Below are 55,916 nucleotides of genomic sequence, written 5' to 3'. Positions count from 1 at the left end.
CGGATGCCGAGATTCGCAGCCTGACCGAGCTACCCGACGTGCTAGCCCGCTGGAACGCATAACCTGATGATGACGGGCTTTTGTGGCGAGGGAGCTTGCTCCCGCTGGGCTGCGAAGCGGCCCCTGAACCAGCCACGACGGCCTTTCTGAAAGACCGCGTCGACCCAACCAGGGGCCGCTTCGCGCCCCAACGGGAGCAAGCTCCCTCGCCACACACGCTCTTCATCCTTGGATGGGTGTTGGCCCTGACCATTTTGTAGCGCCCATGAAAAAGCCCGCAGCGACGGCGGGCTTTTTCAGCAAGCAAACAGCAGGCCTTAGATAGGCCGGCTGCCGTACTTGTTATCCGGCTTCTTCGGTGGATCTGCCACCACGTTAGCCTCGACTTCCTGCACTTTGCCGCCTTTGGCGAGGAATTCTTCCATCGCCCGGGCCAGCGCATCGCGCTCTTTGTTCTTGGCTTCTACGCTCGGCAACTCGTCAACCGACACTGCAGCCTTGGCCTTGCCCTTGGCTGCCGGGACCGGTGCATCGTCGCCACCGTCGTCGTCAGCCACGTCTTCGGCAGCCGCCTCAAGACCTTCCTCGGTTTCGTCGTCGTCGCCTACTTCGAGGTCGTCGTTTTCCAGATCATCGTCGCTCATGTTCTACCTCATGACTTGCGAAAAGCAGATTAGTTATAGCCCAGCTTCGCCGCCTGTCGACGGCCGCCGGAAAAAAATCAACATCCACCGGTTAACCAGTGGCTTATGCCCCATCACCGTGCAAGGTGGCGAGGACTTTACGAGCACCGCCATGATCACGGTGCTCGCCCAGATAAACACCTTGCCAGGTCCCCATCGCCAAGCGGCCGGCCCTTACCGGCAAACTCAGCTGACAGCCCAGCAGACTGGCCTTGAAGTGCGCCGGCAGATCATCCGGACCCTCGTCGTTGTGTTCATATCCCGCCGTGCCTTGCGGCACCAGCGCATTGAAAAAACGCTCGAAGTCACGGCGAACCGCCGGGTCGGCATTCTCGTTGACCGTCAACGAGGCCGAGGTGTGCTGCAGCCACAAATGCAACAGTCCCACCCGACAGGCCTTCAATTCAGGCAGGCCGGCGAGCAACTCGTCCGTCACCAGATGAAAGCCCCGGGGCTTGGCCCGCAGGGTTATCAGGGTCTGTTGCCACATACAGTTCTCCGCCTATCGGCGCGCATTCTAGCGCGCTCAGGGAAAAAACAAAGTGCCGAATACGCCTACATGCCTGTAAGACATTCGCACACTGAAAAGTGCAGTGCGGATCCCATCACAAAGTCGCAAAAAAACCCATACACCTTTAGCCACAGACAAACCCAAGGCAAAAAAATGCCCGGCAAGCCGGGCATCTTTTTTTCGCGTACTTACAAGTTGTAGCCGCGCTCGTTGTGTTGCGCCAGATCGAGGCCAACCGCCTCTTCTTCTTCGGTCACCCGCAGGCCCATCACCACGTCCAGCACCTTGAGGATGATGTACGTCACGATAGCGGTGTAGATGACGGTGAAGCCGACGCCTTTGGCCTGAACCCAGACCTGTGCGGCAATGTCGGTAGTAGCGGCGTTGAAGCCGCCCATCGCCGGTGCCGCGAACACGCCGGTCAGGATCGCGCCGAGGATACCGCCGATACCGTGCACGCCGAAGGCGTCCAGGGAGTCGTCGTAGCCCAGTTTGCGTTTCAGGGTAGTGGCGCAGAAGAAGCACACCACACCGGCAGCCAGGCCGATCACCAGGGCACCCATCGGGCCCACGGTGCCAGCGGCTGGGGTGATTGCCACCAGGCCCGCAACCACACCCGAGGCGATGCCCAGTGCGCTCGGCTTGCCGTGGGTGACCCACTCGGCGAACATCCAGCCCAGGGCCGCAGCAGCGGTAGCGATCTGGGTCACCAGCATCGCCATGCCGGCAGTGCCGTTGGCCGCAGCAGCGGAGCCGGCGTTGAAGCCGAACCAGCCGACCCACAGCATGGCCGCGCCCACCAGGGTGTAACCGAGGTTGTGCGGGGCCATTGGGGTGGTTGGGAAGCCTTTACGCTTGCCGAGTACCAGGCACGCTACCAGGCCGGCCACACCGGCGTTGATGTGCACCACGGTGCCGCCTGCGAAGTCGAGCACGCCCCAGTCGCCCAGCAACGAACCCGGACCGCCCCATACCATGTGGGCGATCGGTGCGTAGACCAGGGTGAACCAGACGCCCATGAAGATCAGCATCGCGGAGAACTTCATCCGCTCGGCGAATGCACCGACGATCAGCGCCGGGGTGATGATCGCGAAGGTCATCTGGAAGGTCACGAACACGGCCTCAGGGAACAACGCCGCCGGGCCGGTGATGCTGGCCGGGGTCACACCCGAGAGGAACAGTTTGGACAAGCCACCCACAAACGAGTTGAGGTTGACGACGCCTGCTTCCATACCGGTGGTGTCGAACGCCATGCTGTAGCCGTACACGAACCACAGGATGGTGATCAGGCCGGTGATGGCAAAGCACTGCATCATCACGGAAAGAATGTTTTTGGAGCGAACCATGCCGCCGTAGAACAGCGCGAGGCCTGGAATGGTCATGAACAGCACCAGCGCGGTGGACGTGAGCATCCACGCGGTGTCGCCGGAATTGAGGACTGGAGCAGGTACTGGGTCCGCCGCCATGGCCAGGGCCGGCATTACGAGGGACAACAGGGCTCCTAGCCCTGCGAATTTACGCAGAGTCATATTGTTTTCTCCTGGGGCGTTGGGGTTTGGCGGCTTAGATTGCGTCGGTATCGGTTTCGCCGGTACGGATGCGAATAGCCTGTTCCAGATTGACCACGAAGATCTTGCCGTCACCGATCTTGCCGGTGTTGGCGGCCTTGGTTATCGCCTCGATAACCCGGTCAAGATCCTTGTCGTCAATGGCGACATCAATCTTCACCTTTGGCAGGAAATCGACCACGTATTCCGCGCCGCGATACAGCTCGGTGTGACCCTTCTGCCGACCGAAGCCTTTGACCTCAGTAACGGTAATGCCCTGCACGCCGATCTCGGACAGTGACTCGCGTACATCGTCCAACTTGAACGGCTTGATGATGGCAGTGACTAGCTTCATGAAAACTCTCTCCCGAATTGGTGGACTTGCCCCAGGAAAACAAACCCGTCTCAAGTCTAAGCGCAGTGCCTGGCTTTGTAACGCTTCGTCGCCCTGGCATTTGCCATTGCGACGCTCGCTAACCACTGGTGACGAAACATGTACCGCTGGTCCGTCGGCGCACTGCATCGTCACAGCGACTGCATCAGTGCATGGGTCATGATCGTCTAAGCAGAAAGCTTGCCAGCTCCGTAAAAATCACTGAAATCAGTCCTTTGTTCGCCTGTGCCCACCTACCGGGCGCCACGACAGCGAAGATACGCACGAAAACGGTGCGCGACCGCCCGTCCTCATGCGCGAAAAGCGTGCGCCGCAGGGGCTGGAAAAGACTATAGACGCTGCGTGATACACTGCCGGCCAACAGATTTTCCGGACTATTTCCCATGCTCGCGCCCAAAGACCTCCTCGACGCCCTGAGCGGCCACGCCTCCCGCCTGTTCAGCAGCGACACGCCGCTGCCACGCAATGAAATTGAAAGCCAGTTCAAGGCACTGCTGCAAAGCGGTTTCAGCAAGCTGGACCTGGTAAGCCGGGAAGAGTTTGATAGCCAGATGGTGGTGCTGGCGCGCACTCGGGCGCGGTTGGAAAGCCTTGAGGCCAAGGTGGCGGAGCTGGAAGCGCGATTGACGCCTGCCGCCGAATAAGCCGGCCCAACCGGGGCAGGTTTCACCTGTCCCCGTTAAACCGTTGCAACCCTCAGCTCACCCGCTGATACCCGCCGACAACCCCCTTCTTCGACAATACCCACTGCCACAGCTGGATATCCCGCGCGCGAAACGCCCCTGCACACGACAGCAGGTAATAGCGCCACATCCGGTAGAAGCGCTGGCCAAAGGTGTCTGCGAAATCCGGCCACGCCAGTTCGAAGTTTTCACACCAGGCCATCAGCGTCTTGTCGTAGTCGGCGCCAAAGTTGTGCAAATCCTCGGCAACAAATAACCCGTCCATGGCGTCGCCGATCTGCCCGATCGAGGGCAAATCACCGTTGGGAAAGATGTATTTGTCGATCCACGGATCCGGCGTGCTGTTGCGTTGGTTCTTGCCGATAGTGTGTAGCAGGAACAACCCATCGTCTTTCAGGCAGCGGTTGGCGACCTCCATATACGCCCGATGGTTCTTGCGCCCCACATGCTCGAACATGCCGACACTGGCGATATGGTCGAACTGCTCGTCGATATCCCGATAGTCCTGCAGACGAAACTCGATCGGCAGATGTGAATACTTGGCCCGCCCCCACTCCGCCTGCTCCTTGGAGATGGTCACGCCGACACACTCGACCCCATAGTGCTCGGCCGCATGGCTCATGAAACTGCCCCAGCCACAGCCGATATCCAGCACGCGCATGCCCGGCTTGAGCCCCAGTTTTTTACAGATCAGGTCCAGCTTGGCGAACTGCGCCTGCTCCAGGGTGGTGGCATCTTTCCAGTAGCCACAGGTGTAGGTCATGCGCGAGTCGAGCATGCGTGCGTAGAAGTCATTGCCGAGGTCGTAATGTGCTTCGCCGACTTGCCAGGCGCGTTTCTTGTTTTGCAGGTTCAGCCAGCGGGAGCTGAACGCGTGAAACAACAAGGTGGCCGGGTTGGCCTGGTCGATCACGCCGGAGCGCATGAGGCGGAAAAAAAACTCATCCAGCGCCTCGGCGTCCCAGCCGCCATCCATGTAGTCTTCGCCAAGGCCAAGATTGCCCTTGGCCAGGGCGAGATCAAATGTGGCACTGTGGTGCAGTTGCATATCGGCAGCCGATGGCCCGTTGACCTCGATCTGCGCCTGCGCCAGCAACTCCTTAACGAAGCGCGCTCCCTGAGACATCTCATCAGAACCGGAAAAAGAATGACGCGTTTTGTTAAGCACAGTTGCTCTCCAGAAATAGCGTTGCCTTTGATTCATACACTGCGAGAAATCTGGCCATGGAAGCGTCTGGCAAGGCCCTTAAGGCGTCATGGAAGCGCTGGCTGGGAACAGATGTAACAAATCTTATCCAGCCATTTTTTAAAGATATAATGAATTAATATTATGAAAACCATGCAAAATTGGAATGCAAGATGGACATTCGGGCGCTCCGTTATTTCGTAGAAGTCGTCGACCAGCAGAGCTTTACCAAAGCCGCTGTGAAGCTGCACCTGACCCAGCCAACAGTCAGCAAGATGGTGCAGCAATTGGAGTCGAGCCTGGGCCTGAAGCTGCTCGACCGCATGGGAAAACGCTTCACCCTGACGGACGCCGGGGAAATTGTGCTCAAGCGCGCCAAGGAAATGATCGCGCTGCACGATGAAATGACGGTAGAGCTGCAAGACTTGCAGCATGTCGGGCGCGGCGCCCTGCGCATGGGGCTTTCGCCCTCTACCCACCTCGCACTGGCGCCGATCTTTGCGGAGTATCACGCCCGTTACCCGAAGATCGAACTGAAACTGTTTGAAAGCGGCGGCAATATCACCATCCAGGATCTGCGCCAGGGCACGCTGGAGTTCGGCACCATCCTGGACTCGCCGCGCGTGGCGGATATCTGGTCCGAATTCGAATCCATGCCCTTGTTCGAATCGCCACTGTGCCTGCTCGCGCCCCATGACTCGCCCTGGCAAGGCCGCAGCTCGGTGGAGTTGAGCGAACTGCAAGCCTGCGAATTCATCTTTTACGATGACACCTTCACCCTGAACCAATTCGTACTTGATGCCTGTGCACAAGCCGGTTTTGAGCCGCGGATCAGTGGCCGCAGCAGCCAATGGGACTTTATTGCCTCCCTGGTACGACTGGGCGTGGGCATCACCCTGCTACCCCGGGCATTCTGCGAAACCCTTGATGCGAGCCAGTTCAGCATCGCGGAAATACAGTCGCCGGCGCTGAACTGGAGATTGATGCTGGCGTGGCGTCGGCAGTGCAAATTGTCGTTTGCGGCGCAGGCGTGGTTGACGTTGGCGAAGGAGTTTCTATGTGTGCCGCCGTCGGACCGTTAGCGCGATACGTTCTGTAAAACCTCGCCGCCGCGCGCCGCCCTCACTCGACTACCCTTGAAAAACCGCAGGAAGCGGCCACTCATTTCAAGGAACCAGCATGTCCCTCGCCATCGTCCATAGTCGCGCCCAGATAGGCGTCGAAGCGCCCGCCGTCACTGTCGAGGTGCACATGGCCAACGGCTTGCCGTCGCTGACGCTGGTGGGCCTGCCGGAAACCGCCGTCAAGGAAAGCAAAGACCGCGTGCGCAGTGCGATCCTCAACTCTGCGCTGCAATACCCGTCCCGTCGCATCACCCTCAACCTCGCACCCGCCGACCTCCCCAAAGACGGCGGGCGCTTTGATTTGGCGATTGCCCTGGGGATTCTCGCCGCCAGCGTGCAGGTACCGGCGCTGACCCTCGATAACGTGGAATGCCTGGGCGAGTTGGCGCTGTCCGGCGAGGTGCGGCCGGTGAAAGGTGTGTTGCCGGCAGCCCTGGCGGCGCGCAAGGTCGGGCGCACCTTGATCGTGCCGCGGGCCAATGCCGAGGAAGCCTGCCTGGCTTCGGGGTTGAAGGTGATTGCCGTGGATCACCTGCTGCAAGTGGTGGCGCACCTGAACGGTCACGTGCCGATCGAGCCCTTCGTTTCCAGTGGCCTGATGTACTTGAACAAACCCTACCCGGACCTGAGTGAAGTGCAGGGCCAACTGGCGGCCAAGCGTGCGCTGTTGATCGCTGCGGCGGGCGCCCACAACCTGTTGCTCAGCGGGCCACCGGGCACCGGCAAGACCTTGCTCGCCAGCCGTCTACCAGGGTTGTTGCCGCCCTTGAGTGAACAGGAAGCGCTGGAGGTGGCGGCGATTCAATCGGTGGTCAGCCTGGCGCCGCTGAGCCATTGGCCACACCGGCCATTTCGCCAGCCGCATCATTCGGCATCCGGCCCGGCGCTGGTGGGCGGCGGCTCGAAACCGCAGCCGGGGGAAATAACCCTGGCCCATCACGGTGTGTTGTTTCTCGACGAGTTGCCGGAGTTTGATCGCAAGGTCCTGGAGGTGCTACGTGAGCCGCTGGAGTCCGGGCATATCGTGATTTCCCGCGCTCGCGACCGGGTGCGTTTCCCGGCGCGCTTTCAGTTGGTGGCGGCAATGAACCCCTGCCCTTGCGGCTATGTGGGCGAGCCCAGTGGGCGCTGTCGCTGCACGCCGGAGCAGATTCAGCGCTATCGCAACAAACTCTCGGGGCCGCTGCTGGACCGGATCGACCTGCACGTGACCGTCGCCCGGGAAAGCACCGCGCTGAACCCGGGCATACAGTCCGGTGATGATACCGCCAGCGCCTCCGTCCTCGTCGCCGATGCCCGGGACCGCCAACAACGGCGCCAGGGCTGCGCCAATGCGTTTCTCGACCTGCCGGGGCTACGCCAGCACTGCAAACTGGAAAAGGCTGATGAAGGCTGGCTGGAAAGCGCCTGCGAACGGCTGACGCTGTCGTTGCGGGCGGCCCATCGCCTGCTCAAGGTCGCCCGCACCCTGGCCGACCTGGAACAAGTGGAAGCCATCGCCCGCCATCATCTGGCGGAGGCCTTGCAGTACCGCCCTGCTAGCGCGTCCTAGGCAACGCCAGAAGCAGCCCCGCCACTTCCATCACCTCATCCATCACCGCTTCAGCTGACTCAACGGAGGGTTTGAGCAACAAGTCATCGGCATAGCCCATCGCTACGGCAAAGAGTTGTCGCGCAGCGCGCTTGGGCGACTCACAGCGGAACACTTTGGCCGCCACACCTTGCTCGATGATCTCGGCGAGCATGGCTTGCCATTGGGCGTTGATCACCAGGTAGGCCTGGGCCAATGGCTCGTCATGCATGGCTTCGTCCCAGGCATCCAGCCATAGCGCCCAACCGGCGTCTGCCGTGGAGGGCAGGCAGTCACGCAGGAACCCCTCGAGGGCTTCCAATGGTGGCAGATCCACCAGCGGCGCCCTCACCTCGTCCAGTTGCTCGTTGGCGAACCGCACGAACGCTTCGCGGCGCAGTTCTTTCCAGTCGCTGAAGTAGTGATAGACGTGGCTGCGGGACAGCCCGGCATGCTCCGCCAGGTCGCGGGTGGAAACATCGGCAAACCCTTTGCTGCGAAACAGCTCCAGGGCGGCGGCGATGATCTGGTCTTTACGGTCGATACGCGACATGAGGCTTTTCCTTCAGGCACCGGCAGATCGACGGCGCTTGCTTTTTGAGCGGTCGCTCAAGGATACTTGAGCAGTCGCTCAATAATAGCGTTTATCTCACTCTCGGTGCACCCCATGTCATCCGTAACACCCCAGATCCTGATCGAAGAAAGCAAAAAGATCGGGCAACAATCCGCCAGCCAAACCCTTAAGGCGATCGCCAAGGCCTATCCCGGCAAGTTGTTCTGCACCTTGTCGCTGGTGGCCCTGGAGAACGCATTGCTGCTGGCCTACCCACTGTTTGCGGGGTTCGCGGTGGACTCGATCATCCGCGGCGATGCCGGCAGCGCGCTGTTCTACGCCGCCGTGGTGCTGGCGTTCTGGGTGGTCGGGGCGGCGCGACGGGCGCTGGATACACGCACCTTCACCCGTATCTACGCGGACCTTGCGGTGCCGGTGATTCTCAACCAGCGCCTGCAAAACCACAGCACTTCACGAGCGGCGGCGCGGGTGGTGCTGGCGCGGGACTTTGTCGACTTCTTCGAAAAACACGTGCCGATCATCGCGACGGCGCTGGTTTCCATCGTCGGTGCGGCAGTGATGCTGTTGGTGATCGAGCCGTGGATAGGCCTGGCGTGCCTGACGGCGCTGGTGCTGTGCACAACTTTGTTGCCACGTTTCGCCCGGCGCAATCAGGAACTGCATGAGCGCTTGAATGACCGCCTGGAAAAGGAAATCGGCCTGGTGGAAAAGGTCGGCGCACAGACCTTGCAGCGCCACTACCAGGTGCTGTCACGCCTGCGCATCTGGCTGTCGGACCGCGAGGCCGCAGCGTTCCTGTTTATCGGCACGCTGGCGGCGCTGTTGTTTGTGGTCGCCATCAGCCAGTTGGCGCTGTCGCCGGCGGTCAAGGCCGGCCATGTGTATGCGGTGATGACTTACCTGTGGACCTTTGTCAGCAGCCTGGATGAAGCGCCAGGGATGGTTGATCAACTGGCGCGACTCAAGGACATTGGCAAGCGTGTGGACCCGGGGCTGGGCGACCGATCCGACGTTTGAGGCGTCGGGTCGGCCGTCATCGCGGGCAAGCCCGGCTCCCACAGTGGACCGCGTACTCCAGAACAACACGGTCAACTGTGGGAGCGGGCTTGCCCGCGATGACGGCCCGAACAGTCAATCAACGAAACCGGTCAACCTCATGCCGCAAGCCCGCCGCCAGGGTCTCCAGTTCCTTGGCGGTGATCGCAAGGTTGGACACCACTTCACGCTGCTCGCTGTTGGCCAGGGCGATGCTCTGCAAGTTGCTGCTCAGCAGGGTCGCCGTGCTGCTCTGCTCCTGGGTCGCTGTGGTAATGGCCGCAAACTGCTGGCCCGCCGAGCGGCTTTGCTCGTCGATCCGCGCCAGCGCAGAGGCGACGTCAGCGTTGCGAGCCAGGCCTTCCTGCATCAGCACGTTGCCTTGCTCCATGGTGCTGATGGCGTTGCCGGTTTCCTGCTGGATACTCTGGATCATCCCGGAAATCTCATCCGTGGCCTGACGGGTGCGCGATGCGAGGTTGCGCACTTCATCGGCCACCACCGCAAACCCACGGCCCTGCTCACCGGCCCGCGCCGCTTCGATGGCGGCGTTGAGCGCCAGCAGGTTGGTCTGTTCGGCAATCGCGGTAATCACCCCGACGATCCCGCCGATTTCCTGGGAGCGCTGGCCCAGGGTGTTGATCACCGTGGCCGTGCTGTTCAGCGCGGTGGCGATGTGTTCCAAGGACGACGAAGCTTCCTGCATCGAGGTGCGGCCGATCCTGGTTTGCTGGGCGTTGTCCTGGGCCAGGCGTTCGGTGTTGCCCATGTTGTCGGCAATATTCAGCGAGGTGGCGCTGAACTCTTCCACCGCGCCGGCCATGCTGGTGATCTCGCCGGACTGTTGCTCCATGCCTTCGTACGCACCGCCGGACAAACCCGACAACGCCTGGGCGCGGCTGTTCACGTCTTCAGCCGCCTTGCGGATATGCGACACCATGGTCGACAGCGCTTCGCCCATCTGGTTGAAACTGCGGGCCAACTGGCCGATTTCGTCATGGCTGGAAACGTTCAGCCGTGCGCTCAAATCACCGGCGCCCAGGGCTTCGGCCTGACGCACCAGGTCGCCCAACGGCTGCAACTTGCTGCGCAGCAACCAGACCGCCGCGCCCACCGCCAGCAGCATCGCGAGCAAGCTGCCGATCGCCAGGCGAATCCCCACCGACCAGGTCACCGCGCGAATTTCGGCTTTCGGCATGCTCGCCACCACCGACCACGGGCCGCCTTCAAACGGCACGGCAACGCTGTAGAAATCTTCGTTCTTGTCGCTCCAGAAACGGCCTTTTCCAGGTTTGGCGGCCAGGTCGAGCATCACCGGAATCGACTGATCCAGCGCCTGCACGCCAGCGGGCGGTACCAGCCAGTGCTTCTGTTCGTCCAGCAGCGCCAGGGAACCGGTCTGGCCGATGCGGAAACGCTTGAGGTTGTCGAACTGGGCGTTCTGCGCATCGGTGTAGTCGAAGCCGACAAACAGCACCGCAATCACTTTGCCGCTGGCGTCCCGCACCGGGCTGTACTGGGTCATGTAGGAGCGATCGAACAATACCGCACGGCCAACGTAGCCCTGTCCGCCCAGCAAGCGTTGATAGGCCGGATGCTGGTGATCCAGCGCCGTACCGATGGCGCGGCTGCCATCCTGCTTGGTCAGGGAGGTGCTGACGCGGATAAAGTCCTCGCCGCTGCGTACGAACAAGGTCGCCACGCCGCCGGACATCTGCTTGAACTCATCGACTTCAGCGAAGTTGTTGTTGAGCACTTCCTCGCCCAGGTACAGGCCCGGCGTCTGCACGCCCGCCACCGTCACCGGTTGCTCAGGGCGCGTACTCAAGCCGGCGCTGAAGCGCTTTTCAAACAGCCCGCTCAAACGCTGGGTACTTTCGCGCAAGGTGCTGTGGAAGGTATTGAGTTGGTCGGCCAGCAAGCGGGCCTCGCTGGCCAGGTGCTCCTCGCGGGTGTCGAGGTTGGCGGAATCCAGCGAACGCAACGCGAATACCGTGCTGCCGCTGATGACGACAGCCAGTATCACGGCGAGGGCAAGCCCCAGTTGAGAGGCAATCCGGGCGCGAGGTTGAGACATGAAGGCTCCTGGCCGAGGCCAGGATCATCCTGATCTCATAGCGCTGCTCGGCAAAATTCTAATAGGGGAAACGTTGCAGAACGGTAGTTCCAACAACCCTACTTCGGCGGGCAGGCTCAATACTTGAGCGAATCACAGGGGTATCGCGCAAACGATTGCTGGCCGGTGCGCAATCCACTCAGTCGAGGCGCTCGACCTGGGGCAATTCCATGGCCTGCACTTCGCCCTGGAGAAAGTCACCCAGCCGTCGCAAACGCTCGCCACCCGGCCGGGTCTTCGGCCACACCAGATAGTAATTTTCCCCACTGGCCACAGCGGTGGGCCATGGCAGACTCAGGCGGCCCTGGGCCACGTCTTCGGCCACCATCAGCAAGTCGCCCATGGACACGCCGTACCCTCGGGCGGCGGCGATCATGCCCAACTCCAAGGTGTCGAACACCTGCCCGCCCTTGAGCGAAACCTGGGATGACAGCCCCATGCGCTCCAGCCAGTTGCGCCAGTCACGCCGGTCCGGCGTCGGGTGCAGCAGTTCGGCAGAGGCCAGGCGCGCAACGTCCCAGGGTCCGTCGCTCAACAGGTTCGGCGCGCCCACCGGAATCAGCAACTCCGGAAACAGGTAGCTGGCTTCCCAGTCCGGCGGGAAATGCCCGTTGCTCAGCAACACCGCGCAATCGAATGGTTCCTGGTTGAAATCCACCTCATCGACGCTCATCCAGGCGCTGGTCAGTTGCACTTCATTGCCCGGCTGCAGGTGCCGGAAGCGACTGAGGCGCGCCAGCAGCCAGCGCATGGTCAGGGTGGACGGCGCCTTCATGCGCAGGATGTCGTCCTCGGCATTCAAGGTATGGCAGGCGCGCTCCAGGGCCGCAAAGCCTTCACGCACGCCCGGCAGCAACAGGCGCGCTGCCTCGGTGAGTTGCAAGGTGCGGCCGCTGCGCTGGAACAGGCGGCAGGCGAAATGCTCTTCCAGGGTACGAATGTGCCGGCTCACCGCACTTTGGGTAATCGACAACTCTTCCGCCGCCCGGGTGAACGAGTTGTAGCGGGACGCAGCTTCAAACGCGCGCAAGGCGTAAAGAGGAGGAAGACGACGAGACATGGCGAAAACTCCGACGGCGCAATATCGAAACCCTACCAGAATCATTCAGGCATGAGTTTTAATCATGCGAGCCATCGGATTTATCCCTTTGTGCAATGCGCTGTGAGCGCCGAGAATCAACCCTTCCACCCTTCCCTGACTTTTTGAGCGTGATGATCATGCAGCATCCGGCACGTACCGAACTCTGGGCCATTCTGCGGCTGTCAGGGCCGCTGATTGCCTCACAGTTGGCCCACATGCTGATGGTGCTGACCGACACCCTGATGATGGCCCGCCTGAGCCCCGAGGCCCTGGCCGGCGGAGGCCTGGGTGCGGCGAGCTATTCGTTCGTGTCGATTTTCTGCATCGGCGTGATCGCTGCCGTGGGCACGCTGGTCGCGATCCGCCAGGGCGCCGGCGACATCGAAGGCGCCACCCGCCTGACCCAGGCCGGGCTGTGGCTGGCCTGGTTGATGGCGCTGGTGGCTGGTTTGCTGCTGTGGAACCTCAAGCCGGTGCTGCTGATGTTCGGCCAGACCGAAACCAACGTCGCGTCCGCCGGCCAGTTCCTGACCATCCTGCCGTTCGCCCTGCCCGGCTACCTGACGTTCATGGCCTTGCGCGGCTTCACCAGCGCTATCGGCAAGGCCACGCCGGTGATGGTGATCAGCCTGGGCGGCACGGTGATCAACTACCTGCTCAACCACGCGTTGATCGAAGGCATGTTCGGCCTGCCGAAACTCGGGCTGGTGGGCATTGGCCTGGTCACCGCCATCGTTGCCAACTGCATGGCCCTGGCGCTGATCTGGTACATCAAATACAACCGTGCCTACGACGCGTATCCGCTGCGCAAGGGTCTGCTGCGGCCCAACCTGCATTACCTGCGGGAACTGTGGCGCCTGGGCCTGCCGATTGGTGGCACCTATGCGGTGGAAGTCGGGCTGTTTGCGTTCGCCGCGCTGTGCATGGGCACCATGGGCAGCACGCAGCTGGCTGCGCACCAGATCGCCCTGCAGATCGTGTCGGTGGCGTTCATGGTGCCGGCGGGCATGTCGTACGCGATCACCATGCGTATCGGCCAGCATTACGGTGCCGGGCAGTTGCTGGAAGCGCGGCTGGCCGGGCGAGTTGGCATAGGCTTTGGCGCAGTGGTGATGCTGGGCTTTGCAGCGGTGCTGTGGTTGTTCTCGCACCAACTGATCAGCCTGTTCCTCGACCAGCATGACCCGGCGTTTCGCGACGTGATCAACCTCGCCGTCAGCCTGCTGGCGGTGGCCGCATGGTTTGAGCTGTTCGACGGCGTGCAGACCATCGCCATGGGCTGCATTCGCGGACTCAAGGATGCCAAGACCACCTTCCTGGTCGGGCTGGGCTGCTACTGGCTGATCGGCGCACCGGCCGCATGGTTGATGGCGTTCAATCTCGGCTGGGGGCCGACGGGCGTTTGGTGGGGCCTGGCCCTGGGCCTGGCGTGCGCGGCAGTCAGCCTGACCTGGGCGTTTGAACGGAAGATGAAGCGGATGATTCGCCAGGAGCCTGAAACCCACCAAGGATTTCAAGCCGCGCAGCCGGAGTAACGGCTGTACTCGGTCAAATGTGGGAGCGGGCTTGCTCGCGAATGCGGTGGGTCAGCCATGCATTGGTTGGCTGAAATACCGCATTCGCGAGCAAGCCCGCTCCCACATTTTTGATCGGGTTCACAACATCAGATCACGCCGCCCACCAGTTCCTGGCTGTCACCAAACGTCAGGTAGTCCACCAGTTCCGCCAACGGCAACGGCTTGCTGATCAGGTAACCCTGGGCCTGATCGCAGCCGAACAACCGCAGCAACGCCAGTTGCTCGGCGGTTTCCACGCCCTCGGCGACCACTTCCAGGTTCAGGTTATGAGCCAGGTTGATCATGGCGTGCACCAGCTTGCGATTCTCTTCGCGCTCTTCCATGCCGCCGACAAAGCTCTTGTCGATCTTCAGCAAGGCAATCGGCAGGCTGTTGAGGTGCACGAACGACGAAAAGCCGGTGCCAAAGTCATCCAGGGAAAAGCGCACACCCAGGCGGCCCAGCGCATCCATGGTCTGCTTGACCAGGTCGCTGCGGCGCATCACGGCGGTTTCCGTCAGCTCAAATTCCAGCCACTGGGCTTCCACGCCGCGCTCGGCAATCAGCCGGCTGAGGGTGCTGAGCAGTTGGCTGTCCTGAAACTGGCGGAACGACAGGTTGACTGCCATGTGCAACGGCGCAATCCCGCGTTCGCGCAGGTCCTGCATGTCGCGCAGGGCCCGGGAAATCACCCAGTAGCCCAGCGGCACGATCAAGCCGCTCTGCTCGGCCAGCGGCACGAACTCGCTCGGCGGCAACAGGCCGCGCTCACCGTGGCGCCAGCGCACCAGTGCTTCCAGGCCGACGATATGCCCATCGTCGAGGTCCAGGCGGGGCTGGTAATGCAGCTCCAGTTCGTCACGACGCAACGCCCGGCGCAGCTCGCTTTCAAGGTCGGCGAGGCTGCGGGCATTGCGGTTGATGCGTTCGTTGAAGATATGAAAGGTGCAGCCCTGGGTGCTTTTGGCTTGCTGCATGGCGATGTGGGCGTGCCACATCAACGGGTCGGCGCCGGCCTTGGCGCGGGCATGGGCCACGCCGAGGCTGCAACCGATCAGCAGGCTTTCGCCATCGACCCAATAGGGTTCGGCCATGGCTTCGACGATGCGCTCGGCCATCCATTCGGCGCGCTGGGGCGCACGGCGGGTGTCGATCAGCAGGGCAAATTCGTCGCTGCCCAGGCGCGCCAGTTGATCGCCGGCCTCCAGCTGGCTCTTGAGCCGCGAGACCACTTGCAGGATCAGCCGGTCGCCGGCCTGGTGGCCGAGGGCGTCGTTGGCGTGACGGAAGTTGTCCAGGTCGAGGTGGCCGAGGGCAACGCCACGGCCTTCGTTTTCCGCCAGGCGGGCGGTCAGCAGGGTCTGGAAGCCCTGGCGGTTGGCGATACCGGTCAGCGGGTCCTGTTCGGCCAGGCGTTGCAGGGTGTTTTCCAGCACACCGCGCTCGCGCACATGCCGCAGGCAACGGCGCAATGTATCGACATCCAATGCATTCAGGATCAGCCAGTCGCTGACGCCGAGGGGTGAAACCAGGGGTTCCTCTTCCAACAGCAATACCGTTGGCAAGCTGCAGCGACCGGGGCCGGGCTGAAGGTTGGCCGTGGTCAACAGCACCGCGCTGTGATCGTCGTCGAACAGGTTGCTCACAGACTCCCAGTTTGGCGCGCTGATCAGCACAGCTCCGTCGCCCATCGGCGCCAGGCACTCGCGCAATAACGCTGCCCACGCTGGCTCATCGGCCAGTAGCAGCAAACGCAAGGGTTCGACAGGCGTAGACAAGCTAGCTCCCTAGACTCTGCAAAATTTCGTTGGCGGCGGGCATTATGACGTGCGCCCCGATAATGACCAATGATATGGGTTATCAAATGCGCACTGTGCAGCTCTAGACCGAACAATAGTCCTAAATACCCTGCACATCCTGCGGCAAAGTAACAAAACCGGCAAATTTAGATCGAGTGGTACGTCACACTGTCGTTCAGAGGCAGCAGAATCTTGCCAGCCTGTTAAAATGCCCGCCCTTTTGATCAATGACCTCCTGAATTTCGTATGTCCCGACTCAATCCCCGGCAGCAAGAAGCCGTGAACTACGTCGGCGGCCCTCTATTGGTGCTCGCCGGTGCCGGTTCCGGCAAGACCAGCGTGATCACCCGCAAGATCGCGCACCTGATCCAGAGCTGTGGCATCCGTGCCCAGTACATCGTCGCCATGACCTTTACCAACAAGGCGGCGCGGGAAATGAAAGAGCGCGTCGGCACCCTGCTCAAGGGTGGCGAAGGCCGTGGCCTCACCGTGTGTACCTTCCACAACCTGGGGCTGAACATCATCCGCAAGGAACACGTGCGGTTGGGCTACAAGCCGGGCTTCTCGATCTTTGACGAGACAGACGTCAAGGCGCTGATGACCGACATCATGCAGAAGGAATACGCGGGCGACGACGGCGTCGACGAGATCAAGAACATGATCGGCTCGTGGAAAAACGACCTGATCCTGCCCGCCGAAGCCCTGGAAGCTGCGCGCAACCCCAAGGAGCAGACTGCCGCCATTGTCTACACCCACTACCAGCGCACGCTCAAGGCGTTCAACGCGGTGGACTTCGACGACCTGATCCTGCTGCCGGTGAAGCTGTTCCAGGAACATGCCGACATCCTCGAAAAGTGGCAGAACAAAGTCCGCTACCTGCTGGTGGACGAATACCAGGACACCAACGCCAGCCAATACCTGCTGGTGAAGCTGCTGATCGGCAAGCGCAACCAGTTCACCGTGGTGGGCGATGACGACCAGTCGATCTATGCCTGGCGCGGCGCCCGCCCGGAAAACCTGATGCTGCTCAAGGACGACTACCCGTCCCTGAAAGTGGTGATGCTGGAGCAGAACTACCGCTCCACCAGCCGCATCCTGCGTTGCGCCAACGTGCTGATCTCCAACAACCCCCACGAGTTTGAAAAGCAACTGTGGAGCGAGATGGGCCACGGCGACGAGATCCGCGTGATCCGCTGCCGCAACGAAGACGCCGAAGCCGAGCGCGTGGCCGTCGAACTGCTCACGCTGCACCTGCGTACCGACCGGCCCTACAGCGATTTCGCGATCCTGTACCGCGGCAACTACCAGGCCAAGCTGATCGAGCTGAAGCTGCAGCACCACCAGATTCCTTATCGCCTGTCGGGCGGCAACAGCTTTTTCGGACGCCAGGAAGTGAAAGACCTGATGGCCTACTTCCGGCTGATCGTGAACCCGGACGACGACAACGCCTTCCTGCGGGTGATCAACGTCCCACGCCGGGAAATCGGTTCGACTACCCTGGAAAAGCTCGGCAACTACGCCACCGAACGCAAGATCTCGATGTACGCCGCCACCGACGAAATCGGCCTGGGCGAGCACCTCGACACTCGTTTCACCGACCGCCTGGCGCGCTTCAAGCGCTTCATGGACAAGGTGCGCGAGCAGTGCGCCGGCGAAGACCCGATCAGCGCCCTGCGCAGCATGGTCATGGACATCGACTACGAGAACTGGCTGCGCACCAACAGCTCCAGCGACAAGGCTGCCGATTACCGCATGGGCAACGTGTGGTTCCTGATCGAGGCGTTGAAAAATACCCTGGAGAAGGACGAAGAAGGCGAGATGACCGTCGAGGACGCCATCGGCAAGCTGGTGCTGCGGGACATGCTTGAACGCCAGCAGGAAGAGGAAGACGGCGCCGAAGGCGTGCAGATGATGACCTTGCATGCGTCCAAGGGCCTGGAATTCCCCTACGTGTTCATCATGGGCATGGAAGAGGAAATCCTCCCGCACCGCTCCAGCATCGAAGCCGACACCATCGAGGAAGAACGGCGCCTGGCCTACGTGGGCATTACCCGCGCGCGTCAGACATTGGCCTTCACCTTTGCCGCCAAGCGCAAGCAGTACGGCGAGATCATCGATTGTGCCCCCAGCCGGTTCCTCGACGAACTGCCGCCGGACGACCTGGCCTGGGAAGGCAACGACGACACACCGACCGAAGTCAAAGCCGTTCGCGGCAACACCGCCCTGGCGGATATACGCGCGATGTTAAAGCGCTAGAATCGACTACTTTTTAATCTACTTTCGGCGCGTGTTGCGCCAACAGAGGAAGCTTTCGTGGAAGCACTGCACAAGAAAATTCGCGAAGAAGGCATCGTGCTTTCCGATCAGGTACTCAAGGTCGACGCCTTTCTGAACCACCAGATCGACCCGGCGCTGATGAAACTGATCGGTGACGAGTTTGCTGCGTTGTTCAAGGATTCGGGGATCACCAAGATCGTCACCATCGAAGCCTCGGGCATTGCACCGGCGATCATGACCGGCCTGAACCTCGGCGTGCCGGTGATTTTCGCCCGCAAGCAACAGTCCCTGACCCTGACCGAAAACCTGCTGTCGGCGACGGTGTATTCCTTCACCAAGAAAACCGAAAGCACCGTGGCGATTTCCCCGCGCCACCTGACCAGCAGCGACCGCGTGCTGATCATCGATGACTTCCTGGCCAACGGTAAGGCGTCCCAGGCGCTGATCTCGATCATCAAACAGGCCGGCGCGACCGTTGCAGGTTTGGGGATCGTGATCGAGAAGTCGTTCCAGGGCGGCCGTGCGGAGCTGGATGCCCAGGGTTACCGGGTTGAGTCGCTGGCGCGGGTGCAGTCGTTGGCGGGTGGGGTTGTGACCTTTATCGAGTAATCGGTGCGGGCACGGTTAAACATGTGGGAGCGGGCTTGCTCGCGAAAGCGGTGTGTCAGTCACCGGATAGGTCGACTGATCCACCGCTTTCGCGAGCAAGCCCGCTCCCACATTTGATCTCCTGTGTTTTCTAGTGCGCGGTAGCTTGTAGGCCCGCTAGCAACAGGCGCTGATACAAGTCCTCCTTCAACCCCTCCGGCTTATCCAGTCGCATCCGTACCAAATGCTCGGGAAACGCTTCCGGCTCCGGTGCATCCAGCGCTGCCTTGCCCAGCTCCAGAATCTCCGTCAGCTTGAATTTGCTCTTGAGCCAGTTCAACGCCCGCAACAAATCCCGCTCTTCATCCGTGAAGTCACTGCCCAGCGGATACTCCGGGAACAGCCGTGGATGCCGCGCCTGAATCCCCTGCAGACGCTCCGGCGTGTTGTCGGCAAACCGCGGATCCAGCTGGAAATCCTTCGGCAACTTCCCGGCCTTTTGCGCCTGCTCGATCAAATCTTCCTGGAACCGTGAGTCGGTGATATTCAGCAGCGCCTCGATCACCCTGGCATCAGTCTGCCCGCGTAAATCCGCGATGCCGTATTCGGTGATGACGATGTCTCGCAGGTGCCGGGGAATCGTGCAGTGCCCGTATTCCCAGACGATATTGGAACTGACCTCGCCGCCCGATTCGCGCCAGCTGCGCAGGATCAGGATCGAGCGCGCGCCTTCCAGCGCATGGCCCTGGGCGACAAAGTTGTATTGCCCGCCAACACCGCTGAGCACGCGGCCGTCTTCCAACTGGTCGGCCACGCCCGCGCCCAACAGGGTCACGGTAAACGCGCTGTTGATGAAGCGCGCATCCAGGCGCTGCAAACGCTTGAGTTCTTCCTGGCCGTACAGCTCGTTGATGTAGCTGATGCGGGTCATGTTGAATTCCAGGCGCTTGCTCTGCGGCAAGTCCCGCAAACGCTCGTAAAAGCTACGAGGCCCGAGGAAGAAGCCGCCATGCACCGAGATGCCGTCGGTCTGTGCCGCTTCGTCCAGGGTGCCGGCGTTGGCCCGCTCCTGGGTCGCGACGTCCGGGTATACCTTGCGCCGCACAATCCCGGCATCGGCCAGCACCAGCAGGCCGTTGACGAACATTTCGCTGCAACCGTACAGCCCACGGGCGAAAGGCGCGACGCCGCCTTCGTGGCTGATCAGCGGTGCCCATTGGTACACATCCAGGTCGGTGAGCAACAGGCGATACGCCTCGTTATCGGCCTGGCGCGCCAGCAAGGCCGCAGTCAGTGCATCGCCCATGGAGCCGATGCCGATCTGCAAGGTGCCGCCGTCGCGCACCAGGGTGCTGGCGTGCAAACCGATAAAGTGATCCTGGAAACCCACCGGCATGTTCGGGGTGGAGAACAGCGTGGTGCTGTCCTTCTCGTCGATCAGGAAGTCGAACTCATCCATGCCCAGCTCGGCGTCGCCGGGCATGTAGGGCAAATCACTGTGAACCTGGCCCACCACCAGGATGGTTTCACCGGCTTCGCGGCGCTTGGCGATCATCGGCAACAGGTCGAGGGTGATGTCGGGGTTGCAGCTCAGGCTCAGGCGATCCGGATGTTCGGCACTGCTGGCCACCAGTTGCGCGACGAGGTTCAGGCCGGCGGCATTGATATCACGGGCGGCGTGGCTGTAGTTGCTGCTGACGTAATCCTGCTGCGCCGAAAGGCTGTGGAGCAAACTGCCGGGCTGCATGAAGAACTGTTGCACGTGAATGTTCGACGGCAGGCTGTCCTTGCGCAGTGCGGCGAGGAAGTCCAGCTCGGGATAGTCACCGAAGACCCGTTCGATAAAGGGCTCGAGAAAGCGCTTCTGCAAACCATCGCCCAAGGTAGGGCGACCCAGGGCCAGGGCGGTGTAGATGGTCAGCGCCCGGTCCGGCAACTTGGCGATACGCCGGTACAGCGCGTTGACGAACAGGTTGGGTTTGCCCAGGCCCAGGGGCATGCCCATGTGAATATGCGCCGGCAGCCGTGCCAGTACGTCGTCGACTGCTTGCTCGATTGAACACAACTGCACCATCCGACTTCTCCCGAACATTCCATGAATTGGGGTTGGACCGAGCTTGCCGGGTCTTTGCTGCAAAGAACAGCCTCAAAAGGCAAATCGCGGGCACAAAAAAAGCCGCTGGTCAGCGGCTCTTTTGGCGAAGATCGGTTTATTTCAGCCCCGACATCTTCTCGATCGCGCCTTTAAGCTCGGCATCCGAGCAATCGGCGCAGGTGCCTTTTGGCGGCATGGCGTTCAGACCGGTAATGGCCTTGGCCAGCAGGCCATCGAGGCCACCCTGATGGTCCGCGCGGTCTTTCCAGGCGGCGGTGTCACCGATTTTCGGTGCGCCCAACAGGCCGGTACCGTGGCAAGCGTTGCAGTGCTTGGCGATTACGTCATCCGGCGATTTCGCACCGCCGCCGCCGCCCGCAGCCACTGCCACTTCCATCCCCTTGCACTCTTGCCCCTGGACGCACACCTGGCCTACAGGCTCCAGGCGCTTGGCAATTTCATCATTGGTCGCAGCTTGAGCGCTGACAGCCCATAGGGCCAGTACGGTTGCTGGTGCAGCCAGCATTTTCATAATTAGGTTCACGCGTTCACCCTCAATGGTGGCTATTCACGCCTGCGGCCACGGTTTCGCAGGCGGCGAAAGTATAACGGTTAGCCCGCCCCGCCGAAACAACCCTATTAACCAAGGGGAGATTCAGCAAGACAGAATGCTGCTACGGGCGTCTCTGCGACATAGGCAGGACGCCTCTTTTCTTAAAAGTTCGCGGGTGTGGCTGCGCTGATTAGTCGCGCCGGCACTTCGAACGGATTGCGAAAACGGTGCGGCTTGGTGCTTTCAAAGTAGTAGCTATCGCCGGCTTCGAGCACAAAAGTTTCAAGGCCGACCACCAGTTCCAGGCGACCTTCCACCAGGATCCCGGTTTCCTCGCCCTCGTGGGTGAGCATCTCTTCGCCGGTATCAGCACCTGGCGGGTAGATCTCGTTGAGGAACGCAATCGCCCGGCTCGGATGCGCGCGACCCACCAGTTTCATGGTGACGGCGCCGTCGGAGATATCGATCAGCTCATTGGCTTTATAGACGATCTGGGTCGGTTTTTCCTGGAGGATCTCCTCGGAAAAGAACTCCACCATCGACATGGGAATGCCGCCCAGCACCTTGCGCAAGGAGCTGATGGAGGGGCTGACACTGTTTTTTTCGATCATCGAAATGGTGCTGTTGGTGACGCCCGCGCGCTTGGCTAGCTCACGCTGGGAAAGACCTTTCAGTTTACGGATGGATTGCAGTCGTTCGCCGACGTCCAATGCAGGAGCCTCCTAGGATTCAGGCGTTGTTGTAATTGAGCGTTATCATGGCGACAGCGTTCAGTATTTACAACACTTTGGCCTAAATCCCGGGATCTGCCATTCGTGGGTGCCGCTCAAGCGCCGGAATAGAGCCGTGGCACTCGGCGCAGGTTGCAGAAGATCTGGTACGGAATGGTGTCGGCGGCGGTGGCAACGTCACTGGCGAGGATGTTTTTGCCCCACAATTCGACGGTGGAACCGAGCCCGGCCTGGGGCACGTCGGTCAGGTCGACACACAGCATGTCCATCGACACACGGCCCAGCAACTGGCTGCGCTGGCCGGCCACCAGCACCGGGGTGCCGGTGGGTGCGTGGCGCGGGTAGCCGTCGGCGTAGCCCATGGCAACTACCCCGATGCGCATCGGTTTCGGGGTAATGAACCTGGCGCCGTAGCCCACAGGTTCGCCGGCCGGCAGTTCACGTACGCAGATGACTTTCGATTCGAGGGTCATCACCGGCTGCAAACGCGCGGCGATGGCCTGGCCTTCGCCAAACGGCGTGGCGCCGTAGAGCATGATGCCCGGGCGTACCCAGTCACTGGAAACGTTCGGCCAGCCCAGCACCGACGGCGAGTTGCGCAGGCTGACCTGGGCCGACAAGCCCTGGCGCGCCGCTTCAAACACCGCAACTTGCTCTTCGCTGCTGGTGCTGTCCAGCTCATCGGCGCGGGCGAAGTGGCTCATCAGCACGATCTTCGCGACTTTGCCGCTGGCCAGCAGGCGCTGGTAAGCGTCGTGATAATCCTTGGGGTGCAAGCCAACACGGTGCATGCCCGAATCTAGCTTGAGCCAGACGGTCAGCGGCTTGCTGAGTTGCGCCTGTTCAATCGCGTCCAGCTGCCACAGCGAATGCACCACGCACCAGAAATCATGTTCGATGATCAGCGGCAGCTCGTCGGCTTCGAAAAAACCTTCGAGCAACAGCACCGGCCCGCGAATCCCGGCGGCCCGCAGCTCCAGCGCTTCCTCGATGCAGGCCACGGCAAACCCGTCCGCCTCGGCTTCCAGCGCCTGGGCAACGCGCACGGCACCGTGGCCGTAGGCATCGGCCTTGATCACGGCGAGGGCCTTGGCCCCACCCGTGACTTCACGGGCCAGTTGGTAGTTATGGCGCAGGGCTTGGAGGTCGATCAGGGCACGGGCAGGACGCATGGCGGCAGGCTTCTAGGCGGCGGTGGGAAGAAAAAACCGGTACCCGCTGACAACGCAGGCACCGGGAGAGGATTTTTTGCTTACGGCAGAGCGGCCACAACCGACAGCTCCACCAGGATTTCCGGTTCGCAGAGTTTCGCTTCAACCGTGGCACGGGCCGGCGCGACGCCTTTTGGCAGCCACTTGTCCCATACCGCGTTCATCCCGGCGAAATCGGCGTCAATGTCTTTCAGGTAGATGGTCACCGACAGCAGCTTGGTCTTGTCGGTACCGGCCAGGTCCAGCAAACGCTCAATATTGACGAGGGTTTCGCGGGTCTGCTGTTCAATCCCGGCACTCATGTCGTCGCCGACCTGCCCTGCCAGATACACGGTACCGCTGTGAACAACGATCTGGCTCATGCGCTCATTGGTGAGCTGGCGCTGGATTGACATGTTTTGCAGACTCCTGGTGGTTGCCATAACGGGAAATATCGAGGCCTTCGGCACTGATTTGCGGGGTTTTCTTCGCCATCAGGTCGGCCAGCAAACGACCAGAGCCACAGGCCATGGTCCAACCGAGGGTGCCGTGGCCGGTGTTCAGGAACAGGTTTTTGAACGGGGTAGCACCGACAATCGGCGTGCCGTCTGGCGTGGTCGGGCGCAGGCCGGTCCAGAAACTGGCCTGGCTCAAATCACCGCCCTGAGGATAAAGGTCGTTGACGATCATCTCCAGGGTTTCCCGCCGACGCGGGTTCAGCGACAGGTCAAAACCGGCTATCTCAGCCATGCCACCGACGCGGATACGGTTGTCGAAACGGGTGATCGCGACCTTGTAGGTCTCATCGAGAATGGTCGAGGTCGGGGCCATCGCCGGGTTGGTGATCGGCACGGTCATCGAGTAACCCTTGAGCGGGTACACCGGCGCCTTGATTCCCAGTGGCTTGAGCAGCTTCGGCGAGTAGCTGCCGAGGGCCAGCACGTAGCGGTCGGCAGTTTCCAGCTTGCCGTCGATCCACACGCCGTTGATCCGGTCACCGGCGTAGTCCAGGCGCTGGATATCTTGCTCGAAGCGGAATTCGACACCCAGTTGCTTGCACATGTCGGCAAGGCGGGTGGTAAACATCTGACAGTCGCCGGTCTGGTCGTTCGGCAGGCGCAGGGCACCGGCGAGGATATCGGTGACGCTGGCCAGGGCTGGTTCAACCCGGGCAATGCCGGCGCGGTCCAGCAGCTCGTAAGGCACACCGGACTCTTTCAACACGGCGATGTCCTTGGCAGCACCGTCCAGCTGAGCCTGGGTACGGAACAGTTGGGTAGTCCCCAAAGTGCGCCCTTCGTAGGCGATGCCGGTCTCGGCACGCAGCTCGTCGATGCAATCGCGGCTGTATTCGGACAGGCGCACCATACGCTCCTTGTTCACCGCATAACGGCTGGCGGTGCAGTTGCGCAGCATCTGCGCCATCCACAGGTACTGGTCGATATCGGCGGTGGCCTTGATCGCCAGGGGCGCATGGCGCTCCAGCAACCATTTGATAGCCTTGAGCGGCACACCCGGCGCAGCCCATGGCGAGGCGTAGCCCGGCGAGATCTGCCCGGCGTTGGCGAAACTGGTCTCCATGGCCACAGCCGGCTGACGGTCGACCACGACCACTTCAAAACCAGCTCGTGCCAAATAGTAGGCACTGGCCACGCCAATGACACCGCTACCCAAGACCAGAACGCGCATTTTTATTCCCTCATCACGGCTTGACCGCTGACGTTTGTTGTTCAGCACAAAGATGTGGGCAGTATAAAAAGCAATCACCAGTGCATTTCACTATATAACTGCCTATATTTGGCGACAATTCTCGGCAAAAACCCTTTTCACGGAGGAGCATCCCCTATGCGGACCAACACTCAGACCAAGCGGGAGCTGGACAAGATCGACCGCAACATCCTGCGTATCCTGCAGGCCGACGGGCGAATTTCGTTTACTGAGCTGGGGGAAAAGGTCGGGCTGTCGACCACGCCGTGCACCGAGCGGGTCCGGCGCCTGGAGCGCGAAGGGATCATCATGGGCTACAACGCCCGGCTCAACCCGCAGCATTTGAAGGGCAGCCTGCTGGTGTTTGTCGAGATCAGCCTCGACTACAAGTCCGGCGACACCTTTGAAGAATTCCGACGCGCCGTGCTGAAACTGCCCCACGTGCTGGAGTGCCACCTGGTGTCGGGGGATTTCGACTACCTGGTGAAGGCGCGCATTTCGGAGATGGCGTCGTACCGCAAGTTGCTCGGCGATATCCTGCTCAAGCTGCCCCACGTACGGGAGTCCAAGAGCTATATCGTGATGGAAGAGGTGAAAGAGAGCCTGAACCTGCCGATCCCGGATTAAGACAGCACCACAGGCCAATGTGGGAGCGGGGACATCCGCTAGACCAATACCTGACGCGTCGACGCCATGTACGCATGAATCTGCTTTTCCACCCGTGGGTGGATCAACTCCACCGGGCGGCGGTCGTTGGGGCATGGCAAGGTCGGCGTGGTGCCGAACAAGCGGCAAATCAGCGGGCGCTCGTCGTACACGGTGCAGCCATTGGGCCCAAGGTGCACGCAGTTGAGTTCGTCCATCGCCGCTTCCTGCTCGGCAGCGGTCTTGCGCGGCAGGCGCGACATTTCCTCGGGGGACGTGGTCACCGGCCCACAGCAGTCGTGGCAACCCGGGACACACTCGAACGAGGGAATCTGCCGGCGCAGCGCATTGACTTTCTGACTGTTGCAACTCATCGACACAGGGACCGAACGGCGAATAGGCGTGGATTCTGCCCTAAAAGCCCCCGGTGAGACAGCTTCGCCCGACCGCTGTATCCTGCGTCAAATTTTCCAAACAGGGATGCTCCCCATGACCGCCAGCGCCCGGCACGCCAATTCCTACTACGCCGCCAGCAGTTTCCCGCAGCCTGATTATCCGGTGCTGACAGGTGAAATCGTGGTCGATGTGTGCGTGGTCGGCGGCGGCTTTTCGGGGCTCAACACCGCTCTGGAACTGGCTGAACGGGGTTTCAGCGTGGTCCTGCTGGAAGCCCGCAAGATTGCCTGGGGCGCCAGCGGGCGCAATGGCGGGCAACTGATTCGTGGCGTCGGTCATGGCCTGGATCAGTTCACCAACGTCATCGGCGCCGAGGGCGTGCGCCAGATGAAACTGATGGGCCTGGAAGCCGTGGAAATCGTACGGCAGCGGGTCGAACGTTCGCAGATCGCCTGCGACCTGACCTGGGGCTACTGCGACCTGGCCAACAAACCCCGCGACCTGGAACACCTGGCCGCCGACGCCGAAGAGCTGCAAGGCCTTGGCTATCGCCATGAAGTGCGCCTGCTGCAAGCCAGCGAGATGCGCAGTGTGATCGGCTCCAACCGCTATGTTGGCGGCATGATCGACATGGGCTCCGGCCACCTGCACCCGCTGAACCTGGCCCTCGGCGAGGCAGCCGCTGCACAGCGGTTGGGCGTCCAGTTGTTCGAGCATTCCGAAGCGGTGCGGATCGATTACGGCCCGGAGGTCAACGTTCACACCGCCCAGGGCAATGTGCGCGCCAAGACCCTGGTGCTGGGCTGCAATGCTTATTTGAACGGCCTCAACCCGCATCTGAGCGGCAAGGTGCTGCCCGCCGGCAGCTACATCATCGCCACCGAGCCCTTGAGCGAAGCCCAGGCAGCCGAGTTGCTGCCGCAAAACATGGCGGTGTGTGACCAGCGGGTGACGGTGGATTACTTCCGGCTGTCCGCCGACCGACGCTTGCTGTTCGGCGGTGCCTGCCATTACTCCGGACGGGATCCGAAGGACATCGGTGCCTATATGCGTCCGAAAATGCTGCAGGTGTTCCCACAACTGGCCAACGTGAAAATCGACTACCAGTGGGGCGGGATGATCGGCATTGGCGCCAACCGCCTGCCGCAGATTGGCCGACTGGCCGACCAGCCCAATGTGTATTTCGCCCAGGCCTATGCCGGCCATGGCCTCAACGCCACCCACCTGGCAGGCAGACTGTTGGGCGAAGCCATCAGCGGCCAGCAAAGCGGGCGCTTTGATCTGTTTGCCAAGGTGCCGCACATCACTTTCCCGGGCGGCAAGCATTTGCGCTCGCCGCTGCTGGCGTTGGGAATGCTCTGGCACCGATTGAAAGAACTGGTCTGAATCAGCCGCGCCAGAAGGGCTTCAAGCCTTCCCGGCGCGCCTGCTCGGCACTCAGGCCCACGTCTCGCAGTTGCTCGGGGGTCAGCTCCAGCAAGGTTTTGCGCGTATGCATGCGGTGCCAGAACAACGCCCATGAACTGAGTGTGGGGGCCTTGGTACGCGCCGCCATGCGCCGCTCCTGCCCGGCTTCCAGTTCCTGACTGTGTAACGCCAACCGCACATCGCTCATACCGCTCATTTTCCTGCCCCTCATTAACGTGTTGCCATGAGTACGTAGGATGAGCCGGCACGTAAAACCATGACAGATTCAACCACCCTGTATTAAATCCATACAGATACTGCCTATCGGCCGCTGAATCCTGTATTTTCAGCCTATCTGTACTGGTAACCGGGAAGCACCGCCATGACCCTATACGTCAACCTCGCCGAACTGTTGGGCACGCGCATCGAGCAGGGCTTCTATCGCCCGGGCGACAGATTGCCGTCAGTTCGGGCCTTGAGTGTGGAGCATGGGGTCAGCCTGAGCACCGTGCAGCAGGCCTACCGCTTACTGGAAGACAACGGCCTGGCGATGCCCAAACCCAAATCCGGCTACTTCGTACCGGTGGGCCGCGACTTGCCGGCATTGCCCGCCGTAGGCCGCCCGGCCCAGCGCCCGGTGGAAATTTCCCAGTGGGACCAAGTGCTGGAGCTGATCCGCGCGGTGCCACGCAAAGACGCCATACAGTTGGGCCGGGGCATGCCGGATGTATTGTCGCCGACCATGAAACCCCTGCTACGCAGCCTCGCCCGGATCAGTCGGCGCCAGGACATGCCGGGGCTGTATTACGACACCATCCACGGCAACCTGGACCTGCGTGAACAGATTGCCCGCCTGATGCTCGATTCAGGCTGCCAACTGACGCCCCAGGACCTGGTGATCACCACCGGCTGCCACGAGGCCCTGTCCGCCAGCATCCACGCCATTTGCGAGCCCGGCGACATCGTTGCCGTCGACTCGCCAAGCTTCCACGGCGCCATGCAAACCCTGAAGGGCCTTGGCATGAAAGCCCTGGAAATCCCCACCGACCCACTCACCGGTATCAGCCTGGAAGCGCTGGAACTGGCACTGGAACAATGGCCGATCAAAGTCATACAGTTGACCCCCAACTGCAACAACCCACTGGGCTACATCATGCCGGAGTCGCGCAAACGCGCACTGCTGACCCTGGCCCAGCGCTTTGACGTGGCGATCATCGAAGACGACGTGTATGGCGAACTGGCCTACAGCTACCCGCGGCCACGCACCATCAAGTCCTTCGACGAAGATGGCCGCGTCGTACTGTGCAGCTCTTTCTCGAAGACCCTCGCACCCGGCCTGCGGATTGGCTGGGTCGCACCCGGTCGCTATCTGGAGCGTGTGCTGCACATGAAATACATCAGCACCGGCTCCACCGCGACCCAGCCGCAGATCGCAATTGCCGAGTTTCTGAAAGGTGGACATTTCGAGCCACATTTGCGGCGGATGCGCACGCAATACCAGCGCAATCGCGACCTGATGCTCGATTGGGTCAGCCGCTATTTCCCGGCGGGCACCCGCGCCAGCCGCCCCCAGGGCAGTTTCATGCTGTGGGTGGAACTGCCGGAAGGCTTCGATACCCTGAAACTCAACCGGCTGCTGGTGGATGAAGGTGTACAGATTGCCGTGGGAAGTATCTTTTCCGCCTCCGGCAAGTACAGGAACTGCCTGCGCATGAACTACGCTGCCAAACCAACGCCGCAGATTGAAGAGGCTGTACGCAAGGTCGGCGCGACCGCCATCCGGTTGCTGGCCGAAGCGATGGACTGACCTTTTACGGGAAATAGCCGTCATATGCCCACAATCGCCCTGATTCGGAACCCATGTCATTGATGACCCACCGGCTATTACCGTTTTTCCTGCTGGGCATCCTGGCCCTGGGCGGCTGCGCCACCATCGACGCGCCACGCACACCCAGCGAGGCGCTGCCGGCCAGCGAATCTTCCTTCGGCCGCTCGATCCAGGCCCAGGCCGCTCCCTACAAAGGCCGCTCCGGGTTCCGCCTGCTGCCCAACAGCAGCGAAGCCTTCATGGCCCGCGCCGAACTGATCCGCAACGCCCAGACCAGCCTCGACTTGCAGTACTACATCGTCCACGACGGCATCAGCACCCGCATGCTCGTGGATGAACTGCTCAAGGCCGCCGACCGTGGCGTGCGCGTGCGCATCCTGCTGGACGACACCACCAGCGACGGCCTGGACCAGATCATCGCCACCCTCGCCGCCCACCCGCAGATCCAGATTCGCCTGTTCAACCCGCTGCACCTGGGCCGCAGCACCGGCGTGACGCGGGCCATGGCGCGGCTGTTCGACCTGTCGCTGCAACACCGGCGCATGCACAACAAGCTGTGGCTGGCAGACAACAGCGTGGCCATCGTCGGCGGGCGCAACCTGGGGGATGAGTATTTCGACGCCGAGCCCAACCTCAACTTCACCGATATCGACATGCTCAGCGTGGGCCCGGTGGCCGAGCAACTCGGCCACAGTTTCGATCAGTACTGGAACAGTGCCCTGAGCAAACCCATTGGTGACTTCGTCAGCAGCGCTTCCAAAGGCGACCTGGCCAGTGCCCGCGTACGCCTGGAAGATTCCCTTGCCGAGTCTCGCCAACAAAACCATGCCCTGTACAACCGCCTGCGCACCTACAAGACCCAGCCGCGCATGGACATCTGGCGTCGCGAGCTGATCTGGGCCTGGAACCAGGCGCTGTGGGATGCGCCGAGCAAGGTGCTGGCCAAGGCCGATCCGGATCCACGGCTGCTGCTGACCACCCAACTGGCGTCCGAGCTGGAAGGTGTCAGCCATGAGCTGATGATGATTTCGGCTTACTTCGTTCCAGGCCAGCCTGGCCTGGTATACCTGACCGGTCGCGCGGACGCCGGTGTATCGGTAAGCCTGCTGACCAATTCCCTGGAAGCCACCGACGTACCGGCCGTGCACGGCGGTTATGCGCCCTATCGCAAGGCGCTGCTGGAACACGGGGTGAAGCTATACGAGTTGCGTCGCCAGCCGGGAGACGGTGGCGGCAGCGGACCTCATCTGTTCCGCAAAGGTACATTCCACGGTTCGGATTCCAGCCTGCACAGCAAGGCGATCATCTTTGATCGGGAGAAATCCTTCATCGGCTCATTCAACTTCGACCCGCGCTCGGTGCTGTGGAACACCGAAGTCGGGGTGCTGGTGGACAGTCCCGAACTGGCGGAACACGTGCGCAACCTGGCACTGGAGGGCATGGCGCCCCCGTTGAGCTATCAGGCGAAGCTGCAGGATGGCCAGGTGGTATGGGTGACCGAAGACAACGGCCAACTGCACACCCTGACCCGCGAACCCGGCAGTTGGTGGCGCCGGTTCAATGCCTGGTTTGCTACATCCGTCGGGCTGGAACGCATGCTTTAAGAACAGCGACGGGACCTGTGGGAGCTGGCTTGCCTGCGATGGCGGAGTGTCAGTTTACGTATCCGGTGCTGACACTCCGCCATCGCGGGCAAGCCCGGCTCCCACAGGTGATCGCATTTCAAGTTCAGGCGGGTTGTGCGGCGCCGAACGAACCTTGGCGCAGCAACAGGATCACCAACCCCAACGCGCCCGCCGCCATCAACAACGGCAACGCATGCCCGCTGATCCACTGGCTGCCGGCACCGGCTACCAGCGGGCCGATCAGGCAGCCAATGCCCCACAGCTGCGCGATATGCGCATTGGCGCGCACCAGCGCGTCGTCGCGGTAGCGCTCGCCAATCAGGATCAGCGACAGGGTGAATAACCCGCCGGCGCTGGCCCCGAACAGCACCCACACCGGCCAGATCATCAGCGTATCGAGCAACAGCGGAATCGCCAGGCTCGTCACCAGCAGCATCAGCGCGCAGCCGAGAAACAGCGTGCGCCGAGGCAGGTAGTCCGCCAGCGCGCCAATCGGCAGTTGCAGCAACGCATCACCGACCACCACCGTGCTGACCATCGCCAGGGCAATCTCGGCGGTGAAACCCTGTTGCAGGCAATACACCGGCAACAACGTAAGAATCATCGCCTCGAATGCGGCGAACAACGCCACCGCCCAGGCAATCGCCGGCAAGCCCTGGCAGAAGCGCAGCAGGTCGCCAAAGGTCACGCTGAAGGACTCGGCAGTCGGCGCACCGGAACGGCCCAGCAGCAGGATCGGCGAGCACGTCAGCAGACCGACACCCACCCAGAAGCCAATATCGTTGTCCGTACCCAGCGCGCCCAGCAGCAACGGGCCCGACAGCTGGCTCAAGGCATAGCTGCAGCCATACAGCGCCACCAGACGGCCGCGCCAACGTTCGATCACCAGTTGGTTGATCCAGCTTTCGCCGAGGATAAACACGATGGTCAGGATCACCCCGATCATCAGCCGCAACACCAGCCATACCGGGTAGCTGGGCAATACCGCCAGCAAGCCGATGGAAATCGCCCCCGCCCACAGGCACAGGCGCATCAGGTTCGCCGTGCCCAGGCGCGAGGCCAGGCCGCTGGAGACCTTGGCACCCAGCAGCACACCGAAGGCCGGCATCGCCGCCATGACTCCGATGGCGAAGCTGCCATAGCCCCAGCTTTCCAGGCGCAGGGACACCAGCGGCATGCTCACGCCCAAGGCCAGGCCCACGCTCAAGACCGACGCCAACACGGCGAAATAGGTCGCCCAACGCATTTCCACGCTCCTGTGGATGATTTGGAGATCACACAAAACAGTGTGGGAGCGGGCTTGCTCGCGAATGCGGTGTACCAGTCAATACATCAGCGACTGTGATACCTCATTCGCGAGCAAGCCCGCTCCCACATTTTTTACAGCGGTGTTCCTGGAGGCTTACAACTTGATCCAGGTCGCCTTCAGCTCGGTGTACTTGTCGAACGCGTGCAGCGACTTGTCGCGGCCGTTACCCGACTGCTTGAAACCACCGAACGGTGCGGTCATGTCGCCGCCATCGTACTGGTTGACCCATACGCTGCCGGCACGCAGTGCCTTGGCGGTCAGGTGTGCCTTGGAGATGTTCGACGTCCACACCGCAGCGGCCAGGCCGTATTGGGTGTCGTTGGCGATCGCGATGGCTTCTTCCACGCTGTCGAAGGCAATCACCGACAGCACCGGGCCGAAGATTTCTTCCTGGGCGATCTTCATGGCGTTGGTCACGCCGTCGAAAATCGTCGGCTCGACATAGGTGCCACCGCTTTCCTGCAGCGTGCGCTTGCCGCCGGCCACCAGCTTGGCGCCATCGGCATGCCCGGCTTCGATGTACGACAGCACGGTGTTCATCTGCTGGGTGTCCACCAGCGCACCGACCGTGGTGGCCGGGTCCAGCGGGTTGCCCGGCTTCCAGGCCTTGAGGGCCTCGATCACCAGCGGCAGGAATTTATCCTTGATCGAACGCTCCACCAGCAGGCGCGAACCGGCGGTGCACACTTCGCCCTGGTTGAAGGCGATGGCGCCGGCCGCGGACTCGGCGGCGGCTTGCAGGTCCGGGGCATCGGCAAACACGATGTTCGGGCTCTTGCCGCCAGCTTCCAGCCAGACGCGCTTCATGTTCGACTCGCCGGAGCGAATCAGCAGTTGCTTGGCGATCTTGGTGGAACCGGTGAACACCAGGGTGTCGACGTCCATGTGCAGCGCCAGGGCGTTACCCACGGTGTGGCCATAACCCGGCAGCACGTTGAACACGCCTTTCGGGATGCCGGCTTCAACCGCGAGGGCAGCGATGCGGATGGCAGTCAGCGGTGATTTTTCAGACGGCTTGAGGATCACCGAGTTACCGGTGGACAACGCCGGCCCGAGTTTCCAGCAGGCCATCATCAGCGGGAAGTTCCACGGCACGATGGCCGCGACAACGCCGACGGGCTCACGAGTCACCAGGCCCAGCTGGTCGTGAGGGGTGGCTGCGACTTCATCGTAGATCTTGTCGATGGCCTCGCCGCTCCAGCTCAGCGCTTGCGCCGCGCCTGGGACGTCGATGTTCAGGGAGTCGCTGATCGGCTTGCCCATGTCCAGGGTTTCAAGCAGTGCCAGCTCTTCGGCGTTGGCCTTGAGCAGGCCGGCGAAACGGATCATGGTGGCTTTGCGCTTGGCTGGCGCCAGGCGCGACCAGGCACCGGAATTGAACGTGGCACGGGCGTTTTCTACGGCACGCTGGGCGTCGGCGACGTCACAGCTGGCAACGGTTGCCAGCAGGCGGCCATCGACTGGGCTCAGGCATTCGAACGTGTCGCCGGAAACGGCGGCGGTGTATTCGCCATTGATGTAGGCGCGGCCTTCGATCTTCAGATCCTTGGCGCGTTGTTCCCAGTCGGCACGGGTCAGGGTGGTCATGCGAGTGTCCTCCTCTTATTGAATACAAGGGCCGGGCGATGTACCCAGGCACCTTCGAAGAATTCTTGCCCGGCCAGCCAGCTGTTCGGCTCAAGGCAGCTGCCACCCTAAACCAGCGGCGATGGATGTTTCAATATATTTGACATAACGGCAGCAAACGCCCTTGCGATGTTCATTTTAATAAACATAGACTTTGAGCTCTCCAACCGCAGGCCAGACGGGACACGCCCATGAACATCCAGAATATCGTCGACTTCAGCCAGGCCAGGACCGAGCCAGATCGCTACCGTCCGGCTGCGGAGAAAATCCTCAAGGGCGACCCGGAGCAAACCGTCTACAACCACTACAACAGTCCGTGCGGCCAGATGAGCGCCGGGGTCTGGGAAGGTGAAGTCGGACAGTGGAAGGTCAACTACACCGAGCATGAGTATTGCGAGATCGTGCAGGGTGTTTCGGTGTTGCGCGATGCCGACGGCAACGCCAAGACCTTGCGGGCCGGTGATCGCTTCGTCATTCCGGCCGGCTTCAGCGGCACCTGGGAAGTGCTGGAACCCTGCCGCAAGATCTACGTGGTGTTCGAAGAAAAGGCCTGATCATTTAACAGGCACAAAAAAAAGCCCGCATCGTGAGATACGGGCTTTTTTTCACAAGAAAGAAAACCAATTACTTGATTTTGCCTTCTTTGTAGATCACGTGCTTGCGAACGCGCGGGTCGAACATTTTCTTTTCGAGCTTGTCCGGGGTAGTACGCTTGTTCTTGTCGGTAGTGTAGAAGTGACCAGTACCGGCGCTAGAGATCATTCGAATCAATTCACGCATGATTTAGCTCCTTAGATTTTGCCGTCGCGGCGCAGTTCGGCCAGCACGACAGTGATGCCGCGCTTGTCGATAACACGCATGCCTTTGGCAGATACGCGCAGACGAACAAAACGTTTCTCTTCTTCAACCCAAAAGCGGTGATGCTGCAGGTTTGGCAGGAAACGACGACGGGTTTTGTTGTTTGCGTGGGAAATATTATTCCCAGTCACCGGACCCTTACCGGTAACTTGACAGACTCTCGACATGCCTCAGCCCTCTAAAACCACATGCCCAACCCGGCATGGGTTGGCCGCTTAATCTCTCAGTCATTTGGCGCCAGGCGCCGCGTTTCTTTAGGGTCTTACCGGCTACACCTACTAGCGAAGGAACCGGGCCCCTAGAAAAGAGCGCTGCTTTATACCAGAAAGACTCCAGTGCAACAACAGGCCGTGTACTTTTATACGCGTAAATCCAGGCCATGGACGCCTGAACCGTTGCCAGGGTGGGCCGCTATAGAAGCTAACCGCTCGTCGCACAGAATGATTTACAGCGCCCGCGCGCACTGCAAAGTGCTCGGCAAAACGACCTGAGGCGCCATCAAAACAGTATTTGCGGCAAAAGCACAGGCAAAAATGGGCTAGTCATTTGTCAATCAGCCCACTACGGTAGGACTTTTCCAGACTGCACTCGCAGATGGGCCTTCGATCTGCAAAGGAAACCGAATATGCGCCTCGCTGCCCTACCGCTATTGCTAGCCCCTCTTTTTATTGCTGCACACGCCCAGGCGGCCACTACCCTGAGCGTCTGCACCGAAGCCAGCCCCGAAGGCTTCGACGTGGTGCAATACAACTCGCTGACCACCACCAACGCCTCGGCAGACGTATTGATGAACCGCCTGGTGGACTTCGACGCCACCAGCGGCAAGCTGGTCCCGAGCCTCGCGGACAGCTGGGAAGTGTCGCCGGACGGCCTCACCTACACCTTCAAGCTGCACCCGGACGTTAAATTCCACCGCACTGACTACTTCACGCCAAGCCGCAGCCTGACCGCCGAAGACGTGCGCTTCAGCTTCGAGCGCATGCTCGACCCGGCCAACCCCTGGCACAAGATCGCCCAGAGCGGCTTCCCCCACGCCCAGTCGCTGCAGTTGCCCACGCTGATCAAGAAGATCGACGCCCTCGACCCGCTGACCGTGCGCTTCACCCTGGACCACGCCGATTCGACCTTCCTCGCCGCCTTGAGCATGGGCTTTGCCTCGATCTACCCGGCGGAATATGCCGACAAACTGCTCAAGGCCGGCACCCCGGAGAAGCTCAACAGCCAGCCTATCGGCACCGGGCCGTTCATTTTCGGGCGCTTCCAGAAGGACGCGACGATTCGCTACAAGGCCAACCCGGATTACTTCGCCGGCAAGCCTGCGGTAGATAACCTGATCTTTGCGATCACCCCGGACGCCAACGTGCGCCTGCAGAGACTGCGTCGCGACGAGTGCCAGATCGCCTTGTCGCCCAAGCCCCTGGATATTGATGCCGCCCAGAAAGACGCCGACCTGAAGATCGAGAAAACCGCGGCCTTCATGACCGCGTTTGTCGCCATCAACAGCCAGCATCCGCCACTGGACAAGCCGGAAGTTCGCCAGGCGATCAACCTGGCCTTCGACAAGGCCAGCTATCTGAAGGCCGTATTCGAAGGCACCGCCGAAGCCGCCAACGGCCCTTACCCACCCAATACCTGGAGCTATGCCAAGGACCTGCCGGGCTATCCGCAGGACATTGCCAAGGCCAAGCAACTGCTGGATCGCGCCGGGCTCAAGGATGGCTTCAAGACCACGATCTGGACCCGGCCGTCGGGCAGCCTGCTGAACCCCAACCCCAGCCTGGGCGCACAACTGCTGCAGGCGGACCTGGCCAAGGTCGGCATCCAGGCTGAAATCCGTGTGATCGAGTGGGGCGAACTGATCCGCCGCGCCAAGGCCGGCGAGCACGACTTGCTGTTCATGGGCTGGGCCGGTGACAACGGCGACCCGGATAACTTCCTGACGCCGCAGTTCTCCTGCGCGGCCGTGAAGTCCGGCACCAACTTCGCCCGCTACTGCGACCCGGCGCTGGACAAGCTGATCAGCGCCGGCAAGACCACCAGCGAACAAGGTGTGCGCAGCAAGCTGTACCAGCAGGCACAGGCGCAGATCCAGCAGCAGGCGCTCTGGCTGCCACTGGCGCACCCGACCGCGTTTGCGCTGACCCGCAAGAATGTCGAGGGGTATCAGGTGAGCCCGTTCGGGCGCCAGGATTACTCCAAGGTCAGCGTCAAGCCCTGACCCCTGCCAGGGGCTGGCATGCCAGCCCCTACATCCACCCAAATTCCGCCATCGACAGCGGGTCACCCTCCCCCACAATGATGTGGTCCAGCACACGCACGTCCACCATCTCCAGCGCCTTTTGCAGCACCTTGGTCAATTTTCGATCAGCGATGCTGGGCTCGGGGCTGCCGGAAGGATGGTTGTGGCACAGGATCAGCGCCGCGGCGTTGTAGTCCAGCGCGCGCTTCACCACTTGTCGCGGGTAGACGATGGCGTTGTCGATGGTGCCTTGAAACAGCTTTTCGAAACCCAGCACTCGATGCTTGGCGTCGAGAAACAGGCAGCCGAATATCTCGTGAGGCTCGTGGCGCAGCAGTGCCTTGAGGTAGTCGCGCACGGCCTCCGGGCTTTCCAGCACCGAATCGTTGCGCAGGCGTTCAGCCAAATGACGGCGCGCCATCTCCAGTACGGCTTGAAGCTGGGCGAACTTCGCCGGCCCCAACCCCAAATGCTGGCTGAACACCGGCTGCCTCGCCTCCATCAGCGCCCGAAGGCTGCCAAATTGCGCCAGCAGATGGCGCGCCAGGTCCACGGCACTTTTGCCTGACACCCCGGTGCGCAGGAAAATCGCCAGCAATTCCGCGTCGGAAAGGTTCTCCGCTCCCAGCTCCAACAGCTTCTCCCGCGGACGCTCTGCCGCAGGCCAATCGCGAATACTCATGGCACCTCCGTGTGCATGTGCGCCGCTGTTGCATGGCGGACGCTGTGGTATCTTAGGCCATCTTTTTGCGTGCGATTTCACCTGGGGAGGGGGCATCGCAACGCCATCACTGAACTGGAAAGGCAAGCCAATGCAGCGTCTGTATCGGAAACGCATCGTTCTCGGCGTCGGCGGCGGCATTGCCGCCTACAAGAGCGCAGAGCTGGTTCGCAGGCTTCTCGACCAAGGCGCCGAAGTACGCGTGGTCATGACCCGTGGCGGCAGTGAATTCATCACCCCGTTGACCATGCAGGCCTTGTCCGGCCACCCGGTTCACCTCGACCTGCTGGACCCTGCGGCCGAAGCCGCCATGGGCCACATCGAGCTGGCCAAGTGGGCCGACCTGGTGCTGATCGCCCCGGCCACCGCCGACCTGATCGCCCGCCTGGCCCAAGGCATTGCCGACGACCTGCTGACCACCCTGGTACTGGCCACCGACGCCACCGTCGCGATCGCCCCGGCCATGAACCAGGCCATGTGGCGCGACCCGGCCACCCAGGCCAACACCCAACTCCTGCAAAGCCGCGGCCTCAAGGTTTTCGGCCCGGCCTCCGGCAGCCAGGCCTGCGGCGACGTGGGCATGGGCCGCATGCTCGAAGCCACCGACCTGGCCCACTGCGCCGCCGACTGCTTCCAGCACCTGGCCCTGACCGGCAAGCACGTGCTGATCACCGCCGGCCCGACCCAGGAAAACATCGACCCGGTGCGCTACATCACCAACCATAGCTCAGGAAAAATGGGCTTTGCCCTGGCGGAAGCGGCGGTCGAGGCAGGCGCCCGTGTGACGTTGATCACCGGCCCGGTGCATCTGCCGACCCCGGATCGCGTCACCCGAATCGACGTAGTCAGCGCCCGCGACATGCTGGCGGCCTGTGAAGCGGCGATTCCCTGCGACCTGTTCATCGCTTCGGCTGCGGTAGCGGACTACCGCCCCGAGGTGGTTGCGCCGCAGAAACTCAAGAAAGACCCTACAAGCGGCGACGGCCTGCTCCTGCAAATGGTCCGTAACCCGGACATCCTGGCGACCATCGCCACCCGTGAGGACCGCCCGTTCAGCGTCGGTTTTGCTGCCGAAACCGAGCATTTGCTGGACTATGCCGCACGCAAATTGAAAGACAAAAACCTCGACCTGATTGTCGCCAACGATGTCGCCAACCCGAGCATCGGCTTCAACAGCGAGGAAAATGCCATCAGCGTGATCGACCGCGAGTTGCACGCTACCGTTTTCGCCCAGACCAGCAAGGGCAAGATTGCCCGCCAACTGATCTCTTTTATCGCCCAACGGCTGAACCAGGTTTAATTTCCATGCACGCTTTGCAAGCCAAGATCCTCGACCCCCGCATCGGCAACGAATTCCCGCTGCCGGCCTACGCCACACCAGGCTCCGCCGGCCTCGACCTGCGCGCCATGCTCAAGCAGGACACCGTGCTTGAACCAGGCCAGACCATTCTGATTCCGACCGGCCTGTCGATCTACGTGGGCGACCCGGGCCTGGCGGCGCTGATCCTGCCGCGCTCCGGCCTGGGCCACAAACACGGCATCGTCCTCGGCAACCTGGTGGGGCTGATCGACTCGGACTACCAGGGCGAGTTGATGGTGTCCTGCTGGAACCGTGGCCAGACCGCGTTCAATATCGCCGTCGGCGAGCGCATTGCCCAACTCGTGCTGGTACCGGTGGTGCAGGCGCACTTCGAGCTGGTCGAAGAGTTCGACGAAACACAACGCGGCGCAGGTGGCTTCGGGCATTCCGGCAGCCACTGACTAAGCTGAATTGACTTAGCCGAACAAGCCGGGTGCCTCACCCGGCCTGATGCCAACGCATGGCCTTTCAGGATGAAGAATGCGCGGAACTTACCAGCAAGGTTTCCCCAGTGAAATCAGGGCATTAAGGGGGCAAAAGGGCGGAGCTTCGGCGCCGATGGCACTTTTGCACCACGAACTCTATGCCAAAAACGCCGTCTTACCCTTCAGTTTGAGCCTGCCGGTCAGCACCCTTGAGGCCAGCCCAGCCCCTTATCGATGGAGTTCCCCCCCGCAATGAGCAACCCAGCCCGAGTCGCCCCGACATTTCCCGACAGCATTTTCCGCGCCTATGACATTCGTGGCGTGGTCCCCAAGACCCTGACCGCCGAGACCGCCTACTGGATCGGCCGCGCCATTGGCTCCCAGAGCCTGGCACAGGGCGAGCCCAACGTTTCCGTAGGCCGTGATGGCCGCCTGTCCGGCCCCGAGCTGGTCGAGCAACTGATCCAGGGCCTGGCCGACAGCGGTTGCCACGTCAGCGACGTGGGCCTGGTGCCGACGCCTGCGCTGTACTACGCAGCCAACGTACTGGCCGGCAAGTCGGGCGTGATGCTCACCGGCAGCCATAACCCGTCGGACTACAACGGCTTCAAGATCGTCATCGCTGGCGATACCCTCGCCAACGAACAGATCCAGGCCCTGCACACCCGCCTGAAGACCAACGACCTGACCAGCGGCGAAGGCAGCGTCACCAAAGTCGACATCCTGCAGCGCTACTCTGACCAAATCACCGGCGACGTCAAACTCGCGCGCCGCCTCAAAGTGGTGGTGGACTGCGGCAATGGCGCGGCCGGCGTGATCGCCCCGCAACTGCTCGAAGCCCTGAACTGCGAAGTGATCCCGCTGTTCTGTGACGTCGACGGCAACTTCCCGAACCATCACCCGGATCCAGGCAAGCCCGAGAACCTGGTGGACCTGATCGCCAAGGTCAAGGAGACCGGGGCTGACGTCGGCCTGGCCTTCGACGGTGACGGCGACCGCGTTGGCGTGGTGACGGACACCGGCGAAAACGTGTTTGCGGACCGCCTGCTGATGCTGTTTGCCCGCGACGTGGTTGCGCGCAACCCAGGTGCCGAAATTATCTTCGACGTGAAGTGCACCCGCCGCCTCACACCGCTGATCAAGGAATACGGCGGTCGCCCGCTAATGTGGAAGACTGGCCACTCGTTGATCAAAAAGAAAATGAAAGAAACCGGCGCGCTATTGGCCGGCGAAATGAGCGGCCATGTGTTCTTCAAGGAGCGCTGGTTCGGCTTTGACGACGGCATTTACAGCGCCGCTCGTCTGCTGGAGATCCTCAGCAAGGAAAAATCGACCGCGCAGGAGCTGTTCCAGACCTTCCCGAATGATATTTCTACGCCAGAGATCAATATCCATGTGACCGAGGAGAGCAAATTCAGCATCATTGACGCACTGCACGATGCGCAATGGGGCGAAGGCGCCGACCTGACCAGCATTGATGGTGTGCGAGTCGATTACGCCAAAGGCTGGGGCCTGGTTCGCGCATCCAACACCACACCGGTGCTGGTGCTGCGTTTCGAGGCGGATACCGAGGCTGAGTTGCAGCGCATCAAGGACGTGTTCCACGCCCAGTTGAAACGTGTTGCCCCTGATCTCCAATTACCGTTCTGATTTTTTACCGGAGCCCTGAATGACCCTCGAACGCGAAGCCGCCGCCAATACTGCCAAGGTCCTTTCCGAAGCGTTGCCTTACATTCGACGCTACGTCGGCAAGACGCTGGTGATCAAGTACGGCGGCAATGCCATGGAAAGCGACGAGCTGAAAACCGGCTTTGCCCGCGACATCGTGTTGATGAAAGCCGTCGGGATCAACCCGGTGGTGGTACACGGTGGCGGCCCGCAAATCGGTGACCTGCTCAAGCGCCTGTCCATCGAGAGTCACTTCATCGACGGCATGCGTGTGACCGACGCCCAGACCATGGACGTGGTGGAGATGGTCCTGGGCGGCCAGGTGAACAAAGACATCGTCAACCTGATCAACCGCCATGGCGGCAGCGCCATCGGCCTGACCGGCAAGGACGCCGAACTGATCCGGGCGAAGAAGCTCACCGTGACCCGCAAGACCCCGGAGATGACCCAGCCGGAAATCATCGACATCGGCCAGGTGGGCGAAGTGATCGGCATCAACACCGACCTGCTGAACCTGCTGGTGAAAGGCGATTTCATTCCGGTGATCGCGCCGATCGGTGTCGGTGCCAACGGTGAGTCCTACAACATCAACGCCGACCTGGTGGCCGGCAAGGTGGCCGAGGCGCTGAAGGCCGAGAAGCTGATGCTGCTCACCAACATCGCCGGCTTGATGGACAAGGAAGGCAAGGTCTTGACCGGCCTGACGACCCAGCAAGTGGACGACCTGATCGCCGACGGCACCATCTACGGCGGCATGCTGCCGAAGATCCGCTGCGCGCTGGAAGCGGTGCAAGGCGGCGTTGGCAGCTCGTTGATCCTGGATGGCCGGGTGCCGAATGCGATCCTGCTGGAAATCTTCACCGATACCGGTGTGGGTACCCTGATCAGCAACCGCAAGCGCCCCTAAGCGCCGGTAAACAAAAAGGCCCCGTTCAATTCGATTGAACGGGGCCTTTTCTATTTACTCGGTCTAAAAATGTGGGAGCGGGCTTGCTCGCGAATACGGCGGGTCAGTCGACACATATATCAACTGACAAGCCGTATTCGCGAGCAAGCCCGCTCCCACATGGATCTTCTAAACGCCGAACTGCTCGCGATAAGCCTTGACCGCCGGCAAATGCTGCTTGAGCTGCGGGTCATCTTCCAGGAACTGCAACACCTGGTTCAGGGACACGATGCTCACCACCGGAATCGCGAAATCACGTTCCACTTCCTGGATCGCCGACAATTCACCGTTGCCGCGCTCCTGGCGGTTCAGCGCGATCAACACGCCGGCCGCCTTGGCGCCGTCCTGGGAAGCGATGATCTGCATCACTTCGCGAATCGCCGTACCGGCAGTGATCACGTCGTCGATGATCAGCACGTCGCCCTTGAGCGGCGCACCCACGAGGCTACCGCCTTCGCCGTGGGCCTTGGCTTCCTTGCGGTTGAAGCACCAAGGCAGATCCAGCTCGTGATGTTCAGCCAACGCCACGGCGGTCGCGGCCGCCAGGGGGATGCCTTTGTAGGCTGGGCCGAACAGCACGTCGAAGGAAATGCCGTTTTCAACGATGGCGGCCGCATAGAAACGACCCAGCTGCGCCAGGGCAGAACCCGAGTTGAAAAGGCCGGCATTGAAGAAGTAAGGGCTGGTGCGCCCGGACTTCAAAGTGAACTCACCGAAGCGCAATACGCCGCGATCGATGGCAAAACGAATGAAATCGCGTTGATACGCCTGCATGAAAAAAGCCTCAGATACCACGGATTTAGCTAATTAGGTAGACGGCGTGTATCATACACGCACGCGATTTTTGGGGCCATTTATGCGGATCATCAGTGTGAACGTCAATGGTATTCAGGCTGCAGTCGAGCGTGGTTTGCTCAGTTGGCTGCAAGCCCAGAATGCCGACGTCATCTGCCTGCAGGACACCCGCGCCTCCGCCTTTGAACTGGACGACCCAGCCTTCCAACTGGATGGCTACTTCCTTTATGCCTGTGATGCCGAAGTTCCCGCCCAAGGCGGCGTGGCTTTGTATTCGCGGTTGCAACCCAAGGCGGTCATCAGCGGCCTCGGCTTCGAGACAGCCGACCGCTACGGGCGCTACCTGCAAGCCGATTTCGATAAGGTCAGCATTGCGACCTTGCTGCTTCCATCAGGGCAGAATGGCGATGAAGACTTGAACCAGAAGTTCAAGCTAATGGACGACTTCGCCCGTTATCTGGATAAACAGCGGCGCAAACGTCGCGAGTACATTTACTGTGGCTCGCTGTACGTGGCGCAACAGAAGCTGGATATCAAGAACTGGCGCGACAGCCAGCAATCCCCGGGCTTCCTGGCGCCGGAACGGGCCTGGATGGACGAGATTGTCGGCAACATGGGCTATGTCGATGCCCTGCGGGAAGTCAGCCGCGAAGGCGACCAGTACAGCTGGTGGCCGGATAACGAACAGGCCGAGATGCTCAACCTCGGCTGGCGTTTTGACTACCAGCTGCTGACGCCAGGCTTGCGTCGCTTCGTGCGCAGCGCACGTCTGCCACGCCAGCCGCGCTTCTCGCAGCACGCGCCGCTGATCGTGGACTACGACTGGACCTTGACCATCTAAGGTCTTTTTCCAGGCACAAAAAAACCGACATCGCTGTCGGTTTTTTTGTGGGCGGTGGTTATTTGATCAACCGCAATGTCCACGGATAACGATAAGCCACGCCCTTGTTGGCCTTGATGCCCGCAATGATCGTCATCACCACCGCGCCGATCACCAGCACGGTCATCAACACGAAGCCGATCACGATAAAACCCAGCAGGAAGCAGACCGCCCAGGCAATGCCCACGGTGATCTGGAAATTCAGCGCTTCCTTGCCCTGGTCATCAATGAACGGGTCTGCATCCTTCTTCACCTGCCAGAGAATCAAGGGCCCCAGCAGGCTGCCGAACGGGAACATCAGCCCGAAGAACGCCGCAAAATGACAGAGCATCGCCCACTGGCGAACTTCCTTGGACGGTGTCGGCAGTGGAAGTTGGCTGTCACTCATGGCGTCGCTCCTTGGGATTGAATCAGTCGGCCAATGCGGCGTTCTGCAGTTCGAAGATTTCGGTCATGCCCTTCTGGGCCAGGGCCAGCATGGCATTCAGGTCCGCCGGCTGGAATGGCGCGCCTTCGGCGGTGCCCTGCACTTCAATGAAACCACCGGTGCTGGTCATCACCACGTTCAGGTCGGTCTCGGCAGCCGAATCTTCAAGATAGTCCAGATCCAGCACCGGCTCGCCCTGATACATGCCGACCGATACAGCCGCGATCATCTGCTTGAGCGGATCGCCGCCTTTCAGGCCGCCACGTTTCTTGATGACTTTGAGCGCGTCGACCAGGGCAACCATGGCGCCGGTGATGGAGGCGGTACGGGTACCACCGTCGGCCTGGATCACGTCGCAGTCGACGTACAGGGTCACGTCGCCCAGCTTGGACATGTCCAGGGCTGCACGCAGGGAGCGACCGATCAGGCGCTGGATTTCCAGGGTGCGGCCGCCTTGCTTGCCACGGCTGGCTTCACGCTGGTTACGCTCGCCGGTGGCGCGCGGCAGCATGCCGTATTCGGCGGTCAACCAACCCTGGCCCTGGCCCTTGAGGAAACGCGGCACGCCGTTTTCGACGCTGACGGTGCAGATAACCTTGGTATCGCCAAACTCGACCAGTACAGATCCCTCGGCGTGTTTGGTGTAGTTGCGGGTGATGCGGATCGAGCGGAGCTGATCGGCAGCGCGACCACTTGGACGTTTCATAGGGGATACCTGTACGGAGGACGAAAAACTGCCGAGCATTATAGAGCCGCCAGCCCTGATCGGCACGGCTAAAAAATCCTGTTACAAACCCGGGCACCGAAGCCACTGTTTGGGGCCACCCGTCCCCTTGAGCTACAATCCTGCGCCTTCGCAGCCTGTCGGCTTCAATCTACCCATCAGCCCGCCTGTTTGCGGGACTGCATCGCGAGGTACCTCCATGGTGCACAGCATGACCGCCTTCGCCCGCGTCGAAAAAGCCGGCGTCCAAGGCACCCTGAGCTGGGAATTGCGCTCGGTCAACAGCCGCTACCTGGAGCCGCACCTGCGCCTGCCGGAATCGTTTCGCGACCTCGAAGGCGCGGTTCGTGAGGCACTGCGCCAGGGCATCTCCCGCGGCAAGATGGAATGCACCCTGCGCTTTACCGAGGAAACCACCGGCAAGCCGTTGCAGGTGGATCGCGAGCGCGCCGCCCAATTGGTCGCCGCCGCCGAAACCATCGCCGGCCTGATCAAGCAGCCTGCCGCCATCAACCCGCTGGAAGTCCTGGCCTGGCCCGGCGTGCTGGTGGCCGACGCCACTGACCCACAGGCGTTGAACGCCGAGGCGCTGGCCCTGTTCAACCAGGGCTTGAAAGAACTCAAGGCCGGCCGCGAGCGTGAAGGGGCCGAACTGGCCCGCCTGATCAGCGACCGCCTGACCTCCATTGAAGAAGACGTGGTGACCCTGCGCGAACTGGTGCCGCAGATGCTTGCCACCCAGCGCCAGAAGGTCCTGGACCGCTTCGCCGACATGCAGGCCGAACTGGATCCGGTGCGTCTGGAGCAGGAGATGGTCCTGCTGGCACAAAAGAGCGACGTGGCCGAAGAGCTCGACCGCCTGAGCACCCACATCCTGGAAGTGCGCCGCGTGCTCAAGTCCGCCGGTGCCGCCGGTCGGCGCCTGGACTTCCTGATGCAGGAACTCAACCGCGAAGCCAATACACTGGGCTCCAAAGCCTTTGATCCGCGCAGCACCCAGGCTGCGGTCAACCTCAAAGTGTTGATCGAGCAAATGCGCGAACAAGTACAGAATATCGAGTAAGGCACCCTGACATGACCCACAGCACCGGCACCCTTTACATCATTTCTGCCCCATCGGGCGCGGGCAAAAGCAGCCTGGTCAAGGCCCTGACCGACGCTGACGAGCAGATCCGCATCTCGGTGTCCCACACCACCCGCGCCATGCGCCCGGGTGAAGTGAACGGCGTGCACTACCACTTCGTCGAGCGCACCGAGTTCGTCAAGATGATCGAGCACGGTGATTTCCTGGAGCGCGCCGAGGTCTTCGGCAACCTCTACGGCACCTCGCAAAGCCACCTGCAGCAGACCCTGGACGAAGGCCACGACCTGATCCTGGAAATCGACTGGCAGGGCGCCGAGCAAGTGCGCCAGCTGATGCCCAAAGCTCGCTCGATCTTCATCCTGCCGCCTTCGCTGGAAGCGTTGCACCAGCGCCTGACCAATCGTGGCCAGGACAGCGACGAGATCATCGAAGGTCGCATGCGTGAAGCCGTCAGTGAAATGAGCCACTACGTCGACTACGACTACCTGATCATCAACGACGATTTCGCTCACGCGCTGGACGATCTGAAAGCGATTTTCCGCGCCAATCAGCTCCAGCAAAAGCGTCAGCAGCAGCGTTTCGGCAAATTATTGGCCGAACTGCTCGGCTGATTGGCTCTTCCCAAAACCGCTGCAGGGGCTTTACATTGGCACTTGTAGCGCGTTTGCGATGGCCTGCGAAAAATCAGCGCTTCCCTAAACGCTGGTGATTTTTTAAACTGTTCAGTCCGCTCGCCCAACCGGGCAGCGCGCATATTGCATTCGCTCCGAGGAATACCATGGCCCGCGTAACCGTTGAAGACTGCCTAGAACACGTGGATAACCGCTTTGAGCTGGTCATGCTCTCTACCAAGCGTGCCCGTCAACTGGCCACTGGCGGCAAAGAGCCCCTGGTCCAGTGGGAAAACGACAAGCCTACCGTTGTAGCCCTGCGTGAAATCGCTGAAGGCCTGATGAGCTACGAGTTCATCGCCAACGCCGAAATCGTTGAAGACGAACCGCTGTTTGCAGCGTTCGAGGACGAGTCCAACGAGGCCGTCTAAGCCTATGCCTGGTCGACGTAGCACGGCGCGGGGTCACAGCCAACGGCAGGAGTTAATACTTTGCCGAGCATAGACGCCCTCGCCGATCGCTTATCGACCTACCTCGGCCCAGACCAGGTCAACCTGGTCCGCCGAGCGTATTTCTACGCCGAACAAGCCCACGACGGCCAACGCCGCCGCAGTGGCGAGGCGTATGTCACGCATCCTCTTGCCGTGGCCAATATTCTTGCCGACATGCACATGGACCATCAGAGCCTGATGGCCGCGATGCTGCATGACGTGATCGAAGACACCGGCATTGCCAAGGAAGCGCTCAGTGCGCAATTTGGCGAAACCGTGGCCGAACTGGTCGACGGGGTCAGCAAACTGACCCAAATGAACTTCGAGACCAAGGCCGAAGCCCAGGCGGAAAACTTCCAGAAGATGGCCATGGCCATGGCCCGGGACATCCGGGTGATCCTGGTCAAGCTGGCCGACCGGCTGCACAACATGCGCACGCTGGAAGTGCTGTCCGGTGAAAAACGCCGGCGCATCGCCAAGGAAACCCTGGAAATCTACGCGCCCATCGCCAACCGGCTGGGCATGCACGCCATTCGTATCGAGTTCGAAGACCTCGGCTTCAAGGCCATGCACCCGATGCGTTCCGCGCGCATCTACCAGGCAGTGAAACGCGCCCGGGGCAATCGCAAGGAAATCGTCAACAAGATCGAAGAATCCCTGAGCCATTGCCTGGCGATCGATGAGATCGAGGGCGAAGTCAGCGGCCGGCAGAAACACATCTACGGCATCTACAAGAAGATGCGCGGCAAGCGCCGGGCCTTCAACGAGATCATGGACGTGTACGCGTTCCGGATCATCGTCGACAAGGTCGATACCTGCTACCGCGTGCTGGGTGCTGTACATAATTTGTACAAGCCCCTGCCGGGACGCTTCAAGGATTACATCGCGATTCCCAAGGCCAACGGCTACCAGTCGCTGCATACCACGCTGTTCGGTATGCACGGGGTGCCGATCGAGATCCAGATCCGCACCCGCGAAATGGAAGAGATGGCCAACAACGGCATCGCCGCCCATTGGCTGTACAAATCCACCGGCGACGAGCAGCCAAAAGGCACCCATGCCCGCGCCCGCCAGTGGGTCAAGGGCGTGCTGGAAATGCAGCAACGTGCCGGCAACTCCCTGGAATTTATCGAAAGCGTGAAGATCGACCTGTTCCCGGACGAGGTCTACGTGTTCACGCCCAAAGGCCGGATCATGGAGCTGCCCAAAGGCTCCACGGCGGTCGACTTTGCCTACGCGGTGCACACCGACGTGGGTAACAGCTGCATAGCCTGTCGGATCAATCGTCGACTGGCCCCGCTGTCGGAACCGCTGCAAAGCGGCTCCACGGTGGAGATCGTCAGCGCACCGGGCGCGCGCCCGAACCCGGCCTGGCTCAACTTTGTGGTCACCGGCAAGGCTCGCACCCACATCCGTCATGCCCTGAAACTGCAACGCCGTTCCGAGTCCATCAGCCTGGGCGAACGCCTGCTGAACAAGGTGCTCAACGGCTTCGACAGCTCACTGGACAAGATCCCGGCCGAACGCGTGCAGGCGATGTTGCACGAGTACCGCCAGGAACTGATCGAAGACTTGCTGGAAGACATCGGCCTGGGCAACCGCATGGCCTATGTGGTCGCGCGCCGCCTGCTGGGCGAAGGCGAACAGTTGCCAAGCCCCGAAGGCCCGCTGGCGATTCGCGGCACCGAAGGCCTGGTGCTCAGCTACGCCAAGTGCTGCACGCCGATCCCGGGCGACCCGATTGTCGGCCATTTGTCTGCGGGCAAAGGCATGGTGGTGCACCTGGACAACTGCCGCAATATCAGTGAAATCCGCCACAACCCCGAGAAATGCATCCAGCTTTCGTGGGCAAAGGATGTCACTGGCGAATTCAACGTCGAGCTGCGGGTCGAGTTGGAACACCAGCGCGGCCTGATCGCCCTGCTGGCCAGCAGCGTGAACGCGGCCGACGGCAATATCGAGAAAATCAGCATGGACGAACGCGATGGCCGCATCAGCGTGGTCCAACTGGTGGTCAGCGTGCACGATCGCGTGCACCTGGCCCGCGTGATCAAGAAACTGCGCGCCCTGACCGGGGTCATCCGCATCACCCGCATGCGCGCCTAGCCCACCCATTACAAGGAGTCATTCATGACCAAGACTGTTATCACCAGCGACAAGGCACCAGCAGCAATCGGTACTTATTCCCAGGCGATCAAGGCGGGCAATACCGTCTACATGTCCGGCCAGATTCCACTGGACCCAAAAACCATGGAGCTGGTTGAAGGCTTTGAAGCCCAGACCATCCAGGTCTTCGAAAACCTGAAGTCGGTTGCCGAAGCTGCGGGCGGTTCGTTCAAGGACATCGTCAAACTGAACATCTTCCTCACCGACCTGAGCCACTTCGCCAAGGTCAACGAGATCATGGGCAAATACTTCGAACAGCCGTACCCTGCCCGCGCCGCCATCGGCGTTGCCGCCCTGCCAAAGGGCGCGCAGGTTGAGATGGACGCCATTCTGGTCATCGAGTAAAACATCCGGCGCAGCGCTTCCACGGGAAGGCTGCGCCGAATTGGTTCTTGGAAGGATTTCGTAATGCGCAAAGCGCTCGTTGCCTCTTCGTTGCTCGCCCTGTTGCTCGGCGGCTGCGCCAGCAATCCCGCCGACCTGGATGTGAGCGGCACCTGGATCAACCAGGCCGCCATCGACGCGGCAGCCAAGGGCGGCCCTTTGCGTGAAGCCCTGCAGAGCTATGGTCCGAACCTCGAATGGGAGGTGAACACCAAAGCGTCCCAGGCCCGCTACTACAACGGTTTTGAAGTAGCTGAAGGCAAGTTGCTGGGTGAAAAATCCGGCGCCTGGAGCGTCGACTTCTACGGCAGCTCCGCCACTGAACTCAAGCGTAAAGGCAAACTACTGTTGCAAGGGGCCAATGATAACGAGCCCGAGCAGCTATTTGCCCGCGCCAAGGACCCTGCCCCCGAAGGCGCGCCACTTGGCGCCAACTTCGAACGCACCCTGTACGCCGCCTATATGGGGGGCACCTGGAAAATCAGCAGCGGCAACGGCGAAGGCGCGACGGTGCAGTTCCAGGCCAATGGCCAGGTAACCGGCTTGCCCGGCGCTGATCAGTACTCGCTGTGCCTGGCGGGCGATTGCGCCTCCATGAGCGGCGGCTACGACAGTATCTGGCTACAGTTGAACGGCCAGGGCAACCCGTGGATCTTTGCGCGCAAGGGCAAGCAACTGGAGATCTTCCAGGCGATCAACACCGCCCAGGCCGACGAGGTACCCTCGTTCACCCCCGGGCCACGACAGTGGTTGCTGGAAAAACAGTGACGGAAAAAAAGGAGCCCTCAGGCTCCTTTTTCTTCAAGCCGCGATCAACCCTCCAGGATCGCCGCATACCCTTCGCGATAACTCGGATAACGCGGCACCCAGCCCAACGCCTTGGCCCGGGCGTTGCTGCACTGCTTGCTACCGGCGCGTCGCACGCTGGCGTTCTCGGCCCATTCGGTCACGCCAAGGTACTCGCGCAACCAGGCAACCACCTCGGCCAGCGGGGCCGGAGCATCGTCAACGCCGATGTAGCACTTATCCAGCACACCCCCCTGCTCCACGTGCTGCAGCAAAAACGCCAGCAAACCCGCCGCGTCATCCGCGTGAATCCGGTTGCCATATAAAGGCGGATCAATCGCCACGCGATAGCCCTGGCGCACTTGGCTCAACAACCACTCCCGACCTGGACCATAAATCCCGGTAAGGCGCACAACACTGGCGGGAATGCCGCTATCCAACGCCACTTGCTCGGCTTCCAGCATGACTTGGCCGGAATAACCGCCTGCCTTGGTCTCGGAGCTTTCGTCGACCCACTCACCGTTCTGCTGCCCATACACACTGCTGCTGGACACAAACAGCAGGTGTTTAGGTTCCTGGCCGTAGTCGTTCAACCATTCCAGCACATGCCGCAACCCTTGCACGTATGCCGCACGATAACCCGCCTCGTCGTGATCGGTGGCGGCCGCGCAATACACCAGGTAATCCACCCCGCCCACCGGCCAGGTATCGGGGCAGTCTTCATTGAACAGGTCGCCGGCAATCCCGATAACGCCCTTGGGAAGGCGCGAAATATCCCGCCGCAGGCCATGAACCTCCCAGCCCTGGGCCAGCAATTGGGTGGCCAGACGGCTACCGACATCGCCGCAACCGGCAATCACCACAGAAGGCGCAGACATCACAAAACTCCGTTCTTAAAGGTCAAGGTTAGCCCCCACAGATGACCAGCGGCCAGCAAAACGACAAATAAAGTAACTGTATTACTTCTGTTAACAAGAATTACTTGCAATAATAACCGCCCATTTGTCCTCGACCCGTTACGGTCTGGAAGGACGCTCACTCATTTTTTTCCTCTCAGGTCCGGCCAGCATGACACGCAATACATCCCCCGCTTCGCCAACCAAGCCTCACAGCCCATCCCGCGCCTGGCGTGCGATTGCTGCAGTGCTGTTCAGCGTCCTGCTGGCACCGACCGCCGCGTTCGCCGACAACACCGCGCCGGCCGCCCCGCCTGCAGCGAGCGCGCCAGCTACAGAGCAAAACGCTCCTGCGCCAGCCGCTGCACCGGCCGCGACCGACCCGGCCCTGGCCGCCGAAGGCGCACCGGCTGACGATTCCGGCGTTGTGCTGGAAGAAGACAACAGCCTGGGCATGGCCCACGACCTGTCGCCTTGGGGCATGTACCAGAACGCTGACATCATCGTGAAGATCGTGATGATCGGCCTGGCCATCGCTTCGATCATCACCTGGACCATCTGGATCGCCAAGGGCTTCGAACTGCTGGGCGCCAAGCGTCGCCTGCGCACTGAAATCGTCCACCTGAAAAAAGCCACCACCCTGAAAGAAGCCAGCGAAAGCGCGGCGAAGAAGGGCACCCTGGCGCACCTGCTGGTTCACGACGCACTCGAAGAGATGCGCCTGTCGGCCAACACCCGTGAAAAGGAAGGCATCAAGGAACGCGTCAGTTTCCGTCTTGAGCGCCTGGTTGCCGCCTGCGGTCGCAACATGAGCAACGGCACCGGCGTGCTGGCCACCATCGGTTCCACCGCGCCCTTCGTCGGCCTGTTCGGTACCGTATGGGGCATCATGAACAGCTTCATCGGCATCGCCAAAACCCAGACCACCAACCTCGCCGTCGTGGCGCCCGGCATCGCCGAAGCCCTGCTGGCAACCGCACTGGGCCTGGTTGCCGCGATTCCTGCGGTGGTGATCTACAACGTCTTCGCCCGTTCGATCGCCGGCTACAAGGCGCAGGTGTCGGACGCTTCGGCAGAAGTCCTGTTGCTGGTCAGCCGTGACCTCGATCACCTGCCTTCCGAGCGCAGCTCGCAACCGCACATGGTGAAAGTGGGGTAATCGGCCATGGGCCTGCATTTGAATCAAGGCGACGACGAGCTCGTCGAGAACCACGAAATCAACGTCACGCCGTTTATCGACGTGATGCTGGTGCTGCTGATCATCTTCATGGTGGCAGCACCGTTGGCCACCGTGGATATCAAGGTCGACCTGCCCGCTTCCAGCGCGAAACCTGCGCCGCGGCCGGAGAAACCGATATTCCTCAGCGTGAAGGCGGACCAGCGTCTGTTCCTGGGCGAAGAAGAAGTCAAATCCGACACCCTGGGCGCGGTGCTTGACGCCAAGACCCAGGGCAAGAAAGACACGACCATCTTCTTCCAGGCCGACAAGGGCGTGGACTACGGCGACCTGATGAGCGTGATGGATGCCCTGCGGGCAGCCGGCTACCTCAAGGTAGGCCTGGTCGGACTTGAGACGGCAGCCAAGAAATGATCACGACGCGCCACAAACTGACGCGTTATGGCACCAGCCTCGCCGTCGTGCTGGGCGTCCACGCCGTCGCGATCATCATCGCGCTCCAGTGGTCGGCGCCACATATGGTCCAGCTGCCTCCGGCCGCCATGGTCATCGACCTGGCACCGATGCCGGCGCCACCACCTCCGGCCCCGCCGAAGGTGATCACGCCGCCACAGCCGCCTGCGCCGGTCGAAGAGCTGCCATTGCCGAAACTGGCCGAGGCACCTAAGCCGACGATCCAGGTGCCAAAGCCGGTCAAGCCCAAGCCAAAACCACAGCCGCCCAAGCCTGTGGAGAAGAAGCCCGATCCGCCCAAGGAAAAACCTTCCGAAGAGCCGCCGAGCGAAACTCCGCAGAACAACGCGCCTACGGAAAAATCCGCCCAGCCACAACCGGGCCCTTCACCGCAGCAGATCGCGGCCAAGGCCACCTGGGAAAGTACCCTGCTGGGCCACCTGCAGAAGTACAAGAAGTACCCGCCGGGCGCCCAGGCGCGTGGCAAGGAAGGCCTGAACCGCCTGCGTTTCGTGGTGGATGCCGATGGCAACGTGCTGTCCTACGAACTGGTGGGCCGCTCCGGCAACGCCGACCTGGACCGCGCCACCCTCGACATGATCCGTCGTGCCCAGCCGCTGCCCAAGCCACCGGCCGACATGTTGAAAGGCGGAAGCATCGAGATCGTTGCACCGTTCGTTTACAACATCGAAAAACGTCGCCGCTAACCCCCACCGTGGGCACTCTCGGGTGCCCACGGCTGCTGTTCCCTCCCCGCGCATCACCGCAACCTGAACCAGGCTTGAACGAGTCGGCACCTAACTCGATCTTCACTTGTAACACTTAAAGACAACGCTAATTATCCGCGAATAGTTCTCATTAGCGGACATTCGGCATGCCCAACCTTGCCCGGCTGGCTCTCCTCCTACTGGCTTTACCCGTCGCTGCACAGGCGGATCAGCTGGTCACCCTGGTCATTCAGAACCACACCTTCAGCCCCTCGACGTTCGAGGTGCCGGCCGGTGAGCGCTTTCGCATCCAGCTCACCAGCCACGACGAAAGCGTCGACGAGTTCGAAAGCTACGACATGAAATTCGAAAAAATCATCGTCCCCGGCAACACCATCACGGTGTTTGCCGGCCCGCTGCATCCCGGCACCTACACCTTCTTCGATGACTACCACCCCGACCAGGCCAAAGGCACGGTCACCGCCGTCGCAGCCAAGGAGTAAGCCATGCTGGCCTGTCTGTTGATCGTGTTTCGTGAAGTGCTGGAAGCCGGGATTGTGGTGGGCATCGTGATGGCCGCCACCCAGGGCCTGGCAAGACGTGGGCTGTTCATTGGCGGCGGAATCGCAGCCGGCGTGCTCGGTGCCGGCATCCTCGCACTATTTACCGGCGCAATTACCCAGGCGCTGCAGGGCTTTGGCCAGGAGATTTTCAACGCAGCCATCCTGGTGGTCGCCGTAGTCATGCTGGGCTGGCACAACCTGTGGATGGCCAGTCATGGTCGCGAGCTGGCGACCCAACTGCGCAGCGCCGGCAATTCAGTACTCAAGGGTGAAAAATCACTCTGGGCCCTGGCCGTGGTCATCACCGTGGCCGTGCTGCGCGAAGGCTCGGAAATCGTGCTGTTCCTCTATGGCATCGCCGCCTCCAGCCAGACAGACCCACTGTCGATGCTGGCCGGCGGCGTGCTCGGTATCGTCGCCGGCGCCGCGCTGTCCTGGCTGATGTACCGCGGCCTGGTCGCCATCAGCCTCAAGCGCCTGTTCTCGATTACCGGCTGGATGATCGCCTTGCTTGCCGCCGGCATGGCTGGCCGGGCCGCCGCGATCCTCGCCGGTATCGACCTGATTCCCGCCTGGGGCTACCAGCTCTGGGACACCTCCTGGCTGGTCTCCGATGGCAGCCTCACCGGCCGCGCATTGACCGCGCTGGTGGGCTACACCGACCGACCTCTGGGCGTTCAATTGGTGGCGTGGCTCGTCACCCTCTCGCTCCTGGTGCTGGGTAACCGTTTACTGCATTCACGCCCGACACAATCACATTAACCGCCCCAGGAGCCCCACCATGAAACACCTGCGCAACCCCTTCGCCGCCGCACTGCTGCTCGTCAGCGCCGTGGCCGCTTCCTCCCTCGCCCAAGCCCGCGAATACCCGATTGGCGGACCGGTGCAGATCAATGACATGGAGATCGCCTCCTCGTACCTGGTGGGCATCGAAATGGCGCCCATGCCGCCAGGCATGGTGATGAGCAAGGACTCGGTACACCTTGAGACCGATGTGCACGCCACCGCCGACAACAAATACGGCCTGTCCAACGGTGAGTGGGTGCCCTACCTGACCATCAGCTACTCACTGGTCAAGGAGGGCTCGCCCGACTACAAGGAAATCGGCACGCTGTTGCCGATGGTGGCCAAAGACGGCGCCCACTACGCCAACAACGTGAAAATGGACGGCCCCGGCACCTACACCGTGGTGCTGCTCTATGAAAGCCCACAGATCAAGGGCTTCTTCCACCATGTAGACAAGGAAACCGGCGTGCCTGAATGGTGGGCTCCCTTCACCGAAACCTTCACCTTCAAGTACCCGCAAAAGTGAAATACGGGGCGGCGATACCCGATTAACCGGTGTCGCGGCCCCTACGCTGTCTGATAACGTGCGTCTATCGATTGCAGCCGGTATGCTTGGCCCGCAACCTCATGGACGCCCGCTATGACTCTTACAGAATTACGCTACATCGTTACCCTCGCCCAAGAGCAGCACTTCGGCCACGCGGCCGAGCGTTGCCACGTCAGCCAGCCGACGCTGTCGGTGGGTGTGAAGAAGCTTGAAGACGAACTCGGTGTGCTGATTTTCGAGCGCAGCAAAAGCGCCGTGCGCCTGACGCCCGTCGGCGAAGGCATCGTCGCCCAGGCCCAGAAGGTTCTGGAACAGGCCCAAAGCATTCGCGAGCTGGCCCAGGCCGGCAAGAACCAGCTGACCGCCCCGCTGAAAGTCGGCGCCAT

Annotated in this window: 57 protein-coding genes and 1 pseudogene (2 of these 58 running past the window's edge); 32 read left to right on the top strand and 26 right to left on the bottom strand. The window is 61.4% G+C overall.

The features are described 5' to 3' along the window. Positions 1-62: the 3' end of an HAD family hydrolase gene (locus tag HX805_RS02900; RefSeq protein WP_003208792.1), read on the top strand. Its footprint begins 637 nt before the window's first position; 62 of the gene's 699 nt are visible here — the last part of the coding sequence; its start codon lies beyond the left edge, outside the window; its stop codon occupies positions 60-62. Positions 63-317: 255 nt separating this feature from the next. On the opposite strand, the gene sutA is transcribed toward HX805_RS02900, so the two are convergent. The 4 genes from sutA to glnK form a co-directional block, all read right to left on the bottom strand. Next, on the bottom strand, positions 318-644 hold the full coding sequence (gene sutA / locus HX805_RS02895; protein ID WP_003208791.1) for a transcriptional regulator SutA: 327 nt from the start codon (positions 642-644) through the stop codon (positions 318-320). Between the two features lie 103 nt (positions 645-747). Next, positions 748-1,173: a secondary thiamine-phosphate synthase enzyme YjbQ gene (locus HX805_RS02890; protein WP_003208787.1), complete on the bottom strand. Its 426-nt coding sequence runs from the start codon at positions 1,171-1,173 to the stop codon at positions 748-750. 209 nt (positions 1,174-1,382) lie between these two features. Further along, entirely contained in the window at positions 1,383-2,723 is a 1,341-nt protein-coding gene (locus HX805_RS02885; protein WP_177116589.1) for an ammonium transporter, read from the bottom strand. Between the two features lie 34 nt (positions 2,724-2,757). Beyond that, positions 2,758-3,096, bottom strand: a complete 339-nt coding sequence (glnK, locus tag HX805_RS02880) for a P-II family nitrogen regulator (protein WP_002555808.1) — start codon at positions 3,094-3,096, stop codon at positions 2,758-2,760. Between the two features lie 473 nt (positions 3,097-3,569). Between glnK and HX805_RS02875 the strand changes: the two genes are divergently transcribed. Beyond that, entirely contained in the window at positions 3,570-3,779 is a 210-nt protein-coding gene (locus HX805_RS02875) for an accessory factor UbiK family protein (RefSeq protein ID WP_371103568.1), read from the top strand. Between the two features lie 52 nt (positions 3,780-3,831). Here HX805_RS02875 and cfa read toward each other — a convergent pair whose 3' ends face one another. Beyond that, positions 3,832-4,914 carry a cyclopropane fatty acyl phospholipid synthase gene (cfa, locus tag HX805_RS02870; protein WP_003208781.1) on the bottom strand — a complete coding sequence of 361 codons (1,083 nt, stop codon included), beginning with the start codon at positions 4,912-4,914 and terminating at the stop codon, positions 3,832-3,834. Between the two features lie 263 nt (positions 4,915-5,177). On the opposite strand from cfa, the gene HX805_RS02865 reads away from it, so the two are divergent. Continuing rightward, complete coding sequence (locus HX805_RS02865; protein ID WP_003208779.1) at positions 5,178-6,086, top strand: LysR family transcriptional regulator; 909 nt, start codon at positions 5,178-5,180, stop codon at positions 6,084-6,086. A gap of 97 nt (positions 6,087-6,183) precedes the next feature. After that, complete coding sequence (locus HX805_RS02860) at positions 6,184-7,680, top strand: YifB family Mg chelatase-like AAA ATPase (RefSeq protein ID WP_003208777.1); 1,497 nt, start codon at positions 6,184-6,186, stop codon at positions 7,678-7,680. On the opposite strand, the gene HX805_RS02855 is transcribed toward HX805_RS02860, so the two are convergent. After that, positions 7,667-8,251: a TetR/AcrR family transcriptional regulator gene (locus HX805_RS02855; protein WP_003208775.1), complete on the bottom strand. Its 585-nt coding sequence runs from the start codon at positions 8,249-8,251 to the stop codon at positions 7,667-7,669. The two genes, HX805_RS02860 and HX805_RS02855, sit on opposite strands and share 14 nt — an antisense overlap. 114 nt (positions 8,252-8,365) lie before the next feature. On the opposite strand from HX805_RS02855, the gene HX805_RS02850 reads away from it, so the two are divergent. Next, positions 8,366-9,289, top strand: coding sequence for an ABC transporter six-transmembrane domain-containing protein (locus HX805_RS02850; RefSeq protein WP_008439408.1), 924 nt, complete (start codon positions 8,366-8,368; stop codon positions 9,287-9,289). Positions 9,290-9,407: 118 nt separating this feature from the next. Here the strand turns inward: HX805_RS02850 and HX805_RS02845 are convergent, their stop codons facing one another. Further along, complete coding sequence (locus tag HX805_RS02845; protein WP_008439409.1) at positions 9,408-11,384, bottom strand: methyl-accepting chemotaxis protein; 1,977 nt, start codon at positions 11,382-11,384, stop codon at positions 9,408-9,410. Between the two features lie 178 nt (positions 11,385-11,562). Beyond that, positions 11,563-12,483, bottom strand: coding sequence for a LysR substrate-binding domain-containing protein (locus HX805_RS02840; RefSeq protein WP_003208769.1), 921 nt, complete (start codon positions 12,481-12,483; stop codon positions 11,563-11,565). A gap of 152 nt (positions 12,484-12,635) precedes the next feature. On the opposite strand from HX805_RS02840, the gene HX805_RS02835 reads away from it, so the two are divergent. Then, positions 12,636-14,039, top strand: a complete 1,404-nt coding sequence (locus tag HX805_RS02835; protein ID WP_008439410.1) for a NorM family multidrug efflux MATE transporter — start codon at positions 12,636-12,638, stop codon at positions 14,037-14,039. 128 nt (positions 14,040-14,167) lie between these two features. On the opposite strand, the gene HX805_RS02830 is transcribed toward HX805_RS02835, so the two are convergent. Beyond that, complete coding sequence (locus HX805_RS02830; RefSeq protein ID WP_008439412.1) at positions 14,168-15,838, bottom strand: bifunctional diguanylate cyclase/phosphodiesterase; 1,671 nt, start codon at positions 15,836-15,838, stop codon at positions 14,168-14,170. Positions 15,839-16,105: 267 nt separating this feature from the next. Between HX805_RS02830 and rep the strand changes: the two genes are divergently transcribed. After that, positions 16,106-18,115, top strand: coding sequence for a DNA helicase Rep (gene rep, locus HX805_RS02825; RefSeq protein WP_008439414.1), 2,010 nt, complete (start codon positions 16,106-16,108; stop codon positions 18,113-18,115). 57 nt (positions 18,116-18,172) lie between these two features. Next, positions 18,173-18,745: a xanthine phosphoribosyltransferase gene (locus HX805_RS02820; protein WP_008439415.1), complete on the top strand. Its 573-nt coding sequence runs from the start codon at positions 18,173-18,175 to the stop codon at positions 18,743-18,745. A 130-nt stretch (positions 18,746-18,875) separates the two neighbouring features. Here the strand turns inward: HX805_RS02820 and HX805_RS02815 are convergent, their stop codons facing one another. The 6 genes from HX805_RS02815 to dadA form a co-directional block, all read right to left on the bottom strand. Next, positions 18,876-20,798, bottom strand: a complete 1,923-nt coding sequence (locus HX805_RS02815) for an acetyl-CoA hydrolase/transferase C-terminal domain-containing protein (RefSeq protein ID WP_003208758.1) — start codon at positions 20,796-20,798, stop codon at positions 18,876-18,878. A 136-nt stretch (positions 20,799-20,934) separates the two neighbouring features. Beyond that, a complete protein-coding gene (locus tag HX805_RS02810) occupies positions 20,935-21,351 on the bottom strand; it encodes a cytochrome c5 family protein (RefSeq protein ID WP_003208757.1) in 417 nt (138 codons plus the stop codon). A gap of 182 nt (positions 21,352-21,533) precedes the next feature. Further along, positions 21,534-22,082: a cupin domain-containing protein gene (locus HX805_RS02805; protein ID WP_003208755.1), complete on the bottom strand. Its 549-nt coding sequence runs from the start codon at positions 22,080-22,082 to the stop codon at positions 21,534-21,536. Positions 22,083-22,198: 116 nt separating this feature from the next. After that, positions 22,199-23,275 (bottom strand): alanine racemase, encoded by a 1,077-nt coding sequence (gene alr, locus HX805_RS02800; RefSeq protein ID WP_003208753.1) that lies wholly within the window; start codon positions 23,273-23,275, stop codon positions 22,199-22,201. A gap of 80 nt (positions 23,276-23,355) precedes the next feature. Next, positions 23,356-23,709, bottom strand: coding sequence for a RidA family protein (locus tag HX805_RS02795; protein ID WP_003208752.1), 354 nt, complete (start codon positions 23,707-23,709; stop codon positions 23,356-23,358). Next, positions 23,681-24,982, bottom strand: a complete 1,302-nt coding sequence (dadA, locus tag HX805_RS02790; RefSeq protein WP_003208750.1) for a D-amino acid dehydrogenase — start codon at positions 24,980-24,982, stop codon at positions 23,681-23,683. The genes HX805_RS02795 and dadA overlap by 29 nt, the downstream gene beginning before the upstream one ends. Positions 24,983-25,138: 156 nt before the next feature. Here dadA and HX805_RS02785 point away from each other — a divergent pair, with 156 nt between their 5' ends. Then, entirely contained in the window at positions 25,139-25,627 is a 489-nt protein-coding gene (locus HX805_RS02785) for an Lrp/AsnC ligand binding domain-containing protein (protein ID WP_003206849.1), read from the top strand. Positions 25,628-25,665: 38 nt separating this feature from the next. On the opposite strand, the gene HX805_RS02780 is transcribed toward HX805_RS02785, so the two are convergent. Further along, positions 25,666-26,019, bottom strand: coding sequence for a YkgJ family cysteine cluster protein (locus HX805_RS02780; RefSeq protein WP_003208747.1), 354 nt, complete (start codon positions 26,017-26,019; stop codon positions 25,666-25,668). Between the two features lie 115 nt (positions 26,020-26,134). On the opposite strand from HX805_RS02780, the gene HX805_RS02775 reads away from it, so the two are divergent. Then, the gene (locus tag HX805_RS02775) at positions 26,135-27,427 is read left to right on the top strand and encodes an FAD-binding oxidoreductase (protein WP_177116588.1); all 1,293 of its coding nucleotides are present in this window, start codon (positions 26,135-26,137) and stop codon (positions 27,425-27,427) included. A 1-nt stretch (position 27,428) separates the two neighbouring features. Here HX805_RS02775 and HX805_RS02770 read toward each other — a convergent pair whose 3' ends face one another. After that, complete coding sequence (locus HX805_RS02770; protein ID WP_023659297.1) at positions 27,429-27,665, bottom strand: DUF1127 domain-containing protein; 237 nt, start codon at positions 27,663-27,665, stop codon at positions 27,429-27,431. Positions 27,666-27,830: 165 nt separating this feature from the next. On the opposite strand from HX805_RS02770, the gene HX805_RS02765 reads away from it, so the two are divergent. Both HX805_RS02765 and HX805_RS02760 read left to right on the top strand, forming a co-directional pair. Then, complete coding sequence (locus HX805_RS02765; RefSeq protein WP_177116587.1) at positions 27,831-29,255, top strand: PLP-dependent aminotransferase family protein; 1,425 nt, start codon at positions 27,831-27,833, stop codon at positions 29,253-29,255. 62 nt (positions 29,256-29,317) lie between these two features. After that, a complete protein-coding gene (locus tag HX805_RS02760) occupies positions 29,318-30,880 on the top strand; it encodes a phospholipase D family protein (RefSeq protein ID WP_177116654.1) in 1,563 nt (520 codons plus the stop codon). 124 nt (positions 30,881-31,004) lie between these two features. Here the strand turns inward: HX805_RS02760 and HX805_RS02755 are convergent, their stop codons facing one another. Both HX805_RS02755 and HX805_RS02750 read right to left on the bottom strand, forming a co-directional pair. Then, positions 31,005-32,147, bottom strand: a complete 1,143-nt coding sequence (locus tag HX805_RS02755; RefSeq protein ID WP_177116586.1) for an MFS transporter — start codon at positions 32,145-32,147, stop codon at positions 31,005-31,007. 156 nt (positions 32,148-32,303) lie between these two features. Beyond that, positions 32,304-33,797 (bottom strand): aldehyde dehydrogenase, encoded by a 1,494-nt coding sequence (locus HX805_RS02750; RefSeq protein WP_003213259.1) that lies wholly within the window; start codon positions 33,795-33,797, stop codon positions 32,304-32,306. Between the two features lie 230 nt (positions 33,798-34,027). Between HX805_RS02750 and HX805_RS02745 the strand changes: the two genes are divergently transcribed. Next, positions 34,028-34,390 carry a cupin domain-containing protein gene (locus HX805_RS02745; RefSeq protein ID WP_003213261.1) on the top strand — a complete coding sequence of 121 codons (363 nt, stop codon included), beginning with the start codon at positions 34,028-34,030 and terminating at the stop codon, positions 34,388-34,390. Between the two features lie 70 nt (positions 34,391-34,460). Here HX805_RS02745 and rpmG read toward each other — a convergent pair whose 3' ends face one another. Further along, on the bottom strand, positions 34,461-34,616 hold the full coding sequence (gene rpmG / locus HX805_RS02740; protein ID WP_003176906.1) for a 50S ribosomal protein L33: 156 nt from the start codon (positions 34,614-34,616) through the stop codon (positions 34,461-34,463). Between the two features lie 11 nt (positions 34,617-34,627). Continuing rightward, on the bottom strand, positions 34,628-34,861 hold the full coding sequence (rpmB, locus tag HX805_RS02735; RefSeq protein WP_003213263.1) for a 50S ribosomal protein L28: 234 nt from the start codon (positions 34,859-34,861) through the stop codon (positions 34,628-34,630). Between the two features lie 458 nt (positions 34,862-35,319). On the opposite strand from rpmB, the gene HX805_RS02730 reads away from it, so the two are divergent. Further along, positions 35,320-36,912 (top strand): ABC transporter substrate-binding protein, encoded by a 1,593-nt coding sequence (locus HX805_RS02730; protein WP_008439424.1) that lies wholly within the window; start codon positions 35,320-35,322, stop codon positions 36,910-36,912. A gap of 28 nt (positions 36,913-36,940) precedes the next feature. Here the strand turns inward: HX805_RS02730 and radC are convergent, their stop codons facing one another. Then, entirely contained in the window at positions 36,941-37,615 is a 675-nt protein-coding gene (radC, locus tag HX805_RS02725; protein ID WP_087693709.1) for a DNA repair protein RadC, read from the bottom strand. Between the two features lie 130 nt (positions 37,616-37,745). Between radC and coaBC the strand changes: the two genes are divergently transcribed. The 4 genes and pseudogenes from coaBC (at position 37,746) to argB (ending at position 42,014) form a co-directional block, all read left to right on the top strand. After that, positions 37,746-38,954: a bifunctional phosphopantothenoylcysteine decarboxylase/phosphopantothenate--cysteine ligase CoaBC gene (gene coaBC, locus HX805_RS02720; RefSeq protein ID WP_008439425.1), complete on the top strand. Its 1,209-nt coding sequence runs from the start codon at positions 37,746-37,748 to the stop codon at positions 38,952-38,954. Between the two features lie 5 nt (positions 38,955-38,959). After that, on the top strand, positions 38,960-39,415 hold the full coding sequence (dut, locus tag HX805_RS02715; RefSeq protein ID WP_003213270.1) for a dUTP diphosphatase: 456 nt from the start codon (positions 38,960-38,962) through the stop codon (positions 39,413-39,415). A 252-nt stretch (positions 39,416-39,667) separates the two neighbouring features. Beyond that, positions 39,668-41,089: pseudogene (locus tag HX805_RS02710) on the top strand (phosphomannomutase/phosphoglucomutase); the annotation flags it as partial. Positions 41,090-41,108: 19 nt separating this feature from the next. Further along, entirely contained in the window at positions 41,109-42,014 is a 906-nt protein-coding gene (argB, locus tag HX805_RS02705; RefSeq protein ID WP_003213275.1) for an acetylglutamate kinase, read from the top strand. Between the two features lie 168 nt (positions 42,015-42,182). Here the strand turns inward: argB and pyrE are convergent, their stop codons facing one another. Further along, the gene (gene pyrE / locus HX805_RS02700) at positions 42,183-42,827 is read right to left on the bottom strand and encodes an orotate phosphoribosyltransferase (protein ID WP_177116585.1); all 645 of its coding nucleotides are present in this window, start codon (positions 42,825-42,827) and stop codon (positions 42,183-42,185) included. A gap of 82 nt (positions 42,828-42,909) precedes the next feature. Here pyrE and HX805_RS02695 point away from each other — a divergent pair, with 82 nt between their 5' ends. Then, positions 42,910-43,689, top strand: coding sequence for an exodeoxyribonuclease III (locus tag HX805_RS02695; protein WP_003176915.1), 780 nt, complete (start codon positions 42,910-42,912; stop codon positions 43,687-43,689). A gap of 58 nt (positions 43,690-43,747) precedes the next feature. Here the strand turns inward: HX805_RS02695 and HX805_RS02690 are convergent, their stop codons facing one another. Together HX805_RS02690 and rph are read right to left on the bottom strand one after the other, a co-directional pair. Further along, positions 43,748-44,116 (bottom strand): DUF4870 domain-containing protein, encoded by a 369-nt coding sequence (locus HX805_RS02690; protein ID WP_003213278.1) that lies wholly within the window; start codon positions 44,114-44,116, stop codon positions 43,748-43,750. A 22-nt stretch (positions 44,117-44,138) separates the two neighbouring features. Beyond that, complete coding sequence (gene rph / locus HX805_RS02685; RefSeq protein WP_003213280.1) at positions 44,139-44,861, bottom strand: ribonuclease PH; 723 nt, start codon at positions 44,859-44,861, stop codon at positions 44,139-44,141. Between the two features lie 217 nt (positions 44,862-45,078). On the opposite strand from rph, the gene HX805_RS02680 reads away from it, so the two are divergent. The 6 genes from HX805_RS02680 (at position 45,079) to HX805_RS02655 (ending at position 50,383) form a co-directional block, all read left to right on the top strand. Then, entirely contained in the window at positions 45,079-45,942 is an 864-nt protein-coding gene (locus HX805_RS02680) for a YicC/YloC family endoribonuclease (RefSeq protein ID WP_177080585.1), read from the top strand. Between the two features lie 11 nt (positions 45,943-45,953). Further along, positions 45,954-46,574, top strand: coding sequence for a guanylate kinase (gene gmk / locus HX805_RS02675; RefSeq protein ID WP_003213284.1), 621 nt, complete (start codon positions 45,954-45,956; stop codon positions 46,572-46,574). Positions 46,575-46,741: 167 nt separating this feature from the next. After that, positions 46,742-47,005, top strand: a complete 264-nt coding sequence (rpoZ, locus tag HX805_RS02670; RefSeq protein WP_003176920.1) for a DNA-directed RNA polymerase subunit omega — start codon at positions 46,742-46,744, stop codon at positions 47,003-47,005. A 60-nt stretch (positions 47,006-47,065) separates the two neighbouring features. Continuing rightward, the gene (spoT, locus tag HX805_RS02665; RefSeq protein WP_008439435.1) at positions 47,066-49,171 is read left to right on the top strand and encodes a bifunctional GTP diphosphokinase/guanosine-3',5'-bis pyrophosphate 3'-pyrophosphohydrolase; all 2,106 of its coding nucleotides are present in this window, start codon (positions 47,066-47,068) and stop codon (positions 49,169-49,171) included. A gap of 24 nt (positions 49,172-49,195) precedes the next feature. After that, a complete protein-coding gene (locus HX805_RS02660; protein WP_003213288.1) occupies positions 49,196-49,576 on the top strand; it encodes a RidA family protein in 381 nt (126 codons plus the stop codon). A gap of 63 nt (positions 49,577-49,639) precedes the next feature. Next, the gene (locus HX805_RS02655) at positions 49,640-50,383 is read left to right on the top strand and encodes a hypothetical protein (protein WP_177080584.1); all 744 of its coding nucleotides are present in this window, start codon (positions 49,640-49,642) and stop codon (positions 50,381-50,383) included. Positions 50,384-50,427: 44 nt separating this feature from the next. On the opposite strand, the gene HX805_RS02650 is transcribed toward HX805_RS02655, so the two are convergent. After that, entirely contained in the window at positions 50,428-51,279 is an 852-nt protein-coding gene (locus HX805_RS02650; RefSeq protein WP_008439436.1) for an SDR family oxidoreductase, read from the bottom strand. A gap of 190 nt (positions 51,280-51,469) precedes the next feature. Here HX805_RS02650 and exbB point away from each other — a divergent pair, with 190 nt between their 5' ends. The 7 genes from exbB to HX805_RS02615 form a co-directional block, all read left to right on the top strand. Then, on the top strand, positions 51,470-52,456 hold the full coding sequence (exbB, locus tag HX805_RS02645; protein WP_177009055.1) for a tonB-system energizer ExbB: 987 nt from the start codon (positions 51,470-51,472) through the stop codon (positions 52,454-52,456). 6 nt (positions 52,457-52,462) lie between these two features. Then, positions 52,463-52,888: a TonB system transport protein ExbD gene (gene exbD / locus HX805_RS02640; RefSeq protein WP_003213296.1), complete on the top strand. Its 426-nt coding sequence runs from the start codon at positions 52,463-52,465 to the stop codon at positions 52,886-52,888. Then, positions 52,885-53,634 (top strand): energy transducer TonB, encoded by a 750-nt coding sequence (locus HX805_RS02635; protein WP_003213297.1) that lies wholly within the window; start codon positions 52,885-52,887, stop codon positions 53,632-53,634. The genes exbD and HX805_RS02635 overlap by 4 nt, the downstream gene beginning before the upstream one ends. Positions 53,635-53,801: 167 nt before the next feature. Next, positions 53,802-54,137, top strand: a complete 336-nt coding sequence (locus tag HX805_RS02630) for a cupredoxin domain-containing protein (RefSeq protein ID WP_003213299.1) — start codon at positions 53,802-53,804, stop codon at positions 54,135-54,137. A 3-nt stretch (positions 54,138-54,140) separates the two neighbouring features. Beyond that, entirely contained in the window at positions 54,141-54,959 is an 819-nt protein-coding gene (locus HX805_RS02625; protein ID WP_008439439.1) for an FTR1 family protein, read from the top strand. A 19-nt stretch (positions 54,960-54,978) separates the two neighbouring features. After that, positions 54,979-55,509: an iron transporter gene (locus tag HX805_RS02620; protein WP_177116584.1), complete on the top strand. Its 531-nt coding sequence runs from the start codon at positions 54,979-54,981 to the stop codon at positions 55,507-55,509. A 114-nt stretch (positions 55,510-55,623) separates the two neighbouring features. After that, positions 55,624-55,916, top strand: the 5' portion of a protein-coding gene (locus tag HX805_RS02615; RefSeq protein ID WP_003213305.1) for a hydrogen peroxide-inducible genes activator. It continues 628 nt past the right edge of the window; the window shows 293 of its 921 coding nt (coding positions 1-293); its start codon is at positions 55,624-55,626; its stop codon lies beyond the right edge, outside the window.

Source organism: Pseudomonas sp. G5001 (assembly GCF_013385475.1).
Lineage (GTDB): Bacteria > Pseudomonadota > Gammaproteobacteria > Pseudomonadales > Pseudomonadaceae > Aquipseudomonas.
This window is presented reverse-complemented; position numbering and strand designations above follow the sequence as displayed.

Coding starts and splice junctions, on each gene's coding strand:
- rep (WP_008439414.1), top strand. CDS start 16,106: ATGTCCCGACTCAATCCCCGGCAGCAAGAAGCCGTGAACTACGTCGGC.
- dut (WP_003213270.1), top strand. CDS start 38,960: ATGCACGCTTTGCAAGCCAAGATCCTCGACCCCCGCATCGGCAACGAA.
- dadA (WP_003208750.1), bottom strand. CDS start 24,982: ATGCGCGTTCTGGTCTTGGGTAGCGGTGTCATTGGCGTGGCCAGTGCC.
- HX805_RS02850 (WP_008439408.1), top strand. CDS start 8,366: ATGTCATCCGTAACACCCCAGATCCTGATCGAAGAAAGCAAAAAGATC.
- HX805_RS02635 (WP_003213297.1), top strand. CDS start 52,885: ATGATCACGACGCGCCACAAACTGACGCGTTATGGCACCAGCCTCGCC.
- rpmG (WP_003176906.1), bottom strand. CDS start 34,616: ATGCGTGAATTGATTCGAATGATCTCTAGCGCCGGTACTGGTCACTTC.
- argB (WP_003213275.1), top strand. CDS start 41,109: ATGACCCTCGAACGCGAAGCCGCCGCCAATACTGCCAAGGTCCTTTCC.
- HX805_RS02690 (WP_003213278.1), bottom strand. CDS start 44,116: ATGAGTGACAGCCAACTTCCACTGCCGACACCGTCCAAGGAAGTTCGC.
- rpoZ (WP_003176920.1), top strand. CDS start 46,742: ATGGCCCGCGTAACCGTTGAAGACTGCCTAGAACACGTGGATAACCGC.
- glnK (WP_002555808.1), bottom strand. CDS start 3,096: ATGAAGCTAGTCACTGCCATCATCAAGCCGTTCAAGTTGGACGATGTA.
- HX805_RS02620 (WP_177116584.1), top strand. CDS start 54,979: ATGAAACACCTGCGCAACCCCTTCGCCGCCGCACTGCTGCTCGTCAGC.
- HX805_RS02650 (WP_008439436.1), bottom strand. CDS start 51,279: ATGTCTGCGCCTTCTGTGGTGATTGCCGGTTGCGGCGATGTCGGTAGC.
- HX805_RS02660 (WP_003213288.1), top strand. CDS start 49,196: ATGACCAAGACTGTTATCACCAGCGACAAGGCACCAGCAGCAATCGGT.
- HX805_RS02780 (WP_003208747.1), bottom strand. CDS start 26,019: ATGAGTTGCAACAGTCAGAAAGTCAATGCGCTGCGCCGGCAGATTCCC.
- HX805_RS02760 (WP_177116654.1), top strand. CDS start 29,318: ATGACCCACCGGCTATTACCGTTTTTCCTGCTGGGCATCCTGGCCCTG.
- exbD (WP_003213296.1), top strand. CDS start 52,463: ATGGGCCTGCATTTGAATCAAGGCGACGACGAGCTCGTCGAGAACCAC.
- coaBC (WP_008439425.1), top strand. CDS start 37,746: ATGCAGCGTCTGTATCGGAAACGCATCGTTCTCGGCGTCGGCGGCGGC.
- HX805_RS02865 (WP_003208779.1), top strand. CDS start 5,178: ATGGACATTCGGGCGCTCCGTTATTTCGTAGAAGTCGTCGACCAGCAG.
- HX805_RS02835 (WP_008439410.1), top strand. CDS start 12,636: ATGATCATGCAGCATCCGGCACGTACCGAACTCTGGGCCATTCTGCGG.
- HX805_RS02785 (WP_003206849.1), top strand. CDS start 25,139: ATGCGGACCAACACTCAGACCAAGCGGGAGCTGGACAAGATCGACCGC.
- sutA (WP_003208791.1), bottom strand. CDS start 644: ATGAGCGACGATGATCTGGAAAACGACGACCTCGAAGTAGGCGACGAC.
- HX805_RS02625 (WP_008439439.1), top strand. CDS start 54,141: ATGCTGGCCTGTCTGTTGATCGTGTTTCGTGAAGTGCTGGAAGCCGGG.
- gmk (WP_003213284.1), top strand. CDS start 45,954: ATGACCCACAGCACCGGCACCCTTTACATCATTTCTGCCCCATCGGGC.
- HX805_RS02730 (WP_008439424.1), top strand. CDS start 35,320: ATGCGCCTCGCTGCCCTACCGCTATTGCTAGCCCCTCTTTTTATTGCT.
- pyrE (WP_177116585.1), bottom strand. CDS start 42,827: ATGCAGGCGTATCAACGCGATTTCATTCGTTTTGCCATCGATCGCGGC.
- HX805_RS02855 (WP_003208775.1), bottom strand. CDS start 8,251: ATGTCGCGTATCGACCGTAAAGACCAGATCATCGCCGCCGCCCTGGAG.
- HX805_RS02810 (WP_003208757.1), bottom strand. CDS start 21,351: ATGAAAATGCTGGCTGCACCAGCAACCGTACTGGCCCTATGGGCTGTC.
- HX805_RS02890 (WP_003208787.1), bottom strand. CDS start 1,173: ATGTGGCAACAGACCCTGATAACCCTGCGGGCCAAGCCCCGGGGCTTT.
- HX805_RS02860 (WP_003208777.1), top strand. CDS start 6,184: ATGTCCCTCGCCATCGTCCATAGTCGCGCCCAGATAGGCGTCGAAGCG.
- HX805_RS02815 (WP_003208758.1), bottom strand. CDS start 20,798: ATGGTGCAGTTGTGTTCAATCGAGCAAGCAGTCGACGACGTACTGGCA.
- rph (WP_003213280.1), bottom strand. CDS start 44,861: ATGAAACGTCCAAGTGGTCGCGCTGCCGATCAGCTCCGCTCGATCCGC.
- HX805_RS02765 (WP_177116587.1), top strand. CDS start 27,831: ATGACCCTATACGTCAACCTCGCCGAACTGTTGGGCACGCGCATCGAG.
- HX805_RS02680 (WP_177080585.1), top strand. CDS start 45,079: ATGGTGCACAGCATGACCGCCTTCGCCCGCGTCGAAAAAGCCGGCGTC.
- HX805_RS02845 (WP_008439409.1), bottom strand. CDS start 11,384: ATGTCTCAACCTCGCGCCCGGATTGCCTCTCAACTGGGGCTTGCCCTC.
- HX805_RS02795 (WP_003208752.1), bottom strand. CDS start 23,709: ATGTCAATCCAGCGCCAGCTCACCAATGAGCGCATGAGCCAGATCGTT.
- HX805_RS02655 (WP_177080584.1), top strand. CDS start 49,640: ATGCGCAAAGCGCTCGTTGCCTCTTCGTTGCTCGCCCTGTTGCTCGGC.
- rpmB (WP_003213263.1), bottom strand. CDS start 34,861: ATGTCGAGAGTCTGTCAAGTTACCGGTAAGGGTCCGGTGACTGGGAAT.
- HX805_RS02770 (WP_023659297.1), bottom strand. CDS start 27,665: ATGAGCGGTATGAGCGATGTGCGGTTGGCGTTACACAGTCAGGAACTG.
- alr (WP_003208753.1), bottom strand. CDS start 23,275: ATGCGTCCTGCCCGTGCCCTGATCGACCTCCAAGCCCTGCGCCATAAC.
- exbB (WP_177009055.1), top strand. CDS start 51,470: ATGACACGCAATACATCCCCCGCTTCGCCAACCAAGCCTCACAGCCCA.
- HX805_RS02775 (WP_177116588.1), top strand. CDS start 26,135: ATGACCGCCAGCGCCCGGCACGCCAATTCCTACTACGCCGCCAGCAGT.
- HX805_RS02755 (WP_177116586.1), bottom strand. CDS start 32,147: ATGCGTTGGGCGACCTATTTCGCCGTGTTGGCGTCGGTCTTGAGCGTG.
- radC (WP_087693709.1), bottom strand. CDS start 37,615: ATGAGTATTCGCGATTGGCCTGCGGCAGAGCGTCCGCGGGAGAAGCTG.
- HX805_RS02745 (WP_003213261.1), top strand. CDS start 34,028: ATGAACATCCAGAATATCGTCGACTTCAGCCAGGCCAGGACCGAGCCA.
- HX805_RS02695 (WP_003176915.1), top strand. CDS start 42,910: ATGCGGATCATCAGTGTGAACGTCAATGGTATTCAGGCTGCAGTCGAG.
- HX805_RS02840 (WP_003208769.1), bottom strand. CDS start 12,483: ATGTCTCGTCGTCTTCCTCCTCTTTACGCCTTGCGCGCGTTTGAAGCT.
- HX805_RS02750 (WP_003213259.1), bottom strand. CDS start 33,797: ATGACCACCCTGACCCGTGCCGACTGGGAACAACGCGCCAAGGATCTG.
- HX805_RS02885 (WP_177116589.1), bottom strand. CDS start 2,723: ATGACTCTGCGTAAATTCGCAGGGCTAGGAGCCCTGTTGTCCCTCGTA.
- HX805_RS02630 (WP_003213299.1), top strand. CDS start 53,802: ATGCCCAACCTTGCCCGGCTGGCTCTCCTCCTACTGGCTTTACCCGTC.